This window comes from Actinoalloteichus hoggarensis (genome assembly GCF_002234535.1).
Classification (GTDB): Bacteria; Actinomycetota; Actinomycetes; order Mycobacteriales; family Pseudonocardiaceae; genus Actinoalloteichus_A; species Actinoalloteichus_A hoggarensis.
The window spans coordinates 5,119,287-5,176,957 of record NZ_CP022521.1 but is presented as its reverse complement, the minus strand read 5'-3'; the positions used below and the strand labels follow the sequence as shown (position 1 = coordinate 5,176,957).

Annotated in this window: 44 protein-coding genes (2 of these 44 cut by a window edge); 25 read left to right on the top strand and 19 right to left on the bottom strand. The window is 71.6% G+C overall.

Annotated features, from left to right (window positions below):
• Window positions 1-1,026, bottom strand: partial view of a hypothetical protein gene (locus AHOG_RS22100; RefSeq protein WP_157736989.1) — the 5' portion only. Its footprint begins 78 nt before the window's first position; the window shows 1,026 of its 1,104 coding nt (coding positions 1-1,026); it begins with the start codon at window positions 1,024-1,026; its stop codon lies off the left edge, out of view.
• Between the two features lie 609 nt (window positions 1,027-1,635).
• On the opposite strand from AHOG_RS22100, the gene AHOG_RS22095 reads away from it, so the two are divergent.
• Genes AHOG_RS22095 through AHOG_RS22085 form a run of 3 tightly spaced genes read left to right on the top strand, consistent with a single transcriptional unit; the run spans window position 1,636 to window position 4,333 of the window.
• Entirely contained in the window at window positions 1,636-3,009 is a 1,374-nt protein-coding gene (locus tag AHOG_RS22095; protein ID WP_093943052.1) for a hypothetical protein, read from the top strand.
• Window positions 3,006-3,977, top strand: coding sequence for a hypothetical protein (locus AHOG_RS22090; RefSeq protein ID WP_093943051.1), 972 nt, complete (start codon window positions 3,006-3,008; stop codon window positions 3,975-3,977). The genes AHOG_RS22095 and AHOG_RS22090 overlap by 4 nt, the downstream gene beginning before the upstream one ends.
• Window positions 3,977-4,333 (top strand): hypothetical protein, encoded by a 357-nt coding sequence (locus tag AHOG_RS22085; RefSeq protein ID WP_093943050.1) that lies wholly within the window; start codon window positions 3,977-3,979, stop codon window positions 4,331-4,333. Before AHOG_RS22090 ends, AHOG_RS22085 begins: the two co-directional genes overlap by 1 nt.
• A gap of 66 nt (window positions 4,334-4,399) precedes the next feature.
• Here the strand turns inward: AHOG_RS22085 and AHOG_RS22080 are convergent, their stop codons facing one another.
• The gene (locus tag AHOG_RS22080) at window positions 4,400-5,860 is read right to left on the bottom strand and encodes a multicopper oxidase family protein (protein WP_211290476.1); all 1,461 of its coding nucleotides are present in this window, start codon (window positions 5,858-5,860) and stop codon (window positions 4,400-4,402) included.
• 201 nt (window positions 5,861-6,061) lie between these two features.
• Entirely contained in the window at window positions 6,062-6,916 is an 855-nt protein-coding gene (locus AHOG_RS22075; RefSeq protein WP_211290475.1) for an SDR family NAD(P)-dependent oxidoreductase, read from the bottom strand.
• Between the two features lie 73 nt (window positions 6,917-6,989).
• On the opposite strand from AHOG_RS22075, the gene AHOG_RS22070 reads away from it, so the two are divergent.
• On the top strand, window positions 6,990-7,466 hold the full coding sequence (locus AHOG_RS22070) for a winged helix-turn-helix transcriptional regulator (protein WP_093943048.1): 477 nt from the start codon (window positions 6,990-6,992) through the stop codon (window positions 7,464-7,466).
• 186 nt (window positions 7,467-7,652) lie between these two features.
• On the opposite strand, the gene AHOG_RS22065 is transcribed toward AHOG_RS22070, so the two are convergent.
• A complete protein-coding gene (locus tag AHOG_RS22065; RefSeq protein WP_211290474.1) occupies window positions 7,653-12,428 on the bottom strand; it encodes an AAA domain-containing protein in 4,776 nt (1,591 codons plus the stop codon).
• Between the two features lie 566 nt (window positions 12,429-12,994).
• On the opposite strand from AHOG_RS22065, the gene AHOG_RS22060 reads away from it, so the two are divergent.
• From AHOG_RS22060 to AHOG_RS22050, 3 genes are read left to right on the top strand one after another with little or no spacing between them, the layout of a single operon-like run.
• A complete protein-coding gene (locus tag AHOG_RS22060) occupies window positions 12,995-13,438 on the top strand; it encodes a hypothetical protein (RefSeq protein WP_157736988.1) in 444 nt (147 codons plus the stop codon).
• A 27-nt stretch (window positions 13,439-13,465) separates the two neighbouring features.
• A complete protein-coding gene (locus AHOG_RS22055; RefSeq protein ID WP_093943045.1) occupies window positions 13,466-14,092 on the top strand; it encodes a DUF3558 domain-containing protein in 627 nt (208 codons plus the stop codon).
• A gap of 12 nt (window positions 14,093-14,104) precedes the next feature.
• The gene (locus AHOG_RS22050) at window positions 14,105-15,535 is read left to right on the top strand and encodes a hypothetical protein (protein ID WP_093943044.1); all 1,431 of its coding nucleotides are present in this window, start codon (window positions 14,105-14,107) and stop codon (window positions 15,533-15,535) included.
• 388 nt (window positions 15,536-15,923) lie between these two features.
• Here AHOG_RS22050 and AHOG_RS22045 read toward each other — a convergent pair whose 3' ends face one another.
• The 8 genes from AHOG_RS22045 to AHOG_RS22010 are packed head-to-tail and all read right to left on the bottom strand — an operon-like array spanning window position 15,924 to window position 23,156.
• A complete protein-coding gene (locus tag AHOG_RS22045; RefSeq protein ID WP_093943043.1) occupies window positions 15,924-17,234 on the bottom strand; it encodes a dihydroorotase in 1,311 nt (436 codons plus the stop codon).
• Window positions 17,231-18,097: an iron-sulfur cluster-binding protein gene (locus AHOG_RS22040; protein ID WP_093943042.1), complete on the bottom strand. Its 867-nt coding sequence runs from the start codon at window positions 18,095-18,097 to the stop codon at window positions 17,231-17,233. Before AHOG_RS22040 ends, AHOG_RS22045 begins: the two co-directional genes overlap by 4 nt.
• Window positions 18,094-19,434, bottom strand: coding sequence for a Zn-dependent hydrolase (locus AHOG_RS22035; RefSeq protein WP_245856382.1), 1,341 nt, complete (start codon window positions 19,432-19,434; stop codon window positions 18,094-18,096). Before AHOG_RS22035 ends, AHOG_RS22040 begins: the two co-directional genes overlap by 4 nt.
• Complete coding sequence (locus tag AHOG_RS22030) at window positions 19,431-19,877, bottom strand: hypothetical protein (protein ID WP_093943041.1); 447 nt, start codon at window positions 19,875-19,877, stop codon at window positions 19,431-19,433. Before AHOG_RS22030 ends, AHOG_RS22035 begins: the two co-directional genes overlap by 4 nt.
• 60 nt (window positions 19,878-19,937) lie before the next feature.
• The gene (locus AHOG_RS22025) at window positions 19,938-20,507 is read right to left on the bottom strand and encodes a hypothetical protein (RefSeq protein WP_157736987.1); all 570 of its coding nucleotides are present in this window, start codon (window positions 20,505-20,507) and stop codon (window positions 19,938-19,940) included.
• Window positions 20,504-21,307 carry an IclR family transcriptional regulator gene (locus tag AHOG_RS22020; protein WP_093943039.1) on the bottom strand — a complete coding sequence of 268 codons (804 nt, stop codon included), beginning with the start codon at window positions 21,305-21,307 and terminating at the stop codon, window positions 20,504-20,506. Before AHOG_RS22020 ends, AHOG_RS22025 begins: the two co-directional genes overlap by 4 nt.
• Entirely contained in the window at window positions 21,304-22,371 is a 1,068-nt protein-coding gene (locus tag AHOG_RS22015; RefSeq protein WP_245856381.1) for a nitronate monooxygenase, read from the bottom strand. Before AHOG_RS22015 ends, AHOG_RS22020 begins: the two co-directional genes overlap by 4 nt.
• Window positions 22,368-23,156, bottom strand: coding sequence for a nucleoside phosphorylase (locus AHOG_RS22010; protein WP_093944693.1), 789 nt, complete (start codon window positions 23,154-23,156; stop codon window positions 22,368-22,370). Before AHOG_RS22010 ends, AHOG_RS22015 begins: the two co-directional genes overlap by 4 nt.
• Window positions 23,157-23,460: 304 nt before the next feature.
• Here AHOG_RS22010 and AHOG_RS22005 point away from each other — a divergent pair, with 304 nt between their 5' ends.
• From AHOG_RS22005 to AHOG_RS21975, 7 genes are all read left to right on the top strand, one after another.
• Window positions 23,461-24,258: an ABC transporter ATP-binding protein gene (locus AHOG_RS22005; protein ID WP_245856380.1), complete on the top strand. Its 798-nt coding sequence runs from the start codon at window positions 23,461-23,463 to the stop codon at window positions 24,256-24,258.
• Window positions 24,255-25,097: an ABC transporter permease gene (locus tag AHOG_RS22000; RefSeq protein WP_093943038.1), complete on the top strand. Its 843-nt coding sequence runs from the start codon at window positions 24,255-24,257 to the stop codon at window positions 25,095-25,097. Before AHOG_RS22005 ends, AHOG_RS22000 begins: the two co-directional genes overlap by 4 nt.
• A gap of 41 nt (window positions 25,098-25,138) precedes the next feature.
• Window positions 25,139-26,179 (top strand): ABC transporter substrate-binding protein, encoded by a 1,041-nt coding sequence (locus AHOG_RS21995; RefSeq protein WP_093943037.1) that lies wholly within the window; start codon window positions 25,139-25,141, stop codon window positions 26,177-26,179.
• The gene (locus AHOG_RS21990) at window positions 26,163-27,005 is read left to right on the top strand and encodes an ABC transporter permease (protein WP_093943036.1); all 843 of its coding nucleotides are present in this window, start codon (window positions 26,163-26,165) and stop codon (window positions 27,003-27,005) included. The genes AHOG_RS21995 and AHOG_RS21990 overlap by 17 nt, the downstream gene beginning before the upstream one ends.
• A 190-nt stretch (window positions 27,006-27,195) precedes the next feature.
• Entirely contained in the window at window positions 27,196-28,221 is a 1,026-nt protein-coding gene (locus AHOG_RS21985) for a DUF418 domain-containing protein (protein ID WP_169725898.1), read from the top strand.
• 546 nt (window positions 28,222-28,767) lie between these two features.
• Window positions 28,768-30,033, top strand: a complete 1,266-nt coding sequence (locus AHOG_RS21980; RefSeq protein WP_157736986.1) for a sensor histidine kinase — start codon at window positions 28,768-28,770, stop codon at window positions 30,031-30,033.
• A 1-nt stretch (window position 30,034) separates the two neighbouring features.
• Window positions 30,035-30,700, top strand: a complete 666-nt coding sequence (locus AHOG_RS21975; protein WP_093943034.1) for a response regulator — start codon at window positions 30,035-30,037, stop codon at window positions 30,698-30,700.
• Between the two features lie 120 nt (window positions 30,701-30,820).
• Here AHOG_RS21975 and AHOG_RS21970 read toward each other — a convergent pair whose 3' ends face one another.
• Window positions 30,821-31,243: a MerR family transcriptional regulator gene (locus AHOG_RS21970; RefSeq protein WP_093944690.1), complete on the bottom strand. Its 423-nt coding sequence runs from the start codon at window positions 31,241-31,243 to the stop codon at window positions 30,821-30,823.
• 519 nt (window positions 31,244-31,762) lie between these two features.
• Entirely contained in the window at window positions 31,763-33,040 is a 1,278-nt protein-coding gene (locus AHOG_RS21965) for a DNA sulfur modification protein DndB (protein WP_184451125.1), read from the bottom strand.
• Window positions 33,041-33,394: 354 nt separating this feature from the next.
• Between AHOG_RS21965 and AHOG_RS21960 the strand changes: the two genes are divergently transcribed.
• Window positions 33,395-35,458: a S9 family peptidase gene (locus tag AHOG_RS21960; RefSeq protein WP_245856378.1), complete on the top strand. Its 2,064-nt coding sequence runs from the start codon at window positions 33,395-33,397 to the stop codon at window positions 35,456-35,458.
• A gap of 302 nt (window positions 35,459-35,760) precedes the next feature.
• Here AHOG_RS21960 and AHOG_RS21955 read toward each other — a convergent pair whose 3' ends face one another.
• Window positions 35,761-37,707, bottom strand: a complete 1,947-nt coding sequence (locus tag AHOG_RS21955; RefSeq protein ID WP_093943032.1) for a hypothetical protein — start codon at window positions 37,705-37,707, stop codon at window positions 35,761-35,763.
• Window positions 37,708-38,433: 726 nt separating this feature from the next.
• On the opposite strand from AHOG_RS21955, the gene AHOG_RS21945 reads away from it, so the two are divergent.
• Window positions 38,434-39,777 (top strand): exonuclease domain-containing protein, encoded by a 1,344-nt coding sequence (locus AHOG_RS21945; RefSeq protein ID WP_093943030.1) that lies wholly within the window; start codon window positions 38,434-38,436, stop codon window positions 39,775-39,777.
• 700 nt (window positions 39,778-40,477) lie between these two features.
• Here the strand turns inward: AHOG_RS21945 and AHOG_RS21940 are convergent.
• Window positions 40,478-41,194, bottom strand: a complete 717-nt coding sequence (locus AHOG_RS21940) for a pectate lyase (protein ID WP_245856377.1) — start codon at window positions 41,192-41,194, stop codon at window positions 40,478-40,480.
• A 435-nt stretch (window positions 41,195-41,629) separates the two neighbouring features.
• Entirely contained in the window at window positions 41,630-42,490 is an 861-nt protein-coding gene (locus AHOG_RS21935; protein WP_093943028.1) for a helix-turn-helix domain-containing protein, read from the bottom strand.
• Between the two features lie 143 nt (window positions 42,491-42,633).
• Between AHOG_RS21935 and AHOG_RS21930 the strand changes: the two genes are divergently transcribed.
• The 3 genes from AHOG_RS21930 (at window position 42,634) to AHOG_RS21920 (ending at window position 47,319) form a co-directional block, all read left to right on the top strand.
• Window positions 42,634-43,215 (top strand): TIGR03086 family metal-binding protein, encoded by a 582-nt coding sequence (locus AHOG_RS21930; RefSeq protein ID WP_157736985.1) that lies wholly within the window; start codon window positions 42,634-42,636, stop codon window positions 43,213-43,215.
• 246 nt (window positions 43,216-43,461) lie between these two features.
• Complete coding sequence (locus tag AHOG_RS21925; protein ID WP_245856376.1) at window positions 43,462-44,790, top strand: Gfo/Idh/MocA family protein; 1,329 nt, start codon at window positions 43,462-43,464, stop codon at window positions 44,788-44,790.
• Between the two features lie 366 nt (window positions 44,791-45,156).
• Window positions 45,157-47,319, top strand: coding sequence for a beta-galactosidase (locus tag AHOG_RS21920; RefSeq protein WP_093943026.1), 2,163 nt, complete (start codon window positions 45,157-45,159; stop codon window positions 47,317-47,319).
• Here AHOG_RS21920 and AHOG_RS21915 read toward each other — a convergent pair.
• Window positions 47,316-48,356, bottom strand: a complete 1,041-nt coding sequence (locus tag AHOG_RS21915) for a LacI family DNA-binding transcriptional regulator (RefSeq protein ID WP_093943025.1) — start codon at window positions 48,354-48,356, stop codon at window positions 47,316-47,318. The two genes, AHOG_RS21920 and AHOG_RS21915, sit on opposite strands and share 4 nt — an antisense overlap.
• Window positions 48,357-48,603: 247 nt before the next feature.
• Between AHOG_RS21915 and AHOG_RS21910 the strand changes: the two genes are divergently transcribed.
• The 5 genes from AHOG_RS21910 to AHOG_RS21890 all read left to right on the top strand — a co-directional run bounded on the left by AHOG_RS21910 (window position 48,604) and on the right by AHOG_RS21890 (window position 54,906).
• Entirely contained in the window at window positions 48,604-48,927 is a 324-nt protein-coding gene (locus AHOG_RS21910) for an L-rhamnose mutarotase (RefSeq protein ID WP_093943024.1), read from the top strand.
• Between the two features lie 59 nt (window positions 48,928-48,986).
• Entirely contained in the window at window positions 48,987-50,168 is a 1,182-nt protein-coding gene (gene rhaI / locus AHOG_RS21905) for an L-rhamnose isomerase (RefSeq protein WP_093943023.1), read from the top strand.
• Between the two features lie 109 nt (window positions 50,169-50,277).
• Entirely contained in the window at window positions 50,278-52,332 is a 2,055-nt protein-coding gene (locus tag AHOG_RS21900; RefSeq protein ID WP_093943022.1) for a bifunctional aldolase/short-chain dehydrogenase, read from the top strand.
• Window positions 52,333-52,446: 114 nt separating this feature from the next.
• Entirely contained in the window at window positions 52,447-52,722 is a 276-nt protein-coding gene (locus AHOG_RS21895) for a helix-turn-helix domain-containing protein (protein ID WP_075742260.1), read from the top strand.
• Window positions 52,723-53,403: 681 nt separating this feature from the next.
• Window positions 53,404-54,906, top strand: coding sequence for a rhamnulokinase (locus AHOG_RS21890; protein WP_245856375.1), 1,503 nt, complete (start codon window positions 53,404-53,406; stop codon window positions 54,904-54,906).
• A 633-nt stretch (window positions 54,907-55,539) separates the two neighbouring features.
• Here AHOG_RS21890 and AHOG_RS21885 read toward each other — a convergent pair.
• On the bottom strand, window positions 55,540-56,850 hold the full coding sequence (locus tag AHOG_RS21885; protein WP_157736984.1) for an ABC transporter substrate-binding protein: 1,311 nt from the start codon (window positions 56,848-56,850) through the stop codon (window positions 55,540-55,542).
• A gap of 175 nt (window positions 56,851-57,025) precedes the next feature.
• Here AHOG_RS21885 and AHOG_RS21880 point away from each other — a divergent pair, with 175 nt between their 5' ends.
• On the top strand, window positions 57,026-57,671 hold the beginning of the coding sequence (locus AHOG_RS21880; protein WP_211290473.1) for a DUF2264 domain-containing protein. It continues 1,361 nt past the right edge of the window; only the first 646 of its 2,007 coding nucleotides appear in the window; the start codon lies at window positions 57,026-57,028; its stop codon lies beyond the right edge, outside the window.

The window sequence follows — 57,671 nt, the reverse complement described above, 5'->3', positions numbered from 1 at the left end:
GATGGCGACACGCCCGTGCCGCAGGTGGCCCCGACGGCCTGAGGAGGTCGCGGTGACGCCCGGAGATACGGGTTCGCCCGCGGGCGTCGCCGCGGCCTCTGGGGTGGGCTCCGCAGGATCGACCAGGGTGACCAGCGCGTGCAGGCCCAGCGCCGAGGAGATCCGCCCGGTCTCGAGGTCCTCCACCCAGCTGATGATCGCGTACTGGCCTGGCGGCAGGTCCGCGTCGAAGGTCATCAGACGATCCGGGGACAACGGAGCCGATCCGGTGCCCTCGCCGATGAAGGGCGGCGCGGCCTGTGCGGGCCGGACGCCGTTGATGCCCTGGAAGAACTCGTCGAGGTCGGCGGGGGTGGTTCCGGGACGGACGGGCATCAGGATCGCCTCGTAGGGCTGGCCGCCTCTGTTGAGCATGACGATCGGACGGCCCGTCACCAGTCGGTCCGGCACGCGATAGCGCGGGCCGTGCTCGGTGTCGACCATGGTGAGCAGCGCGGGTGCCTGAGCCGGCTGCTGAGCCGGCTGCTGGGCGGGCTGCTGGGCGACGTCGGCGCGGACCGGCGTGACCCGCACCGGACGCACCCGCTCGGCGAGGTCGGGCTCGGTGGCGTCCTGAATGTCGACCAGGTGATGGACGCCGGGAGTCAGGACCATGGTGACCGACGCCGGGGTGTCGGAGAGGATCGCACCGCCCAGCATCCGCACGGTCTCCGCGATCTCGCGCCGGGCGATCAGGGCGGCCTCCTCGTCGTCGCCGTAGGCGGTCCGCAGGTTGTCGAGATAGCCCGCCAACGACGTGTCGGGGTCGAGCCGGACGAGGACGAGCCAGGTGCCCGCCGGATCGTCCGTGCTGATGTCGAGGGTCACGTTGCCGGTGGGCAGCGTGTCGGGCGCGCTGATGCCGCTCGCCGACACCCGGACGTCGGCCGAGTGCACCGCCTCGGTCTGCCCGTGGGCGGACGGGATCTGGATGAAGGCGGCCGTCAGCGCGACCAGCATGCCGGCGAGCAGGAACCGTCGTCTCATGCGTTCACCCTCGTGCCGGGTCGCCGCCGTCGCCCCTCGGACGGCCGGGATGCCAGGCACCGTCGGCTTGCGCGCGGCCGCCGACCCGCCCCACGCCCGGCCGCCGGGATCAGGGCGGAGTTCGTCGAGATGTTCGCTGGTGAGACGGGTGCTTCGGTGCGGTGGCACGCTCTGCCGCTCGGCGGCTGCCTGTCGCCGCCGGGCGGTTCGCGGGCTGCGCGATCGGCCCGGCGACGCGGACCGCGTGACGAGGCCTCCGACGAATCGGTGAACTTCACCCCCGACCGGATGACCACCGGTCGGGGACCGGCCCGCTCGCTCACGATCGTCGCGTCCTTCCTCGGCGCGGCCGCTGCCGCAGCGCGGCGGCCCACGCCGGTCCGGCGCGACCTTCCCGGCAGCGTCGAGGAGCCCGGCCGGCTGGTGCCGCCATGCGACCGGCCGAGCCTGATCCGGCCGATCAGTCCGAGTCCGATCCGGCCAGGTCGACTGCCTGCGGGATCCCGACTCGGACACCGCCCACCACGGCCGCCCGCCCGAAGGCCTAATCTCCTCAGACCAGTGGCAGCCGGGCCTCCAGTCCGCTGTCGGTGAAGGAGGTGTTCCGCGATGCGTCGCGCCTTACGGCGATCCGCCGGATCGCTGCTCGTGGCCGGCATGCTGCTGCTCCTGTTCCTGATGCCCGCGCACGTCGCCGGGCACGCCGCCCCGTCCATCGCCGAGCAAGTCGATCGAACGACCGCGGAACCCGGGGATGTCGACCCGCCGCCGCTCGACCTCGCCGAGGCACAGCGCGTGCTGCTGACCGAGCAGGTCTATCGGGCACCCGGCTCGATCGCCCGATTCGACGAGGACCGAGTGCTCGATCGACTCGACGCCGACACCAGGATCCTCCTCGCCCCCTTCACCGGCCTGGACCGACAGGGAGGGCACTACGACGAGGTGCGGCGGCCGCTGTCCGACTGGGCATCGGATCAGGGTCTCCGCCTCGTGCTGGTCACCGGCCTGGACGTGCGGCTGATGCCGAACGGCGGGAAGGCCGCCGCCACCGAGCTCGACGGCCTGCTCCTGCGCTATGCGCACCACGACGTCACCGGGCCGCTGCTGCTCAGCCTGCGACACCTGGAGGACGGAACCACCGAATCCGACGACGCCGAGCCAGTACGGGTGCCTGCCGATCCGGCGCAGGTGACGGAGATCGTCGACACCCTGCGGCGCGGCGAGGTCTACCACGCACCCGGCGTGGACGCGCCGATCCGGCCGAGCGAGGACTGGGCCGCCGTGGTCCCCGACCTGACGATCCGGGTCGCGCAACTGCCCGCGTCCCCTGCGGCGGACGGCCTGCCGGATCTGCTGCCCGAACTCGCCGCCGTCTTCCCTGACGATCTGGTGGTGGTCGTCCACGGTCGCTGGCTGGAGGCCGCGGGGCCCGAACAGCAGCAGATCGACTCCGCGCGCTTCTACACCTTCGGCCTGTGGGAGAGCGGGTTCGCCTTCTGGGGCGCCCCGATGGGCGCGCTGATCGACCAGTTCCTCCTGCGGCTCGGGGAGCTCCGGGTCGGGGAACCGTTCGGCAGGCCGCAGGTCGAGCCCATCCTGACCAGGGAGTTATGGGAACGGATCGCCCCGTGGGTCTTCTCGCTCACGGCGCTCGCGGTGGGCGGCGGCTCACTGCTCTGGTGGGCGAGATCGGTCGCCCGCCGCCGTAATGCCGAGGCGAGCGCGCTGCGACTCCTGCGCGCACAGGCGTTGGCGGAGATCACCCGGCTCGGCGCGCGGCTGGTCACCGTGGACGTTCCCGCGAGCGACGCCGACGGAACCGCCCGACGGATCGCCGACGCGGCCGAACGACACGCCACGGCACGCGACCTGCTCGAGGACACCACCTCGTCGGACGTGGTCCGCGAGGTGCTCGCCGTCGCGGCCGACGGCCACGGTCTCCTCGACGCCGCCGATCGACGACGAGGGAGCGATCGCGGATGAGCATCCGTCGACGGATTCCCTGGTGGCTGCGGTTCGGCCTGCTGGTCGGCCTCGCCCTCGTCGCCTGGCAGCAGTTCGACCACTGGACGACACCGGAGGCTCTCCGGCGCGCGTCGGCGCAGCTCGGCGGCACCGCCGCCGTCGTCGACCCGGCGGAACCCGGTGTCCTGGACGTCGATCGGGTCCGGCAGGTCGTCGGTGACCGCCCGATCCTGGTGGCCGTGCTCCCCGAGGACACCGCGGAGAACACCTACGCTCTCTGCGTCGAGGTGGTGGACCGGCATCCGGCGAACCTCGCGCTCGTCTATCAGGGCACGAGCGGCCCCGCCGTCTGCCGGGGCACGGCGTTCCCGGAACCCACGACCGAGGGGCTCAGCGCGCGCGACTGGCTGGAGACCCTGATCGTCTACGCCCGGCGGTCCTCGGAGTTCCGGGTGGACCTCGACGCCAGGGACCGCACCCCGCAGATCGAGGAGTTCGTCCTCGCCTTCGACGCCGCCGTCGCGAAGCACTACGCCGACGGCGTCGAACGCCGGGTCGCCACGCCCGCGCCCGCCCAGTGGTGGCTCGTGGCGCTGGGCTCGGCGGGGCTGGTTCTCGGGGTGGTGGCGGGGTTCGCGATCCTGCGACTGCTGGGCGGTCGACTGGCGTCGATCGCCTCGGCACGGCGCGAGCTGCGCGGGACCAGGATGCGGCAGCGGACTCGGCTCGCGCGGCTCGCGGACCTGGTCTCCGCCGAGCCGCCTCGGCCGAGCGCCTCGGCCGCCGAACGCCGTGCCGAGGTCGCGGCGGACTACGTGCGGACCCTCGGCAGATTCGAGTCGGCGAGCACCGCGGCCGACCATCGTGAGGTGGAGACGATGCTGGCACGGATGGAACAGGCGATGGCGTCTGAGACCCGCGTCGACTCGGCGGGACGTCGGCGATCCGGTGGGCGGCGCCGCGGACGGCGGGGCGGACGGCACTGATGGAACCACTGGTGTGGGTCTCGGGCGGCGTCCTGCTGCTGCTCGGCGCGGTCGCTCCCGTGGCGAGCCGGTGGCGGCGCGGTCGTCAGACGGCCGGTGCCGAGGCTCGGGCCCGATCACGCTACGAACGGCTCGGACACCAGATCGAGCTGCTGCCCGCGGCCGGGACGACCGAGGCCGACCCGGCCGCGCGGGCGGCGACCCTGGCCCGGCGGGCGCGGGAACGGTGGCACAGCACCGGCGCGATCCTGGCGGCGGCGTCGAGTCCCGAGGAGTTCCAGCTCGCCGAGCGCACGGCGGCGGAGGGATCGGCGTTGGCCGAGCAGGCACGCAGGGCGGGCCGCTCGCGCCGGTGACGCGCGCCGGTGTCGAGTCCGGCGCGGCGTCGAGTCCGGCGGCTGTCGCCCGCCCCCTGCCCGGCCTCAGTGATCGTGCTCGGGCGGCGTACCCGCCGAACCACCCTCCTCGACCACCACGAACTGGCCCATCATGCCCCGGTCCTCGTGTTGGAGCAGGTGGCAGTGGAACATGTACGGGAAGTCGGGGTCGGTGTAGTCCTCGAAGCGCATCAGGATCCGGACCGTGGTGTTGGGGCGGATGTAGACGGTGTCCTTCCAGCCGCGCAGCTCCGGGGGCGGCGGCGCCCCGTCGAGGTCGAGCACCCGGAACTGCACGTCGTGGACGTGGAAGTTGTGCGGCGTCCCGCCGTTGGAGTTCCTGACCTCCCAGACCTCGGTGTCGCCGACCGTGACGACCTCGTCGATCCGGCTCATGTCCATTCGTCGCCCGTTGATGTTGTTGCCGCTCATCCGGAACTCTCGGGTCGTGCTCGCGTCCTCCTCGCGGAGATCCGGCGCAGGCGCCAGCTCGGCGGCGATCTCCGCCGAGGGCGCCAGCGTGTCGGCCGCGCGCAGCTGCACGAGGTCGAGCGTGTCCTGCGCCCCGGTGAAGCGGCCGTCCCAGGGGCCCAGGCCGAGGTCGTTCGGATGGCTGCGCAGCACCTTCTCCTCACCGGGTGCCATCTCGATGACGACCTCGGCGCGTTCACCGGGGGAGAGCAGCACGCGATCGATCTCCAGCGGAGCAGGCAGCAGCCCGCCGTCGGAGGCCACCATGGTCATCGTGCCGCCGTCGGCGAGACCGAAGTCGTAGAACCGGCCGCTGGAGCCGTTGAGCAACCGCAGCCGCACCTTCTCCGTGGTCACGTCGAGATAGCCGCCGACGGTGCCGTTCACCGCGATGGTGTCGCCGAGGAGCCCGACCGGCGCGACCATCCCCTCGCCGGTGTCCAGCGTGCCGTCGGCCGCGAACTTCTTGTCCTGGATGATGAGGGGGAAGTCGTCGACGCCGTACTCGCCGGGCAGTCCGACCCGGCCCGACCGCTCGTCGTCGAGCAGGAACATCCCGGCCACACCCCGGTAGACGTGCTCCAGCGTGTTGCCGTGCAGATGCGGGTGATACCAGAGGGAGGCGGCGGGCTGCTCGATTCGCCAGGTCCGCGACCAGGTCTCGCCTGGATCGATCATCTGGTGCGGCCCGCCGTCCATCCGGGCGGGCAGATGCATCCCGTGCCAGTGCACGGTCGTGGTCTCGCCGACGTCGTTGGTGACGTTGACGAGCACTTGCTCGCCGCGGCTCGCCCGCAGGGTGGGACCCAGGTAGTCGCCGTTCACTCCCCAGGTCGGCGTCGACTGTCCCGCGATGAACTCGTGCTCGCCCTGCCTGACCTCCAGATCGAATACCCGTCTGCCTTCGCCGTCGATCGTGGACTCGGCCAGCGGCGGCACCGACAGCGGGGTGTCGAACTCGATCTCGTCCGCGGTGTCGACCACGGCCGTGGACCAGAGGTAAAGGGCGCCCGCTCCCACTACGATCCCGGTCACCAGGCTCAATGTGACGAGGATCTTGAGCATCCGAAAGGGACGTCGCCTGGCGCGTGCGTTCATCGATGTGCCTTCATCTCGTCAAGTCGCTCCGGTTCAGGGTGCGGCAGATTGTTCGATCTCGACTATTGTGCTGGCGAATCGAACCGCATGCCACGGGGAGTGTCCCTGACCGTGACCCTGAGACGGCGGAGCGACGCGTCAGGGCCTGCCCGGACGCGCGTGCTCGGCGAGCAGCTCCTCGGTGCGCGCCGCCAGCCTGCGGGCGCGCTCCGGATCGAGAGTCGGCAGGGTCAGCGGCAGCGTCTTGTCCCGGTCACGTGCGGTGAGCGGCGCGGTGGGCGGCTGGTCCAGGATGCTCAGCGCCGGGGCGATCGCCTTGTCGACGGACCGGGCGGCGACGGCGGAGAGCACCCGGACGGCCGTCCTGGTCACCGGCCCCAGCACCGAGACGTCCCCACTGCGGGTGAAGCCGGGGTGGAACAGGACGAAGCGTGCGCGGCTCTCGGCCTGCTCGGCGAAGGAGACGCCCAGCAGATCGTTGGCGCGGCCTGCCTGCAACTGAGCCTTGACCGGGCTGTACCTCGCGGTGTGCTGCAGGTCAGTCCAGTTGATCGAGCCTGCCTTCATCCCGACTCCCGCGATGCTGATGATCACCGGATCGGGGGCCTGCTCGAACTGCTCACGCAGACCATGGACGAGCAGATGGCGGCTCAGATAGTAGAGGGCGAACACGAACTCCAGCCCCTCGGCGGTCTCCTTGCGCTTCGGGCTCTGCCGGTTCGCGCACAGGACCAGCGCGTCGACTCGCCGATACCGTTCGCCGATGGTCGCCAGGACGCGTCGGTTCTCGGCGATCAGACTCAGGTCGGCCTTGATGAAGTCCAGCCGATCCGCATCGCGGCCCGCGGTCTCCGCGAGAGCAAGGCCCTTCGCCGCGTTGCTGCCCAGCACCACCACGGCGTCCCCGCGCCGGAGCCGGTTCAGGGCGATGGCCCGGCCCATCCCATCGGTGCCTCCGCTGATGACGACGGTCTTGCCGGTTGGTGCGACCACGAGATCCTCCTGAAAGATTCTGCTGTGATCGCATCATCAGCAGCCGGCGCCGATCAGGGAAGAAGGCAGTCTCATGTCCGTTACGCACACTGATGTGCCTGCTCCGGGGCATTCGGTGCCCGCAGCGCAGACGGAAGGGCCGGTCGGATCGACGGGCGGCGCGCCGCTGCCGTGGGTCGGCGGGCTGACGGTCCCGGTGACTCGGGTGGACGCCGACGTCTGTCCGGTCGGCGACGTGCTGCGGCGGATCGGCGAGAAGTGGAGCGTCCTCGTCATCGTCCTGCTCGGCGATCGACCTCGCCGGTTCAACGAGCTGCACCGTGCCATCGACGGCATCAGCCAACGGATGCTGACCCGGACGCTGCGGATGCTCGCCCAGGACGGGCTGGTACATCGTGAGGTCACCCCGACGGTGCCGCCGAGCGTCGAGTACAGCCTCACCCCGTTGGGCCGGACCCTGCTCGTCCCGCTGTCGGCGCTGGCGGACTGGGCCTTCCAGCACGGGGGCGAGATCGCCGCCGCCCGTCGTCTCGACGTCGACGGCGAGTAGCGGCGGGCGGGGGGACGGTGCCGTGTCCCGGGCAGCCCCGGTGGTCCCGGCCCGCTCCGCTGCGGGCGGGCGTGTGCGAGCCGGGCGGCCGGGTGGTTCGGCGGCCCGGCCGTTGCCTCCGCCGCGACGACGCCCGGTGCTGGCGCGGTGCTCAGGTGACAGCCGTGCACAGGCGAGGAGCGGGGCTCAGGTCTCGACGACCCCGACCACCCTGCTGTCCACGACCTGTCCCTCCACGATCCGAGGCGGCTCGTCGATCTCGGTCTCCCAGACGCCGACGTCGTCCGGCTCGTCTCGCTCGCGGACTCGTCGCCACGTGGTGCCACCAGGACCGGTTCGCGTCCTCGGCCCCATGCCAGACGTGGGCTTCTGCGCGCCGCCGGCTCCGTGTTGGGACGTCGTCTCGGCGTCCCAGCGAGCGGAGGAGTCCGGTTCGGCGTCGGGGCCGGAGCCGGAGGCGGTCGCGTCCGGCGGAACGGCGTCGGCGGGACCGGATTCGGCGCCTGCGTGCGGATTCGATGCGGCGCTCGCGCCGGTGTCCGATGCGGCGCTCGCGCCGGTGTCCGATACGGCGCTCGCCCCGACGCCGTCCCCCGACCGGAACGGGGTGATCCCCAACCGCTCCAGCAACGCCCACAACGGTTGCAGGGCGACCACCGGGTCCAGGTGATAGTGGGACTCCCGCACCCGCCAGAACCGCCAGCCGCAGCGCTTCAGCTCCTGCTCGCGGTGCAGGTCGGAACGCCGCTGCTCCGGCGTCGACGGGAAGGCGTCGCCGTCGCACTCCACGGCGAGCCGCCCCGAACGACCGGTCACGACGAGGTCGATCCGCCTGCCGTTGCTCTCCACCTGCGGGGTGACGTGGAAGCCCCTCGCCGCGATGTCCAGGTACACCCGCTGCTCGAACAGCGAGTCGAAGGCGCGGTGCCGATCGACCCGATCGACATCGTCGATCATCTCCCGCAGCGGCACCGAGCCCGTCGACTCGACGTAGGTCAGCAGGGAACGTCGCAGATCGACCCCGCGCAGGCGTTCCGCGGTGACCGAGTGGAACAGCCAGAGCTGATCCTGGGCCCGCGTCGCGGCCACGTTGAAGCGCTGCTGGAACTCCCGGCGGGTCAGCGCCTTGAAGCGCTGTTCCGGGGCGACCACCATCGACAGCCAGACGACATGCCGCTCGTCGCCCTGGAAGTCCGGCGGCGTGCCCACCCGCAGCTGCCGTTCCTCGAAGTCCTCCGCGTCGACCCGGTCCAACAGCATCGTGTTGATCAGCTCGGCCTGCGCCTGACCCTGCAACGCGATGACGCCGAAGGTTCGCCCCGCGTAGGCCGGATCGGCCAGACAGGCCACCACCGAGTTCACGACGGCCTCGGCCTCCGGCCGGTTCACCAGGCGTTGGCCGATGCCCTCCACCTGCCCGCCGTCGACATGGGTGGACCGCAGCGGCGGCAGCCGATCGGCGCCGAACTGTCGTACCGGCTCCAACGGGGCGTCCTGATAGAACTCGTTCGACGACCAGTCGACGATCTCGGGCATCGAACGGAAGTGCTCCCGCAGCCGGATGACCTGGCTGAAACGGGTCCGCAACAGGGAGAACGCACTGGAGCGCGGGGTGAACTCCGTCCGAAGGTAGTGCGGAAGATCCGGCAGTTCGGCGTCCAGCCGTTCGAAGACCGCGTCCAACGCGCCGCTGCTCACCTCCGACGGCGTGCACTGCCGGTCGTCGCCGACCACGATCACCCGGGGTGCCAGCCACAGTAGGAAGAGGCTGGTGATGCTCACCTGGCTCGCCTCGTCGATGATCACCACGTCGAAGGAGTCCGGCCGCGGGGGCACCGAGTCCAGGATCTGACGGATCGGCATCACCCAGGCGGGCACGGCGGCCTGGGAGATCCGCATGGCCTCCCGTGCCGACTGGCGATACCGCTCGGCGTACCGGCCGGTTCCCCGGCCCACGCTGCCCATCGCCGAGCGGTACGACCGCAGCGCCTGTGCCTGCTGCTCGGTCATCCGGCCCAGACACGCCTGCCAGGCCCGGGCGGCGACCAGTCGGGTGGTCACCAGGGCGAGGTCCTGGTCGGTGGCGGTGAGCCCGTTCTCCAACTCGGTCTCTCGGCCTGGGGCGGTCTGCCGGTCGATCCAGCTCCGCGCGCACGCCCGAGCCCAGGCGTGGTCCCAGCTCGACAGCCGGTCGGTCCAGGCGGGATCGCGGGGCGTGTCGCGCAGCCGGGTGAAGAGCACGGGGGCGGAGTCCCGCAGCCGATGGGACAGCTGGTCGCAGCGGAGTTGCGCGGCCTGTTGCTCCCTGGCCGCCGACAGCGCGCGCCGGGCGGCGGCGTAACCCTCGGCGTCGACGTCGGCGAGCGCCCGACCCAGCATGGTCAGCTCCGGTGGGCGCTGCTCGGCGGGGACGGCCGCCGCGAGCCGCTCCACCGCCTCGTCCAGCTCCTGTCGCGCGGCCGCCCCGCGTCGGTGCTCGGCCACCGCCAGCACCGTGTCGCAGGTCCGTCGAACCCCGGCGAGGGTGTCCAGCCGGGGGCGTCGGACGACCGGGATGCCGCTCAGCAGGTCGATGAGGTCGTTCCTCGCGCTCAGCAGCGCGCTCAGCCGCAGACAGGCGGTACGCAGGTGCAGCAGCCGCTGCACGGCGGCGCCGGGCTCGGCGGGCACGACGACCGCGAGTCCGATGGGGACGAACGCCGCGGTGATCTCCTGCACGATCGCCAACAGCCGCAGGTAGGCGGCGGCGATGCCCGCGGTACGTGCGTCGGACACCGGTACGCCCTTGACCAGGACCGACTCGGCGTACTGCTCGACGGTCCGCTGCTCGGTGCTGCGCAGCAGCCGCTTGGGACGGTTGCCCGCGCCGAGATGCTCCGCCCAGCGTTCGAAGGCCGGTCCCGCGACGAACGGGTCGACGCCGTCGGCGACGTGCACGGGCACGAAGTCGAGCCTGCGCTCGGCCTCCTCCGCCTTCTCGACCAGTGCCAGCCGCTCGGCTGCCCGCTGCCAGCCGTGCAGGGAGGTTCCGCTGAGCAGCGGGTCGACCTGCTCCAGCGCCCATTCGCGGTCGGCGGGCAGCCGGTCCAGCTCCGCCCAGGCGTCCATGACCCGCTGACAGACCGGGCCGAGTCGGTCGAGCCGATCGTCGTCGAGGGTGCCGAGTGTCTCGACCAGCGCCCCGGCCTCGCCCGCCTTGGCGGCTCGGCCGATCTCGATCAGGTCGGACAGCTCGGCCACCCGCGCGTCGGCGGGCAGCATGTCCGCGGGCGGGAACTGCTGGGTGCGGCGCGACTCCCGGCTCGCGTCGGCCCCCGCCATCAGGTCGATCAGCTCTCGGAGCTCACCGGTGCTCAACGGCGGCGGCCCCTCCGCGGGGCCCGGCACCCAGCGCACCCGCTCGGGGTCGCCGGCCAGCGCCCTGGCGATGGCCGCGGGCGTCCCCCGATAGCCCGGCGCCACCTCGGGATGGTCGAAGAGTTCGGACTCGCGCAGCGCACGGATCTGTTCGAGCAGCTCGCCGCGGTGTCGACGTAACGCCTCACGGAGGAAGGTCAGCTCCTCGATCTCGCGGGCGGACTCCTGCGGATCGTGGTCGCTCTTGCGCCCGGCGATGGTGTTGACACTGCGGTCGAAGGCGGCGTCGCCGCGCGCGGTGTCACCGGTCAGGGCGACACAGAGATCCTGGATCTCCGGCGGCAGCTTGTCCCGCAGCACCCGCAGCGCCTGGTTCTTCTCACTGGTGACCAGAACCCGCTGACCCCTGGCGAGCAGCGCGCTCACCAGGTTGGCGATGGTGTGCGTCTTCCCTGTGCCGGGCGGCCCCTCCACCACCACGCCGTCGTCCCGGGAAAGGCAGTCGATGATCTTGCGCTGCTCGGCGTTGGCGGGCAGCGGGAACAGCGGCTCCTCGACGGGATCGGACACCGGTGCGGCGGATTCGCCGAACCACGTCACCCGGTCCTCGGTCTCGATCGGCTCGATCAACTGCGCCAGACCCAGGGGGATCGGCGTCGCCGGGTCGTCTATCGCCTGGGTGATGCGGTGGTAGTACTCCTGAAGCGCGAACGCGCCACGCCTGCGTGCCAACAGCGCGGGTGCCAACGACAGCAGCGGAGCCTGGCCGGTGGGCGGCTCCCAGCTCTCGGACACGGCCACGTCGATCTGAGCGGCCTGCCGCGCCCAGGATCGAAGGAACTCGGGCAGCGCCGGATCGAGGATCGAGCCGACACCCGAGACGAGCTGATGCCGCAGCACCGGATCGGCGGTCTGGTCGAACCACCGCTCGCCGTGCAGGACCTCATCGGCCTCCAGCCGCACCGGCGCCTCGAGGTCGAGCATGCACAGCAGGTCGCCGGTCTCCTGGTCGCGTTCGATGCGAACCGGCTGACTGAGCAGGTGGATGTGCAGCGGTGGCTCGTCGTCCACGCCCGGCAGATGGAGCAGGCCGCCCGCGAGCACCAGCTCGACGGACTCCGGCTGGTCGCTGCTCAGCTGGTGCAGCGCGAACAGTCTAATGTGGAGCTGTCGGATCGTCTCCCGGCCCGCCCACGGCCGCCAGGTGCGTTCCAGCCACTTCACGAAGCTCAAGGGGACGTCCGGCGCCTGCGAGATCGGCACGGCGGCGGTCGAGCCCGGCGGGTGTCCCTGGGCGTGCAGCGTCGGCTCCGCGGGCATCAGCCCGGACTGAGCGGGTCGGTCCACCCAGCCCTGCAGGTCGTCGGGTGTCGGCGGCTCCGGCTGCTGTGGAGCGTTGGGCACCCGGAGCAGCACCCCGCCCGGTCCGGCGTCGGCGGCGACGGCGATACCGTCCACGGCGCGGATCTGCTCCAGCCACAGCAGCCTCGGATGACGATCGACGTGGCGAACGGGCTGGGATCGGGCGATGGAGAGACGACGCATGAAGGCCATCAGCCGGGAGACCTTGTCGCGCAGGGCAGGGTCGTTCCGTCGATTGAGCAATGAGGTCATCCTCGAAAGCCGTGAGCCGATCGCGATGGGCGCGGACTGCTCGGTGAGCCGGGCCGGCGGACGATCGTCGAGAGAGACAGGGCCGGGCCTGCCGGTCGGCGGTCACCCGTTCGGCGGAACAATGATCACGCAGGTGCTACGAGCTGGTCAAGGGTCGGCTGCGATGGTAGAGGGCTGCCTGGATCGCCCGGCGCTCGGCGGGCGGTGGCGGTGCCTTCGCGATCGTCGCCTGCTCCCACGACGACGGTGATCAGGTCTCATCGGGTGCCGGTCGTCTGCGGCGATCGGACCACCGTCGGCGGCCCCTGACGCGGCCGCCTGTCGCCGGCTGGTGAACCAGTGCTCGACCTGGCCGTGTCGTCGGGCTCGTCATGGTGAGGCCGTGGGAGCCCGTCGTACGGTCGGTCGCGGCGTCGCGACCGGTTGATCGCGGCTCTGGCGCGGGTGTCCGGACGAAAGGGAGAGTGATCTTCGTTGCGTTCTGGGGATCACTCGCTCGATCCACAGACGGCTGTGCACTCAGTGGCTACGCTGTGGCACAGCGTAAAGTTGGAGGGGTGGGACCCGTCGACAGCAGGGGGATGGACGTGGCGGATGCCTATGAGCTCGATCCGGAGAAGCTGCCCCAGGCGATAGCGGACCTGGAAGAGGCGTATCTGGCGGCGCAGAGTCTGCGGAACCGGGTGAGCCGGCTCATGGAGATCAGACCAGGTAATGGATCCGACGAAGTGAGCATCAATGCGGCGGTGCAACTCAACCGCATCGCGATCGACGAATCGATCGGGTCTCTGGCGAAAACTCAGCGCGAACTGGTCGATGCCATCGGAGAGACGCGAGACAAGTTCAAGCGGATGTTGGCGGACTACCTGCATCTTGAAGACGTCAACCAGCTTCCCGACTACGATCTTCCAGCTGCTGAGCTGCCCCAGGTCGTGGACTATTGGGAGCGCCAAGCCGAGCGAAACGGTCAGCGCAGTCCAGGCGGCGCAACGGCAATATGATCGACACTACCCGTGAATGGAAGATGAATGAAGACCAGCGTTGGTCGAGTCCTGGTTGGTGCAGCCTTGGTTTTCCTGGTGTCGGCCGCGTGTAGTGCTGAGATCGACGGGCGGGCATCGCCCGATGACGCACATCCGTCGACTGGAGCCGAACCCGCAGGTGATACTGGTGTGCCGAGTCCACCGGCAGGCGATGACCCGGCGGTTCCCTCGGTCGTCGATCCGAAGGATGCGACGACACTGGAGATCTGTGAGCTGGTTCCGCACGATGTCGCCGTCGCTGCCGGCTTCGATCCGGAAGGGGTGCCGGACAGCGGTGGACCCATTGAGGCCTGTGTCTGGGCTGCCGAAGAAGATCGGACCGCCGGTGTCAGTGTGGAGGTAAATGACATCAGCGGCGGCTTGTCGAACATCTATGGTCAGCGTGATGAGTATGCCGACTTTCGAGAGTTCGAGATCGCCGGCCATCCCGCATTGCAGGCGACGCGCGCCGTGTGGGGCGAAGGATACTGTGGGATATTCATCGGACTTTCTGATGATCAATACCTGGCGCTTCGTTCGTCGCGGGGGCTCGATCAGCCAGACACTACGAATCCCTGCGAACAAGCAGTTCGCTTGGCTGAGGCTGTGGTCCCGGGAATTCCGGAAGCGTGAAGGTGGCAAATTGTGAATGGAAATACGGAGTGTCTGGAGACGACGAACGCGAACTTCGAGGGCAGAACCGCGCACCAGCTGCGCGCGCAGCTTGACGCTGAGGGATATGGTGGCGATTTCAACGAGGCGTTCCGTCAGTGGAGCGATGTCGCCGCCGACTTCGATCGGATCGGGGAGTACCTCGACACGGCGATCAAGAAGGCGGCCGCCGCCCACGTCGGTGCGGCCGCCGACGCCTCGCAGGCCGCGGTCACGCCGCTCGCCGAGTACGCCCGACAGGCCAGGGAACAGGCATTGGCGATCGGCAGCACCGTCTCGGTGCAAGGCCTCTCCCATCGGACCGTCCGTTGGGACACTCCGGAGAATCCCGCTGCCGGACCGCCCGCCAAGGAGGGTTTCGAGAATCTCCTTCCCTCCGGATGGACAGGGCACTCCGATCGGGTCGACGTCTACGAGGAGGAGAACCGGGTCGCGCGCCAGGCCATGTCCGCCTATCAGGACGAGTCCAACGCGCGCCTGCGGAGCATCCCGGCCTTCGCTCCGCCGCCACCCGCCGACTACGCCTTGGGCAGTGGTGCGATCGCGACTCCACTGGCGAGCGGCGATCCGTCGCTGAAACCGGGCTCCCCCGAGGGTGGTGGGGACGACGGCGGGCCGGGTGGCGGCTGGACGCCGCCGAGCCATGCGTTCCCTGCTGGCCCCGATGGTCCCGGCGGTTCCGGGGGCGCTTCCGGTTCCGGTTCCGACGGCTCCGGCGGTTCCGGTTCCGGGCCCGGTGGTTCCGGCGGCGGCTCACGGCCCGGCGGATACGGGCCCGCGCCCGCGCCGGGGATCGGCACGGATGCGAACGCACCCGGTGGCAGCCCGAGCGTCCCCGGCGGCGGCACTCCCCAACCCGGTGGCTACGCACCCGGCGGACCCCAACCTGGTCAAGGCGGGTTCGCTCCCGGCGGCGGGTTCGGCGGTCCTGGAGTTCCCGGTGGCGGACGAGCGGGTGGACCCGGCACCGCAGGGCCCCCTGGCGGTCGGCCTGGCGGCTTCGGCCCCGGCGGCGGTTCGGGCTTCGGTTCGGGAGGCGGCCCTGGCGGCAGGATGCCCGGTGGTCTCCACGGCGGACGGATGCCGGGCGGCTTCGGCCCCAGCGGCGGCTTCGGGCCTGGTGGCGGTTTCGGCCCTGGTGGCGGCTTCGGGCCCGGCGGTCCAGCCGGGCCCGGTGCCCCCGGCGGGTCGGCCGGTCCCTCGGGAGGCCGACTGCCCGGCGGCGGGTTCGGCCCGGCAGCCGGCGGTGCGGCAGGCGGTGCGGGCGTGGCGGGTGGCGGCGCGGGCGGTCGTGGCGGTGACGGGGAGGAGGACAGGGAGCACCAGCGCGCGGACTTCCTGTTGGAGGACGCCGATGTGTTCGGCGACGACCGCAAGGTGGCCCCGCCGGTCTTCGGCGCCTGAGCCTGCGAGCCACGCCGCGACGATGGTGTCCGTGCGGCGATGACGATCGGGTGCCGTCGCCGCGAAGTGTCGGACGGGCGCCGGGTGACGACTCGTGCCCGGCGCCCCGAGACCTGAGGCGGTGACCGTGGCAGGCGGGGGCTACGAGCCGCCGCCCATAGCCGCCCGGTGGTTCGCCTTCAGCGTGCGAGAGAAGAGCCGCCCCTCGAAGGCCGTCTCCGCTCCGCGCGCCGGTCCGGCTCGGCCGGCGGCCGGTGGGACATCGAGGACGCCGCCCCTTCGAGCGCGTCGGCCGCACGGCGTCGGCGCCCCGGTGCCCGCGTCGCGGCCTCGCGAGTCGGAGGCGAACACGGCTCCGCCGACACCCCGCCGAGACTCCGAACCCGGCCTAGCGTCCGCTCCGGACGGCCGAGACCTCGCGGTGCGGGTCGTCGGCCGACCAGGTGACCCGCCCGGAACAGACCGTCAAGACCACCCGATGCGTGAAGCGGCGGCCGACGAACGGAGAGTTCCGCGAGGCGCTGCGCGTCTCGTCGGCCCGCACCTCCCACGGCGTGTCCGAGGCGACCAGACAGAAGTCCGCCGGTTCCCCGACCGCGGGCGGACGGCCCGCCCGGTCGGCGATGTCGCCGATGACGGCGGGCCGGTGGGACAGCACCCGGGCGACGCCCGTCCAGTCCACCGTCGACCCGTCGGTGAACACCTCCGCGACCACGGCCAACGCCGTCTCCAGGCCGGTCAGCCCGAATGCCGCCGCCGCCCACGGGCCCCGCTTGCGGTGCTCGGGGTGCGGCGCGTGATCGGTGGCGACGACGTCGATGACGCCGTCGCGAAGCGCCTGACGCAGCAGCGGCGGCACGGCAGGCGGGCGCAGCGGCGGATTGACCTTCATCGAGGGGTCGCCGGTGGCGCAGGCGGCGGTGTCGAGCAGCAGATGGTGGGGCGTCACCTCGGCGGTGACCCGCGCGCCGCGCCGCCGGGCCCAGTCCAAGACCGCGAGGGTTCCGGGGGACGAGACGTGGCAGACGTGCAGCGGCGCGTCGTGTTCCATCGCCAGCAGGACGTCCCTGGCCACCACGACGTCCTCGGCGACCATCGGCCACGGCGTCAGTCCGAGCGCGTCCGCGATGCTCGCGTCGATCTGACCGCCGCCCGCCAGCGCCTCGCTCTGGGCGTGCTGGGCGAGGACGCCGCCCGCCGGGCCGAGCAGGCGCAGGGCTTGGTCGACGAGCCGCGCGTCGTCGACGCAGCGACCGTCGTCGGAGAACATCCGCACGCCCGCGGCCCGCAGCGACTCCAGATCGGTGAGCCGCTCGCCCGCCAGCCCGACGGTCACGGCGGCGACCGGGTGCACCCGCGTCGAGGCGTCGTCGGCGAGGTCGGCGAGCCGTCGGACTCGATCGACCGTGTCGGTGGCCGGCGTGGTGTTGGCCATGGCGAACACGTCGGTGAATCCGCCCGCCGCCGCCGACGCCGTGCCGGAGCGGACGGTCTCGGCGTCCTCGCCGCCCGGCTCCCGCAGATGGGTGTGCAGGTCGACCAGCCCGGGCAGCAGCACCGCGTCCCGACCGTCGAGCTCGCCCGCCCGCGGCGGGCCCGTCGCGGGCTCCCCGATCGCGGTGATCCACCCCGAGGTGACCTCGACGTCCACGGCGGGGCCGCCCAACGGCCGGACTCGGCGCAGTCGCAGACTCGTCATGTCCGTCCCCCGCCGGTCAGGGCGAACACCGGGCCGTCGGCGCAGACGAGCGGGCTCTCGCCCTCGGTCGTGGCCGCGGCGCTCGCGCAGCCGTGGCAGTAGCCCAGGCCGCAGGCCATGTGTGCCTCCACGGAAACCTGCACCGTCGCGCCCCAGCGGCTCGCCAGATCGCCGCAGAGGCGGGCGAGCCGGTCGGAACCGCAGACCATGATCTGCTGCGGGGGGCGATCGTCGAGCAGCGTGCGCAGTCTCGCCGCCAGGCGGTCGACGTCGCTGGTGCCCGCCTCGTCCGTCACGGCGATCCCCTCGCCGACACCCAGCTCGGCCAGGTCCGCGCTCCCGACCAGCGCCGCCTCGGTCCTGGCGCTGAGCACGCCCGTCACCGCGATCGCCGCGCGTACCGCGTCCTCGACCACCGTCATGATCGAGCAGACGCCGATGCCGCGGCCCACCACGAGCAGTCGCTCCGTCGCGGGCGCCAGGGTGAAGCCCTGCCCCAGCGGGCCGGTGATCAGCAGCGACTCGCCGGGCCGCACGGCGGTCAACGCCTGCGTGCCCGCGCCGCCCGCGCGGTAGACGATCTCGAAGGCGCCGTCGTCGACCCGCCTGCGGTGCACTGCCATCGGCCTGGGCAGCACCGACCTGGCCGCCACCCCGGCCGGGATCGTGACCATCACGAACTGACCCGCGCTGGTGCGTTCGGCGATGGTCGGCGAGTGCAGGACGAGGCGGTGCTGGGTGTCGCCGACCGGCTCGTGGACGAGCACCGCGCACTCGTCCCAGGTCGGTGTGGGCCGCGTCGACCGCGGCAGCGGCGCGATCCGGTCGGCGATTCCCCGGCGGTCAGTCTCGGCGCCTGTCATGATCCGCCGTCCGCGGCCGATTCGGGCCCGAGACGTCCGGCCGCGTCCATGCCGACGACGGCCTCGGCGAGGACGGCGGTGCCCTCGGCGATCTGCTCCACCGACGTCCACTCGGCGGGCGTGTGGCTGAGTCCGTCCCGGCTCGGCACGAAGAGCATCCCGGCGGGCACGACGCGGTTCACCATCTGACTGTCGTGGCTGGCCCCGCTGGGCATGACCCGGTAGGCCGTCCCGCTGCGCTCGGCCGCGCCGACGAGCTGCGCGCGCAGCGCCGCGGGCAGCACGACGGGGGAGGTGTCGGCGAGCAGCCGATGCCGGAAGCCGACGCCGCGTCGGACGGCCACGCCCGCCGCATGGTCGAGGAACTCGCGGACGGTGGCCCGCTGACGGGCGCTGTCGACGTCGCGGACGTCCACGCCGAGCACGACCGTTCCGGGGATGGTCGTCAGCGCGCCCGGCAGCACCTCCAGCCGTCCGACCGTGGCCCTGGTGCCGTGATGCCGGGAGTCCCAGGCCAGCGACTCCGCCGCCAGGACGAGCTCGGCGGCCGCGGCGAGCGCGTCCGACCGCAGATGCATCGGCGTGCCGCCGGTGTGCGAGGCGACCCCGCTCAGGGTGATCTCCAGTCGGGTGCTGCCGGAGATCACGTCGACGACGCCCAGCGGAAGATCCGACGACTCCAGCACGCTGCCCTGCTCGATGTGCAGTTCGAGGAAGGCCAGCCAGTCGGCGGGGTCCCATCGCGCCTCGGCGGCGCGATCCGGGGCCAGCCCGACCGAGCGCATCGCCTCGGCCATCGTGGTCCCCTCGTGATCGGTGAGCCGATCGAGGTCGGCCGAGTCCGTCAGTCCGGCGACGATCCGGCTGCCCGTGCAGGCCTGCCCGAAGCGGGCGCCCTCCTCGGCGGCGAAGACCACCACGCGATAGGGATGGCGGAGCTCGGTGCCCGACTCGGTCAGCAGTCTGGCCACCTCCACGGCGGCGACCACTCCCGCGATCCCGTCGAAGCGCCCGCCCGAGGGGACGCTGTCCAGATGAGACCCGCTGCCGATCGCGGGCGCCCCCGGGACGGACCCGGGCAGCTCGGCGATCGTGTTGCCGACGACGTCGGTGCGCACCCGGGCGCCGAGTGCCGTGAGCTGCTCGGCGGCGTACCGGTGAGCGGCCCGCTCCAGCTCGGTGAAGGCGAGTCGGGTCACGCCGGGACCCGGCTCGGTCAGCGTCGCGAGGTGGTCCAGATCGGCGCGGAGGCGCCCGGCGCGGGGAACCAGGCCGCGGGCGGGCCCGTGCGGCCTGTCCGCCACGGCCGTCGTGGCGGGCGGGCCCGCGGGGCTCACGACTCCTCCGATGCCGCGGCCAGCTCCTCGGCGCGGACGACGACCACGGTGGCGACGACCTCGCCGCCGCTCCTCGTGGTGATCGCCGTGAGCGGGCCCGGGTCGTGTCGATCGTCCTCGGTCGTGAACACCACGCCGAGCCGGGCTCCCTGAAGGCGGTGCGCCGCGACGATCAGCTGGCCGAGATCCTCGTAGACCGTCACCCGGGCCACGCCGAGTTCCCGCGCCGCGATGTGGCTCAGCACGGCATCGCGAGCGTCGTCCCAGGCGACGACGAGATCCACGGCGTGGCCGCGGAGTTCGTCGGCCGCGATCCGGCCCAGTCGTTCGGCCGCCGCGGGCGATCGGGAGAGGTCCAGCGTGGCGCCGGCCCGCTCCTCGCCGAGGTCGATCAGTTCGCGTGCCGCGTCCACGACGTCGGCTCGGGGGGTCGGACTGCTCATGGTTCTCTCCCTCGTGCGGCGCGATCGGCGGGGCGATCGCGCTACGGGTGGTTCTCGTGGTCAGCTCAGCTCGGTCGACAGGATCGACCGGCGTGCCACGGCGAGTCGTCGATCGGCGATCCACCGCTCCAGCGCGGGCGTCTCGAACGGGACGGCCCCGACCACCGCGACGGTCTCCAGCCCGTGCACCTCTCCGAGGAGCACGACGGGCGGGTCGTCGGAGGGGGGCGTCGACGAGCCCTCGGGGGACTCGGTCGTGGAGCCGTCGCCCGCCGACGTGCCGGGCTCGGTCTGCACCTCGGCGCCCAGCACCGCGAAGGGAAGCCCGGTGTGCAGCGAGACGGCCGTGATCAGCGCGGTGTCCGCGGGCCGCGGCGCGATGAGGCGGTCGACCGAACGGGGCAGCTCGCGGGCCAGCACCTCGGCGGCGCGCCGCAGCAGCGACGGCCGGACCACCCAGCCGGGATCGTCGAGGGTGCGTGCCAGGGTCTTCTCCGGGGTGTCGCCCGGAGTGACGGAGGTGGCGAGCAGATCGGCGCGAAGTTCCATCAGGTCGAGCCCGGTCGAGTCACGCGGGCCGTCGCGCCCCATGCGGGCGCGGGCGGGCGCCTCCGTCGTCGGTGTGCTCATGGCCGTCCTCTCTCCATGACCGGTGACTCGTCGTCCGACCAGCCGAGGCCGAGCGACAGTTCCCTGGCCGTACGCAGGGTGATCTCGATGGCGCGGGTCCGGGCCAGCGGACTGGTCATCCGGGAGGACGCCGCCGCCAGGGTGACGCTGGACGTGACCGTCTGATCGGCGGCGATCACCGGGGCGGCCACCGCCCACACGTTCCGGTCCAGCTCGTCGGAGCAGACGTCGTAGCCCTGGGCGCGCACCGTCTTCAGATGCGCCATCACGTCGTCGACGGTGCGCGGGGTGTCGGTGGTGAAGCCCGTCAGCGTGGTCGACTCCAGTAAGGGCCGGACGACGTCCTCCGGCAGGAAGGCGAGGATCGACCGGCTCGCCGCCGCCGCGTGCAGCGGCATCTCCTGCCCGATGCGGACGAACAGCCGGAGCGGGTGACGGGCCTCCACCAGGGCGACGCACACCGGTTCCCGCCCGATCATCTCCGTGGCGAAGACGGTCTCGCCGCTCTCCGCGGCCGCCGCGGCCAGCGCGGGCGGCGGCGCGATCAGACTGCTGCCGCCGCTGGTGGCGAAGCCGCCCAGCTTCCGGGCGGACGGGCCGAGGAAGTACCGCTTGTTCACGGGTGATCGGCTGACGTAGTACCGGTCCAGCAGGGTCGCGAGCAGCCGGTGCAGGCTGCCCAGCGGGATGTTCAGCTCCTCGTGCAGGTCTTGGAGGGTCCTGCCCTGATCCGATTCCGCGAGTGACGTGAGCACGTCGAGTGCTCTCACGACGACCTGCATGGGTTTGTCGGCGGTCATCTGCGCCCCAGTCCTTGGACGTAGTCGGTGAGCCGTGTCTCGCCCGCCGCCCTGGTCATGGCGGCGAGCTCACGGATGATCTCCACCATGATGTAGGGCTTCGTGAAGTGCGCGGTGCCGATCTGGACGGCGGCGGCGCCCGCCGCGAGGAAGTCGAGCGCGTCATCGGCGGTCTCGATGCCGCCGCAGCCGATGACCGGGATGTCCACCGCCCGCGCCGCCGTCCAGGCGAGGCGGAGGGCGAGCGGCTTCACCGCGGGCCCGGACACGCCGCCGACGCGGTTTCCGAGCACGGGGCGCCGGGTGTCGCGGTCCAGGACCATGCCGGGGAACGAGTTCGCGACGGTCAGTCCGGCCGCACCCGCCTCCGCCGCGGCATGGGCCACCTCCTCGATCGAGGACACCATCGGGGTCAGCTTCACCAGCACGGGCACGTCGACGCGGGCCGCGACCCCGGCGACCACCTCGGCGACCGCCGCCGGATCGGTCCCGATCTCCAGGCCGCCGCCCTCCAGGTTCGGGCAGGAGACGTTGACCTCGACGGCCTCGAACCGGCGCGGCGGCTCCGTAGTCGCCGTCCCGGCGATCTCCGTCCCTCCGGGCTCCGTCTCCGCGAGCTCCGCGCCGGTCAGCTCCTCGGCCACCGTCAGGTACTCCGCGACGGTCAGACCGCCGAGGCTGACGACGACCGGAGCGCCGAGCGCGCGGTACCGGGGGAGCACGTCACGCAGGAACGTCGGGGTGCCCAGGCTGGGGATGCCGACGCTGTTGATCATCCCGGTGCTGGTCTCGGTGAGTCGATGGGCCGGGTTGCCGCCGCGCCGCCCCGAGAAGACCGTCTTGGTGACGCTCGCCCCCACCTCCCGCATCGGGACCAGCGGTGCCAGTTCCGGTCCGAAGCAGCCCGACGCGGGCATGACCGGGTTGCGTAGCCGCAGCGAGCCGAGGGTCACCGACATGTCGACGTCGTACGCGGCGGCGTCGGCGAAGAACCGATCGCGCGCGTCGCCGCGTGGCCCGGCGAGGTCGTGGGCATCGGACGGGGCGTGCGCGGCGGCGCTCACCGGGTCTCCGTGGAGGCTCGGCCGAGTTCGGCCGCCGCGGTCGCGGCGACGCGCAGCATGCGCAGCTGCGCGGGCTCGTAGTCCTCCAGCCACTGGTCGGTGGCTCGGGAGGCGTGGGCCACGAGGATGCCGCCGACGCGGAGCCCGAGGGCGGCGCCGACGACGAGCACCGTCTCGCACTCCATGTCCATGCCGTCCACCGCACGCGACTCGATCGCGGCCAGCCGGGCGGCGGCCCGAGCCTCCAGGCCGGGGACCGGCCTGCCCTCCCCGACGTAGTACGAGTCGCAGGAGAGCACGCCGATGTCGTGCGGGGCCTCCCCGTTCGAGGCGGCGGCCGTGCGGAGCGCCGTGCTCACGTCGGTCGAGGACCGCGCGGGCGTGGCGGGGTCGGCGTAACACGCGGCGGCGCCGCCTTCACGGGCCGCCGTGGTCACCACGCACAGGTCGCCGGGCGCGATGTGCGCGGCGAGAGCCCCCATGCCGCCGGTCCGGATGACGGTGCCGACGCCCAGCCTGGCGAGTTCGACGAGGGCGATCTCGGTCGAGGGCCCGCCGATGCCGGTCGAGCACACCGCGACCCCGACGCCGCCGACGTGGCCGACGCCGAGCCGGAACTCCCGGTTCTGACCGAGCAGCCGGAAGTCGTCGAGCACCCCACCGGCGCGGTCCACCCGGGCCGGGTCGCCCGGCAGCAGACAGACCGCGGGCAGTCGCTCGCCCTCGGGGATCGGGAGGTGCGGGGGCCTGCCGTTCAGCCAGGGATCGGCGGCGCTCCGAGCCATCAGGCATCCTTCCGTGAGGTGGAAGAGCATTGTTCAGATCGCACAGTCTGCGGGTCCTTCGGGCCGCTCGTCAACATCCAGTACCTCGTTCTTCTCCGTGACGGATCGCATACATTCCGCTCTGATCAGGTCTGATACCGAAACGAGACCCCGGGCATGCCGGGTGAGGCTGCGGTGGAGCTCGTGTCGTCGAATTTCGGGCAAACACTTCCGTAACGCGGAAGCAATGCCTATCGTCGACGCTCATTCAGCACCGAACGCGATTTCGTGACCAGGTTTTGCGACGATCCCCTGGAGCTGCACCGTGAAGCACGACACCTCTGCGAGTCCACCGTCCTCGTCGCCCGACACCGGGCGTGGCCTGCTGGCGGTGCGGGGCGTCAGCAAGGACTACACGAGCGTGCACGGCGAGACCGTGCACGCGCTCGACGACGTCAACCTCACCGTCGACGAGGGCGAGATCATCGCGATCATCGGCCCGTCGGGCTGCGGCAAGTCCACGCTGCTGCGCATGATCGCCGGGCTCGACGACGACTACGACGGTGAGATCGCCTGGGAACGGCCGCCCCGACCCGGCCGCGACATCGGCTTCGTGTTCCAGGAGCCCGCGCTGCTGCCGTGGCGCACCGTCGAGGGCAACGTGCGGCTCGGCATAGAGGTGCAGAAGGAACGGCTCGACCGGGCCGACGAGCGCGTCGCCACCCTGCTGGAGCTGGTCGGGCTCAGCGGCTTCGCGAAGTCCTTCCCCAAGGAGCTGTCCGGCGGCATGCGCCAGCGGGTCGCCATCGTGCGGGCCCTGGCCTACGACCCGAGGATCCTGCTGATGGACGAGCCCTTCGGGGCGCTCGACGCCATCACCCGCGACCGCCTGCACGACGACATCCTGCGGATCTGGGAGGAGACCAGGAAGACGATCGTGTTCGTCACGCACAGCGTGGAGGAGGCCGCCTACCTCGCCGACCGCGTCGTGGTGATGTCGCCTCGGCCGGGCAGGCTCCAGGCGGTGCACCAGGTCCCCCTCGACCGCGACCGCTCCCCGGCGACCCGTGAGCTGCCGGAGTTCGCCCGCTTCGTCGGGATGCTCAGAGGTGAGCTGCGATGACGGAGGTCCGACAGCACACCGCGGCGCGGAGTCGCGCCGCGGCTCCACGACGCAGGACGCGAGTCCGACGACCCGGTCCGCCGCCCAGGCGGTCCCCGGCGCGCCGAGTGGTCGTCGGCCTCGCGTATCTCGCCGCCGTGCTGCTCATCTGGCAGCTCTACGTCACCCTCGCCGACGTGCCCGCCTATCTGCTGCCCGGCCCGGGCGCCGTCCTGGCCTCGATCGGCGGCCTGATGACGAGCGGGGAGCTGTGGCCGCACCTCCTCTACACCCTGCGCAACATCGTGATCGGCCTGACGGCGGGCGTGGTCATCGGCTCACTGCTGGGCTGGCTGCTCAGCTCCTTCCGCGCCGTGCGGATGGTGCTCGCGCCCTACGTGGTGATCCTGCAGGCCGCGCCCAAGATCGCCTTGGCGCCGCTGCTGGTGCTCTGGTTCGGCCTGGGGCTGGGCTCGCAGCTCACCCTGATCGTGCTGCTGGCCTTCTTCCCGATGATGATCGCGATGATGCTGGGACTCGGTGAGGTCACCGACGAGCAGCGTGCCCTCGGTCGGGTGCTCGATCTCGGACCCCGGCGGTTCTTCACCGTCGTGCAGCTCCCCACCGCCCTGCCCGCCCTGTTCTCCGGGGCGCGGATCGCCGTCGTCGACGCCATGACCGGCGCCTTCCTCGCCGAGTACATCTCGGCGCAGCAGGGTCTGGGCTTCCTGATGGTGCAGGGCCGCAGCACCTACGACACCCCTCAGCTCCTCGCGGCGGTGGTCCTCACCGTGATCGTCGGACTCACCGGATTCGCCCTGGTGGCGGCGTGGGAGAAGCGGGCGCTGCCATGGCGATGACCGCACCGTCCTCCTCGCGATCTGCCGAAAGGACCCGTTCGATGCACCTTCCTCGACTCGGCGCCCGCGTCGCCGCCGCGCTCGGCGTCGCCGCCGTGGTGACGGTCGGCGCGTGCAGCCCCGCCGCGATGATGCGGGAGTCCGCGCAGGCGGGCGGGGGCGAGACGACCGCCGTCACGATCCAGATCGACGGCTCGGCCGTGCCCTACTACGCCCCGTTGTACGCGGCTGTCGAACAGGGCTACTTCGCCGACGAGGGGCTGGACGTCGAGTTCAGCTACGCCAACGGCGCGGACATCGTGCAGAACGTCGCGGCGGGCAACGTCGACTTCGGCTTCCCCAACGCCGACTCGGTGATCACGGCCCGTGCGAACGGCGTCCGCACCTCGGTCGTGCACACCACCTATCAGCGCGGCATCGGCGCCGTGCTGTTCGACAACGCCGGCGGGATCTCCTCGCCCGCCGACCTGGCGGGCCGCTCGGTGGCGGTCACCGACCTGGGCAGCCCCAACTACGCGCAGTTGCAGGCGATGCTCGCTCATGAGGGCCTGACCCTCGACGACGTGGAGCTGCGCACCATCGGGACCGGGGCGATCGTCCAGGCGTTGCAGAACGGCGAGGTCGACGCGATCGTCTTCTCGCGACTCCGCTACTTCGCGCTGCGGACGGCGGGCGTGGACGTCGGGCAGATCCTCAGCGACGAATACCTGCCCTCCTTCGGCAACGTCCTGATCACCGGGCCGGAGACGGCCGCGCTGCGACCGCGGGTGGCCGGCGGTTTCGCCCGGGCACTGGACGCCGGAATCCAGCACACCATCGACAACGTCGACGAGACCGTCGACATGGCGATCGAGAAGTACGCGCCGACCTTCGAGGGACAGAACGCCGAGATCGCCGACGTCCTCCGGGAGGTCTTCGTCGCCGAGCTCTGGCAGTCCGACGAGACGAGGGAGCACGGCTTCGGTCACGGCGATCTGGACCGATGGCAGGCCGCCATCGACTCGCAGGCGGAGTTCGGGCTGATCGAGGAGCCCTTCGACGCCGCCGACCTGGTGAGGAACGCAGATGACATCGACAAGTGACCGGATCGACGACCGGGTGACGAGACAGGCGGGCGGGTCGCGCCGCGGCGGCAGCCCCCGCCCCGATCGTCACGGCGGACCCGCGCCGATACTCGTCGGCGCCCTCTCCCTGGCGGGCGGCGTCGCGCTGTGGTGGCTGATCGCCGCGTTCTCCGGCGTCCCGGATCACATGCTTCCGACGCCCGGCGCGCTGCTGACGAGGACCGTCTCGCTGTGGCAGACCGGCGGCCTGGCGATCCACCTGCTGGAGACGCTGGCCGAGGTGCTGCAGGGCGTGGTCATCGGCGGCGTGATCGGCGTCCTGATCGCCGTGCTCTTCGTGCGGGTGGCGTGGGTGGAGCGGCTGCTCATGCCCGTCATCGTCGTGGTCCAGGTGACGCCGAAGATCTCCATCGCGCCGCTGATCGTGCTGTGGCTCGGACTGGGCATCGGATCGAAGATCACCCTGATCGCCCTGGTGACCTTCTATCCGATCCTGATCACGATGGTGAGCAGGCTCAGGGGCATGTCGGAGTCCCTGCACGACCTCGCCGACGTGCTCGACATCGGCGGCGCCCGACGTCTGCTGACCATCGAGCTGCCCTACAGCCTCCCCGCGATCGCCGCGGGTCTGCGGGTCGGCGTGCTTCAGGCCGTCACCGCGGCCGTCATCGGCGAGTTCATCGGCGCCACGGCGGGGCTGGGCTACCTGGAGAAGCAGGCGCAGGACAACGACGACGTCCAGGTCGTGATGATCTGTCTGATCCTGCTGTGCCTGATCGGCTGGCTGCTCTACTCACTGGTCGGGCTGTTGGAGCGCAGACTCACCCGGCGCTTCGGCGGCTGAGCGGCGCGTCCGACCGGATCGTCTCGGCTCGGGACCGCCGGGCACGAGGTCGTCGGCGAACGGTCCAGCGGCCGAGGACGATCCTCCCGCGGAGGGAGAGGACGCCCCGATCCTCTCCCCCGCAGGTCCCGGCCGGAGTCTGGACTCACGGGCGATGCGGTCCGCGTTCGGCGGCGGCACGATGTCAGCCATGCCGAACGAGCTCGCCCCCACGCGGCCCGGCCGCCGCATCGACGCGCTGGACGCGCTCCGGGGCTTCGCGCTCTGCGGGATCATCTTCATCAACATCCCGCAGACCCTGGACATGCTGCCGGACCTGTCCTACGCGCCCGAGGGACTGCGCGTCTTCGTCCTAGGCCGGTTCTACCCGATCTTCTTCCTGTTGTTCGGCATCGGCTTCGGCCTCTTCCTCCGTTCGGCGGCGCGGCGCACCGACCGACCACGCATCCTGCTGGTCCGTCGCCTCGTGGCGCTGGCCGTGCTCGGCGCGGCGCATCACCTGTTGCAGCCGGGGGAGGTGCTGCTGCCCTTCGCGATCACCGGGCTGCTGGTCCTGCTGCCGCTGAGCTTCGCGACGGCGCGGGCCTCGCTGATCACAGGGTTGATACTGACCGCCGCCGGGCTCCTGGCAGGCGTCGGCGGACTGGCCCTGCTGCCGGGACTGTTCGCGGTGGGATACGCCATGGCCGTCCTGGACGTCATCGAACGGCTGACGAGTCGTGCCGGTGTCCTCGGCGGCGCGGTCGCGGTGTTCACGCTGATCGCGGTGGCGTCCTACTGGCTGGTCGTGGACGTCGTGCCCGCCGTGGTCGCCCAGCGGCTCGGCCTCGTGTTCTCGCTGACGATGTCCCTGGGATACGCCGCGCTGTTCCTCCTGCTGCTGCGCACCCCGGCGGCGGCGCTGCTGTCCGGGCTGTTCGCGCCGCTCGGCAGGCTCGCGCTCACCAACTATCTCACCGCGACGGTGCTCTTCGTGACCTTCGGCGCGCTGCTGGGCCTGCGCGGCTCCGACGACTGGGGCACGGCGGCCCTGCTGGGCGCGGCCATCCTGGTGGTGCAGGCCGCGTGGAGTCCGCTGTGGCTGCGTCGCTTCCGCTACGGGCCGCTGGAGTGGGTCTGGCGCTGCGTCACCTACTGGCGGCGGCTGCCCCTTCGATCGGCCGTGCCGGCTCGGGACGACGAGGCGAGCACCCGGCCGGGCGCCCGCGTGGCATGAGCGGCCTGGACCAGTGGGAGCAGTCGGGCCGGGTCGGCGCCGGGGCCGTCGGCGTGGGGAGACGCGGGGGAGGTCGTCACGGGAGGGGCCCCCGCCGTGGCGGGGAGCCGTCGGGGGCCTCGGTGCCGCCGAGAGCGCCGGCGGCGGCCGGGCTCCCGGGTTCGCGGGAGGCGCCGGAAATGTCGGAGTCGGCGGGGATGTCGGAGGTGGCGGTATCGGGGCTCGGCGATCCGATGCGGGCCGGCTCGACCCGAGTCGGCGGGGCGCGGGTACGGCGCTGCCTCGGGCCGCGCCGCCGCCGGGCGGCCGACGTGCGGCCGGGCACGGCCTTCGCGCACCGCACTCGACGGCGGGTGTGGGCCTGCGGCGGCGAGCGGGACCTCGACGGCCGCCCCGCCGCCCCCACCCCCGACGATGCGCCTGCGGGCGTGCGGCATGGTGGTCACCGTGTCTCGCATCGACCCGCGGCAGTCGACGTCGTCGCCGAGCACGTCGGGGTCGCATGACCGGCCGCGGCGGGCCCCGGACCAAGTGATCGGGCCGTCGATGACCGAGTTCCTCCGCCTGCCTGCCACGCTCGACGCGCGCCCACCGTGGGTTCGCGACACGGCGGCGGCCTGCGCCGCGATCGTGCTGGTCCTGGCGGTGCGCACCGCTTTCGGCCTGTTCACGGGGGGCGGCGCGTTCCCCGGCTCGTGGTCGTTGTTCCTCCTGGCGAACCTCCCGACGGTGGCGGACCTGGCGACGATCGCGGTCCGCAGGCGCGCACCATGCCTCGCGCTGGGCCTGGCGACGGCCGTGGTCCTGGCGAGTTCGGCGCTGCCGATCTCCTTCACCGGGACCGGTGTCGGCGTACTGGTGTGCGCATACTCCGTCGGCACGATGCTGCCCCGACACGGCGTGGCCGTCAGCCTGGTCGCCTTCGGCCTCCTGCACGCCCTCGGCGGCGTGCTCGCGGCGGACCGAGGCGGCGACCTGTCGACGCTGCTGACCTTCCTCGGCCACGACGGGGCCGCCCCGATCAACCTGGTCCTCGCCTCGCTGTCCGCCTACGGGCTGCCCGGCCTGCTCGGCCTGTACGTCCAGGCTCGCCGCCGCCACACGGCCGACCTCGCGAGCAGACTGGAGCGAGCGGATGCGGAACGGGAGCGGCGAGCCTGGGAGGCGGTCGCACAGGAGCGCCGTCGGATCGCCCGTGAGCTGCACGACGTCGCCGCGCACCATCTGTCGGCCATCGTCGTCCAGGCAGGCGCGACCGATCGACTCGTCGAGCGCGATCCGGCTTCGGCGCGGGAGTCGCTCCGGGCGATTCGCGCGCAGGGCCGTGAGACGCTGACGTCGCTGCGAGGCCTGGTGGGCATCATGCGGGCCCACGGACGACACGAGACCGATGACCCAGAGGGACTCGCCCCGCAGCCGACCGTGTCGCGGCTGGCCGATCTGATCGCCTCCGCTCGGCAGGCCGGGACGACGGTGGAGTTCACCGTCGAGGGCGAGCCCGTGCCTCTCGCCACCGTGGTCGACCTGGCCGCCTACCGCCTCGTGCAGGAGGCGTTGACCAACGCGCGGCGGCACGCGCCGGGCGCGCCGGTGACGGTACTGCTCGGCTACTCCCCGGCCGAACTGCGCATCATGGTCCGCAACGGAGCGGGCGCCGAGCCCGCGGTGCTGCCCTCGGCTGGTGACGGGCACGGTCTCGCGGGCATGCGGGAGCGGGTGGCGCATGCGGGCGGCAGTCTGACGGCGGGGCCGACGGCGGCCGGAGAATGGCGGATCGACGCACGTCTTCCGCTCGGCGACTCTCAGGGGTGACATGACCGTTCGGGTGGTGCTGGCCGACGACCAGGCGGTGGTCCGCGCGGGATTCCGCACGATCCTGGAGGCCGAACCCGATCTCGTCGTGGTCGGCGAGGCGAGCGACGGCCGACAGGCGGTCGAGGCCGCGCGGGCGCTGCGACCCGACCTGGTGCTGATGGACGTGCGCATGCCCCGTGTCGACGGGATCTCCGCCACCCGCGAACTGGCTGCGGAGACCGACGTCCCCATCCTGATCGTCACGACGTTCGATCTCGACGAGTACGTGTTCGCGGCCCTGCGTGCCGGAGCGAGCGGATTCCTCCTCAAGGACGTCGAACCCGACGACCTCGTGTCGGCGGTGCGCCTCGTCGCCTCGGGAGAGGGCCTGGTGGCCTCGCGGGTGACACGCAGACTGATCACCGAGTTCGCGCGGTCCGCACCGGCACCCCGGCCCGCCGCGCCGCCGAGGGAGCTGACCACTCGCGAGTACGAGACGCTGCTGCTGGTCGCCAGGGGACTGACCAACGCGGAGATCGCCGAGACGCTCGTCGTGAGCCCGTCGACGGTGAAGACCCACGTCGGCAGTCTGCTCACCAAGCTCGGCTGCCGAGATCGCGTGCAGGCGGTGATCCACGCCTACGAACGGGGCCTCGTCACCCCCGGCGGGACGACGGGCCGGTGACGCGGGCGTCGACGGCTCACGGCGTCCGGGCGGCGCGGCCGGGTGGCCGCCGGGGGCGACCGCCGATCTCGGGACGTCGGGGCCGGCCGGGCCGCGACGCGCTGCCGCCGTCGACCTGGTTCAGGACGGCTCGGCCTCAGGAGCAGGCCGTGTGGACGGCTCCGGAGCCGTCGTGCCCGTCGCGCCGGCGCGCAGCACGGCGTCGAGGTACTCGCTGATCGCGTCCCGATTACGGGTGAGGGATCGGATGCGTTCGGTCATCCGATCGCGTTCGTCCCGCAGCGTCGCGATCATCTCGGGCTCGGGACGAGGGAAGTGGATGGTCCTCGGCTTGTCGAGGCAGGGCAGGACCTGCTTGATGATCCTGGTGGGCAGCCCGGCGTCCAGCAGCCCTCTGATCTGCATGACCCGGTCGACGGCATGCTCATCGTAGGCTCGGTAGCCGTTCCGACATCGGCTCGGCAGGAGCAGCCCCTGTTCCTCGTAGTAGCGCAGCAGCCGACGAGGGGTGCCGGTGCGCCGGGACAGCTCACCGATCCGCATGCGCCCGACTCCCGCCTCGTCGTTCGCCTCGGCCCCGTCAAGGAGGAGGCCCGCCCTCGCTCCCTGCGAGGGTTCCCCGCGGTGCCGGAGGCAGCCGGGTCCGTTCCGAGGAGAGCATACGACCGTCGCGCCGCCGACGAACATCGCTCGTACGCTCGTGGACGCCGACTCGGCGACGGCCGCACCGAAATCCCCCTGCGCGTCGCACGTGAGCATGGTCGGAGTCGATCTCTCCGCAGGTCTCACCCCGACGAACAAGCCCGTGGAGGCGGTCCCACCGGCACGGCAGGCGGAGATGGCGATCGTCGTGGTCGCTCAGAAGCAGCGGTATACCGGGCCGGCCCGTGGCGGGGCAGCGCCTCGGTGATGCCCCGTCGAGAACTCGACCGATGTTGAAGGCCTGCCCCGTGCATCCGGGATCGGTGGCGGCCCAGACGGTGTGACGCGCAAGCGTCGCATCGGCAGCAGCCGATGGGACGATCGGGCAGGCCCGGCTGTTCTCCGGCCGTCGTGGCCGACTCAGCCCTGCAGCTCCAGCGGCGGCGTGTGGTACCACTTGGTGATCACGCTCACCAGATGCTGGAGGTTCTGCGTCAGGGTGCTCGGCGACGACTGGTTCACCGCGAAGTCCTGTTTCGTCTCCGAACGGAACCAGAGACTTCCCTCCGAGATGGGGGCGTTCATGTGAGGAGCGAGGCGGGCGAAGAAGGCGGTGATCTCCTCGTCGGGGACTGCCGACTCGCGAAGCTCGCGATACACACCGGCCAGGACGCGCAGCATGCCGACCGAGCCCAGCAAGGAGTTCTTACGCAGTTCCAACGGTGTCAGTGTGCGCTCGGCGACGGCACTCAACTCGGGGAACGCGTCGCAGATGCAGTCCAGAAAGCGGTGGATCTTCTCGACGAGGACCTCGTCGGCGATCTCGGCCTCCCGTTTCCTTCCCATGCGGCCTGCGACGCCGACGGCGACGCCCCTGGTGAGGTCCGCGACATGCTTGGCACCCATGAGATTGGGATTCCTGGCCGTCATCCGATCCTGTTCCAGATCGATCCGATCTTTGAACAGGGCATGATTGATGACTCGGTCGAGAATCCGATTCGCCACCTTCGAGCTGTCGAATCGTGACCGCAGGGCGCTGGAGATCCCCTTGGCGTTGTCCGCCACGTCGACGAACATCTGGCGGGCGCGGATGTTGTCCGGCTCGACGTAGATGTCCAGCCCCATCGACTCCTGCTCAAGGCGTGCCAGCTGATCGGTCAGTGTCTTGCGTGTCGTGGTCAGCGTCGAGGCTCGGTCGGGACGTGTGGTCTTGGCGAGCTCTCGATCTACCTTGGTGATCTGATCGCCGATGTCCTTCAGCGTCAGGTGTATTCCGAGTACCCGATGTTGACCATCGATGATCAACAGCGGTGACACGGAACCGATGGACAGCGGGATCTCCAGATATCCGATTCCGCTGGACTCCGCTCCGGGCACGAGCGTGAACTCGCAGCCGCCGTTGTCCCTCGCCAGCAGGGTCGGGGCCACCCATGCCTTGTTCTGCGCGACATAGTCGCCGAAGTCCTTGGCATGCTTGGGCGTCACCTTGCGGTTGTCGGGATCGGGTTCCTCGACACTGGGCACCGGCAGAACCTGATCCAGACTCGTCAGCGGGATACGCACACTGTAAACGATCCGACCGCCTTGAACGGACCGGCTGGCGAGATGGGTGCTGGAGCGCCGGGCGCTGCTCAATCGAGATGTGTCGACGGAAAAAGACACGGGTCCACTCCCTGGAGACAGGTGAGATCCGGCCATGCCGGCCAGAATGATGTACTGAGTGAAGACTGCGTCACAGCGAAGGAAAACGCAAACCGCGGTAACCGTTTGCGGGCGCATCCAGTCCTTGATTTTCTGATTCACCGCGCCAGAGGGTGTTCCGCCGCGGAGGGCGGCAGCCGAGAATGCCTCGACGCCGCATATCGGTGCCGCCGTCGCGGCGGCGGTTTCCTCCGTGACGACGTGGCTCCGGCGTCCGCCGACGCCCGGCCTCGAAGCCGGAGACGATGCTTCCGGCGACCACCGGGCACCCGGGGGCGGGGACCGGCCCGCGGCCGAGAACGTCCTGCGTCGGCCCTTCTGCGGTGCCGATCGGCAGTGCTAAGAAGACGTGTGATCACCGACTCCGACCCCGACGAGCGCCCCGACACTCCCTTCGCAGACCTCGACGCCTACCTGGAGCTGCCCAGACTGGCCGGACTTCGGCTCGCTCCGGACGGCGGCAGGCTCGTCGTCGGCGCGGCCACGCTGAACGACGCCAGGACACGGCACGTGTCCGCCGTCTGGGAGATCGACCCGACCGGCACCAGGCAGGCTCGCAGGCTGACGCGCAGCATGCGCGGCGAGTCCCCCGTGGGCTTCACCGCCGCCGGGGAACTGCTCTTCCTGTCGACCCGCCCCGCCCCCGACGCCGACGAGCCGGCGGCGGAGGCGGCCCTGTGGCTGCAACCCCACGACGGTGACGCCCACGTGGTGGCCGCGCCGCCCGGCGGCGTGCGGGACCTCGTCGCCACCGCGTCGGGGACCGTGCTGTTCGGCTCCTCGGTGATGCCGTCGGCGGCGGATCTCATCGAGGACGAGCGGATCCGGACGGTGCGCGAGGACGCGGCGGTGTCGGCGATCCTCCACGAGGAGTTCCCCATTCGGCACTGGGATCACCACCTCGGGCCCGACCGGACTCGGCTGATCGTCGCCGATGCTCGGGAGTCTCACACCGCTGATGACGGCAGCTGGCCGCTGCGCGACCTCACCGGCCACGTGGGCCGCGCCCTGAGCGAGGACGCGCAGTGGGACGTCACCCCGGACGGACGCACCGTGGTGACGGCCTGGGCCGTGGCCGAGCCCCGTGCCTCGCAGCGCCACACCCTGGTCGCGATCGACGTCGACACGGGGGAACGCCGCACCCTCGTCGACGATGCCGACCACGAGTACGAGGCCCCGCTGATCTCCCCCGACGGCACGACCGTCGCGGTGCTGGTCCGCCGCCGCGCCACGCCGGAGCAGCCCTACGACTACGCCTACGGCGTGCTGCCCGTCGCGGGCGGCGACCTGCGGCTGCTCGGCGCGGACTGGGACCGCTGGCCACGCTCGGCACGGTGGACTCCCGATGGCGCGGCGCTCATCGTGGTCGCCGACGACGACGGCCGCGCCCCGCTCTGGCGACTGGACGTGGCCACCGGGACGCCCGCCCGGCTCACCGCCGACGGCGCGTACACCGACATCCAGGTGTCGCCCGACGGACAATGGGTCTACGCGCTCCGATCGACCGTCGACAGCCCGCCCACCGTGGTGCGGGTGCCGCTGTCGGGCGGACGGCCCGCCGAACCGCTGCCCGGACCGGCGGAGGCACTGAACAGGCCCGCCCCGCTGCCGGGCACGCTCACCGAGGTCGTCACCACGGCGGCGGACGGCACCCGGCTGCGAGCCTGGCTCAGCCTGCCCGCCGGGGCGAGTGAGGCGGCCCCGGCGCCGCTGCTGCTGTGGATTCACGGCGGCCCGGTCCTGTCCAGCAATGCCTGGTCGTGGCGTTGGAATCCCTGGATCGCCGTCGCCCGGGGCTATGCGGTCCTCCAACCGGACCCCGCGCTGTCCACCGGGTATGGACGCGACTTCATTCGACGCGGCTGGCGGGAATGGGGCGACGCTCCCTACACCGACCTGATGGCCGTCACCGATGCGGTGGTGCGGCGCTCCGACGTCGACGCCGATCGCACGGCCGCGATGGGCGGCTCCTTCGGCGGTTACCTGGCCAACTGGGTGGCGGGCCATACGAATCGCTTCGCCGCGATCGTCACCCATGCCTCGGACTGGAAGCTGGCGGACGCGAACGAGGTCGGCGACCTCGCCCACGAGTTCCTCCGCGAGATGACCCCCGAGACGGCGGAGGCCAACTCGCCGCACCGCTTCGTCGACGCCATCACCACGCCGATGCTCGTCATCCACGGAGACAAGGACTACCGGGTGGCGGTCGGCGAGTCGCTACGGCTCTTCCGGGATCTCCTGGTGCGGTCCACTTCGGGTGACACGCCGAATCCGCACAAGTTCCTCTACTTCCCGGATGAGAACCACTGGATCCTGACGCCGAACCACACGAAGGCCTGGTATGCCACGGTCTTCGCCTTCCTCGATCAGCACGTGCGCGGCAGGGAGTGGGTGCGGCCGACACTGCTGGGCTGACCAGCTCCGACGCCACGCCTACGCGCCGGATCGGGGCAGGCCGCCTGCGTGTGGTTGCCGCCAGGCACCGGTCGCCGGTTCGCCCTTCCCCGCCGGATGGCGCGGGTAGACGAGGAGCCGCCTGCCCGCGACGGCGCTTCAGCACCCGACCCTCGCCCGGTGATCGTCACGGCGTCGCGGCCGTGCGCCGCTGCTCGGCGCCGCCGAGCCGTGTTCTCCGGGCGGCTGTCCTCGGGAGCGGCGCCTTTGGGCGGCCTTGCCCGACGGCGGCCGGTCCACAACCTGTGAGGGCGGTGCTCCGGTCAGCGGCGGGGATGCGGATTGCGCGGACCGGTGTTTCTCGGTCGGACGTCGCACCCCGGGGTGCCGTGATCGGGGTGCCCGCTCGGGCGTCCGGACGACACCCGTGGTCGTTCGGACATGAGATCGGCCTCCAGGGTGTCCAGCCGTGCCGCCACCTCGATCCAGGACCCGAGCAGTCGGGCGTTCCCGGCGTGCGACCGTGCGGCGCGCACCAGCGGAGCCAACGCGGCACGCCGGTCGTCCTGCCATCGCCGATCACGATCGAGTCGTTCGGTCGCGACGCACAGCAGCTCCGGGAGCGCCGGAGACAACAGGAAGGAGCACAACTCCGTCGCACAGGACCGCAGGGACGGATCGCCGCCGAAGCGGGATTCGGCTGCGACGAAGCGGCTGACGATCCCGTTCGGGAACCGCGAGGTGCCGTCCACACCGGTGGTGAGCCGGCCGAGCGGTGTCAGGTCGAACGCCACCACGGCATCGAGTTCGGCCAGCGCCTCCCGAAGGACGGCCGCCTCGGGTGTCCGCAGGCGATCGACCGGCACGCCGCCGTTGTGGTTCGTCAACCAGGAGAGATCTCGTTCGGAACGAGCCGTCGGGCGCGTCGCGGCCCCGTCCACCGCCGCCGACGTCGGCATCCCGGCCTGGGCCTGAGTCGGGTCCCCGCCATGAGTCTGGTCTCCCGGGATCGTCGTGTTCCCGACACGAGCGTGCTCCGCCGCCGTGGCTGCCGCCCGATCGTGGGCCGGGTCCGTACCGTCGGCCGTGGCTCCGTCGCGGGCCGTGTCGTGGCCTTCCGACGTGAATCCGGCCGCGGCGCCGTACGCCTGGGGGCGGCCCGCGAACGCGGATACGAGGACCGGCGTCGGCGTTTCCTCCGCCGGCGGGGCCGGCCGGGTGGGCGACGACAGCACGGCGGGACCGACTCCCGTGACCGGACGGCATGGACGGGCGATCGCTGCCTCGCCGGAGTCCCCGCCGTCGAGAGTCCGTTCCCAGGCCCGGATCGCCGCGAGGGCCCGGGCAGCCGTAGCCCGCGCCCGCGACGTCAGATCGTCGGAGAGACGAGGGAGCGAGCGTGCCTCCTTGGCCAGCCCGGCGCGGAACCACCACCGGTCGATGTCGGTGTGGACGTCCGGCCACGGCGGCAGCGGAAGCGCGGGGACGTTCGGCCGATCATGACGGCGATCGATCTCCGCCACGGCAGCACGGGTCTCCGCCGAGACCCGATGAAACTCGTGAAACGCCTCCTGAGCCTGATCTCGCGCTGCCTCCACGGCCGCACGCACCGCGTCGACAGACGCCCCGAGGGAGGAGCCGCCCGGGGTGTGTGTCTCCGCTGCCTCGTTGATGAGTCGCCCCCGAAGCGTCGTCGCCGGATGGAGGAACACCGGCCTGCCGAACATCGGTGCTCGAGGAACCGACTCCACATCCACACCGCGCCGCAGGCAGGCCGGCGGAGCATTCGGCCCCTCTGCCGACGACTCGGCGCCTGTCCGCGGACCGGTCGTCTGCGTGGCGCTCGGGAGGGCACCGAGTTCGGCGTCCGCGGTGCTGCCGTGCCCTGCCGCCGCGGCGGCACCGTCCACGAGAACGGAAGGCCGAGCGGTCCCGTGACGAATGTCGTCGGGCATGCCGGGATCACGCACGGCCCCGGTCGGTGCGGCACAGCGGGACGACGACTCCCCGTCGCCGCCGGGGACGAGGAGCGATCTCGTCGTCGAGTCGGCGGCCAGTCGATCCACGAGCTCCGCCAGCCGACGCCAGCCGTCCTGCTTCTCGTCGGCTCCGCAACGGCCTAACCGCTGCCGGATCGCAGCCGCCAGCTCACTGAACGAGACCTGAAGGCTGCATCGGCTCCGATCCGCCGACGACGGTCCCGCACCGGAGAACGACTCGGTGGACGGGGCACCCGACCGGTCGGGAGTAGCCGTCGTCGCCGCTGTCATCGCATGATCCCGGCGTCGACCACAACGCTGCCGTCGAATTCGCTCCGCTCCATCTCTCGTACTTCGTCTGCTGACACAGTCAAGTCAAGTCGCTCGATGGTGTGATCGTTTATAGGTGTCTGTGCAGAATGGACGTGATGCGGATCCTCGGTGTGCAGCGATCCACCGGTGCGACGTCGCCCGGACGTCACCGCATCTCGACCACACCACGCCGTGGATCGTCGCCGTCGGCCCGTGCGTCGAAGACGATCGCGAATCCCCAGCCGGATCTCTCCGACGCGAGATGCTGCACCGCCGTCGCCGCGATGTCGCGCGTGGCGACCGTGATCGTGCGGCTCCGCGCCGGGGTGGTGTCTTCGCCGTTCTTCTTCGACGCGAGATAGGGCAGCGATGTGGTGCTGCCTCATGACGGGTGGACGGTGAGCACGTGATGTAGACGGTTTCCGCGTCGCCCGGCCGGTCCCGCTCGAGTGCGTCGTCCGGCCCTCGTCACCGACGATGCCAGGCGGAGCACTCGACACACTCCCGGTGCACGGCTGGTAAGTCGGCTCTGCGATCCGTCCGGGGTCCTCTTCCAGAAGTATGTCCGTGGCCGCACATGTCGGGCCGATCGGCCGCCCGCCGTGTCGTCGGCGTCTTCTTCGTCGTACCTCGGAGGGATGATCTCGGCCATGGGCGAATTCCCGTCGGATGGGCGTCGCGGCTGATCGACACGGGGGAGCGGAGATGGCAGCGGGATATGCGGTGCTGGACACGGAGACGACCGGCTTCACGCCGGGTTGGCATCGGGTCGTCGAGATCGGCGTCGTGCAACTCGACGCGGACGGAACGGTGGTGGACGAGTGGTGCACGCTGATCAATCCGGAACGAGATCTCGGCCCGCAGCACGTGCACGGGATCACCTCGGCGGAAGTGCGGCAGGCTCCCGTGTTCGCCGATATCGCGGGCGATCTGGCGGAGCGGTTGGCGGGACGGGTTCTCGTCGCGCACAACCTGTCGTTCGATGTGGACTTCCTCGCCGCCGAGTACGCCAGGCTCGGTTTGGACGTTCCCCTGCCGATCATGCCCGGCCTGTGCACCATGCGTCTCGCCGACCGCTATCTTCGGCCCGCCGCCCGATCGTTGGCGGCCTGCTGCGCCGCCGCCGGCGTGCCACTGACCGAGGCACACTCGGCCCTGCACGACGCCTATGCGGCCGCGGGTCTGCTGGTGGGCTACCTCCAGGCCGCGGGCACGCCGGAACCCTGGCGAGGTCTGCTTGCCGAGGCCGCCGCGTGGCGATGGCCCAGGCTTCCCGACGCCACCGGCCGTATCGCCCGCCGAGGAGCCGCCTGCGGACCGCGCGAGCACTTTCTCAGCAGGCTGCCGGAATACGGCGGCAGCCCGACACACCTCGCCGCCGTCGAGGACTATCTGACGATGCTGGACGCGGCGCTGCTGGATCGACATCTCTCCCTCAGCGAGGAGGACTGTCTGGTGGAGTTCGCCCTGTCCGTCGGCTTGAGCCGGGTGGAGGCGCTCGGAGCCCATCGCCGCTACCTCGAGGTGGTCGCGCGTGCCGCCGCGCTCGACGGGGCCGTCGGGGCGGGCGGCCGGACGGATCTGAGCAGGGTGGCGTCGCTCATCGGGCTCGGCGAGACCGACGTGGACGGTGCGTTGCGCGGGGTGAGCAGCAGCCTGACCGTGTCGCCCCCTACGGCGTCGTCCCTCGCCGCGGAGGCGGTCGTCGAGAGCACCGCGTCGGCGGACCCGGACCGTGACGACGTGACAGGGCCCGCGCCGAACTGGGGTCACTTTCGGCTGCGCGCGGGCGATCGGATCGTCTTCACCGGGCAGACGCGGGCTCCCCGTGACGGCTGGACGCTGCGGACGGTCGCCGCAGGCCTCGTGGAGGCGGGATATGTGACGAGGAAGACGCGGCTCGTCGTGGCGGCCGACCCGGACTCGCTGTCCGGCAAGGCCCGCAGGGCACGGAGCTATGGCATCCCGATCATCACCGAGGACGCCTATGCCGTGCTGCTGAGCCGGCTGACATCGGCAGTCGCTTCGGACCCCGAGGACGGCGGCTGAGGCAAGGTCGCCGAGCGGGGCCGCATGTCTGCTCGCGGTGTGGAGCGACGGCCGGATCGTGGCGAGCGTGCTCCGAGCCGACACCGGCGGTAGACCCGATGGCCGCAGGTGAGGCGATGGCCGCGGCGGAGCCGGCGATCCGGGAGACCGTACCGGTTCGGAGAGCCGGGGCGGTCGGGGACGGTCCGGCGACGACCCGAGCCGTACGACTCGCTGACGTACCGCGCGTGCGAGCCATGCGCGGCGTACTCGCGACGCCCCACCGGGACCGAATCCGTCGAGGAGCGCTCGTGTCCGGTGGCGGCAGGGCGGCGGGCCGCACGGTGGCGTCGAGTCGACGGCGATTCCCGGCGCGGCAGTCGTCACCTCGCCGGCCGTCTCCCGGACCGCGGGCGCCGCGGACCGCCGTGCGGAGGACCGAGGGAGCGTGCCGCGGCGGTCGGGCGCATCGTCGCGGCTGCCCGGCTCCGGCCCCGCTCGGGGGAGCCGGTACGCGCGGGGACCGACCGCATCGAGCGGCGGGGCGGCGCCGCGCGGGTTCGCACCGCGGGGATCGGAGCGGTTCGAGGGTGCGGTGGACGATCATGATTCGATGATCGAACGGACGTTCGAGTCGGGCGGGATGTCGATCGGGTGGAGTGCGGTGAGCGTCGGGACGGGATCGGCGTCGTCGACCGGCTTCGCTCCGCCCGGCCGCGGCTCACTGGTAGGTGATGTCCGACTCCTCGTAGAGGCAGTGCGTGCCGTCCGGGCCCGGGGCGAAGCACCAGGTCCTCGTAGTCGCCGTGGTTCTGCCTGCGGAAGAAGGGAATCGGCCGCCGGTCTCCTCGGGCTCGTCGCCGTCGTCATCACCCTCGTAGCGCTGGCGGACGGTGATGTCCCGATCGTCGTCCCCGATGATCGTGATGTTCGACGACGTCGCGGTGTCGCCGTAGTTCTCGTTGATGCCGACGAGACGGCCGCCGGGGGCGTGCACGGTGATGTCGTCCATGACCACGTGCCGCTCGTCCATGCTGCCGCAGTTGCCGCACGACCGGTACAGCGCGCCGAAGTCCTCCACCGTGAACCCGGTGATGGTCAGGGTGCCGGGGCCGTTGTGCTGGAACACCTTGTCCTCGGCGGCCGCGGCGCTGCCGCCCTCGACGCGGAACCGTGCGGAGGCGGAGTCCGCGCGGAAGGTGGCGGCGTCCTCGCCCACGTCCTCCCAGCCGACGTTGCGCAGGGTGCAGCTGCCCTCGCAGTGCACGCCGTCGGCGGCCGGGCTGCCGAGCACGACGTTGCTCATGGTGACTCCGTCGGCGAGTTCGAAGAGCGGGTCGCCGCCCTCCTCCTGCCCGCCCTCGCCGAGGTCGCCGTCGCCGTGGTACCGGGTGCCGCCACCGTCGAAGTCCTCGGTGAGCACGATCGTCTCGGACACGGGCTCGTCGAGCGCCGTCGGTCTCGGCTCCGCCGCGCCGCCGCCGGGCTGAGGACCAGCGCGGCGGCGGCGAACGGGGCCGTGATCAGGGCGGCGAGCGTCGGTCGGGATCGATACGAAGCGTGAGGAGAAGACCGCATCGTCGGGCTCCTTGCTGTGCTCTCGAATCGGGAGGGGCCAAGTGAAAACGCTTCCCGTGGTGGACGACGTGAGAATCCGTTATCGTCTTGTCAACAGTCTCCGCGCATTGTCGATGAGTAACCGTCCTGTATCGATTATTCGAGGAGACTTCGACGAGGAATCGTCGAACCGGTCTGGCGTCGGCAGGATTCCGAAGCCACGACCAGCGGCGACGGGACGGGAGAGCGCCGACGACGGACGCTTTCGGGAACGTCGGGAAACGGGTCTTCGGAAACAGGTGAGGCGAGGCGGGATTCAGGTGTCGCGCAGACAGTCCCGGGCATAGCGCGTGGGCGACTGTCCGACCGCCCGAGTGAAGTCGCGGATCAGGTGCGCCTGATCGCTGTAGCCCAGCTCGCTCGCCAGCCCGGCCCAGTTCACGGTGCTCCCGTCGCCCGCGCGCTCGACGGCCTCGTGAACGCGGGAGCGCAGGAGCACCCATTTCGGCGGGACGCCGACGTACTCGGCGAACAGGCGTTGCAGGGTGCGGACGCCGACGCCGAACCGGCCCGCGACCACGTCGACCCGGATCATGCCGGGATCCTCGACGATCGTCCGGACCATCTCGGCGACCACGGGAGTCATCGGGTCCGCCTCCGGAAGCCTGCGGCGGAGGAACTCGTCCGCCGCCGAGACCAGCGCCCGCGGCGCGGCGACGTCGAGCAGTGCCCGTGCCTGATCGGCGGCCTCGGGGCCGAACACCTCGGCGATCGGCAGCACGCGGTCCGTCAACGTCGAGACCGGCGCGGGCAGGAACGGCCGGACGCCCGCCGGGCGGAACCGCACACCCAGGACGTGTCCGGTTCCCGACAGCAGTCGGGAGTAGCGACCTCGCATCACGCCGTACAGCGCCGAGCCCGCCGGATCGAAGACGAGGTGCACGGCGGGGTGGGGGATCACCCACTGTCGGTGTGATCGACCTGCGGGCAGGTCCCAGTGAACGGTCCAGTAGTAGTCGACGAACGGGGCGATCTCGGGTGCGGGCAGGTGCCTGCCGAGGCGGAAGTTCTTCTGCGCGGCGGCCCGATACAGCACACCCGCGCTGCGCGGCGGCGCGGCGGGGCTCGTCCCCGTCTGCTCCGATTCGGAGCCCTGCCTGCCTGCGGCGACGGTCATGCGCGGCAGGGTATGCCTCCGGTCGGACGGTCGCCGCGGTCGCGCTCGACCGTGCCGATGCCTGACGTCTTTCTTCAAGAGGCGTACCCGCCTCGACTCCTACCGTGGCCTGCGCATCCGTGCCTGAACGACGAGGAGAGACAGTGCAACCGCATCTCATGCAGAGAGTCGTCGCCGACGAGCTTCGCGCCATCGTCGAGCGGGTCCGGCCCGAGGACTTCGCCGCGCCGACCCCGTGTGCGGAGTTCGACGTCCGGGCGCTGCTCGACCATCTCACCTGGGCGACGCGAATCCTGATCCTCGCGGGGCGCAAGGAGTCGTTCCCCGCCGACGTCGACTGGTCCGAGGACATGATGACCGGCGATTGGCGGAAGCGGCTCCTGGACGGCATCGACGAGACGGCGACGGTCTGGAGCGAGCCGGCGTCCTGGGTCGGGACGACCGTGATCGCGGGCGGCTCCGAGTTCCCGGCGACGTTCGCGGGCGAGTTGGCGTTCGTGGAGCTGATCCTGCACGGCTGGGACCTGGCCAGGGCGGTGGGACTGCCCTACGACTGCGGCCCGACCGCGGCCGACGCCGCGCTGGCGATGATGGGCAGGCTGGCCGAGCAGGGCAGGAGGTCCGGCTCGTTCGGGCCCGAGGTGGCCGTGCCCGAGTCGGCCTCGGCGTTGGACCGGGTGCTGGGGCTCGGCGGGCGGGACCCGGGGTGGACGGCGCCCGCCTGAGTCGGTCGCCGCGGACGGTCCCGAGCCACGGCGTCCGCGGCACCGTCGTCGACCGGGCATGCGGCCGAGCCTGGACAGAGCGACGGGCCCGCGTTGCCGGCCGTAATAGGTCGCATCTCGCCGAGCGCTCCGCACTCGCTTGCGTGCCGCGGTCGGGGGCCGGTTGAATCCGGCGGGGCCGACCGGGCCTGTCGGATCAGGTGCGAGAACCGGGACACGGCCGCCGTCAACAGGGGAGTGGTGCAGGTGAGCGAGGGTGTGACGCCGGTTCGCTACGCGATCGTCGGCCTCGGGTCACGAGCGGACATGTACGTCGACGCATTGGCCACCCGCTTTCCCGCGAACGCGCGGCTCGTCGCCCTGTGCGACACCAACGAGACCCGGATGGGCGTGCACAATCGTCGGCTCGTCGAGCAGCACGGGCTGGCCGCCCTGCCGACGTACGCGCCCGCCGACTTCACCGAGATGCTGTCTCGGGAGCGGGTCGACGCGGTGATGATCTGCACGACCGACAGCGCCCACGACGACTATCTCGTCGCGACCGTCGAGGCGGGACTGCGTGCGGTCACCGAGAAGCCGATGACCACCGACGTCGAGAAGGCCCGACGCATCCTGGAGGCGCAACAGCGGACCGGCGGCCGCATCGAGGTGACCTTCAACTACCGCTACAACCCCGTGCATCAGCGGGTGCGCGAACTGCTGGCGGAGAAGGTCATCGGCGACGTCGGCTCGGTGCACTTCGAGTGGCTGCTCGACGTGCAGCACGGCGCGGACTACTTCCGCCGCTGGCACCGCAATCGGGAGAACTCCGGCGGACTGCTCGTACACAAGTCCAGTCATCACTTCGACCTGGTCAACTGGTGGCTCGGCGACGCGCCGGACTCGGTGGTCGGCCTCGGGAACCTCTTCTTCTACGGTGCCGAGGGCGGGGCGCGCACCGGCTACGCCAAGGACTACGCGCGGGCCGCGGGCTCGCAGGCCGCCGCGACCGATCCCTTCGCGCTGGACATGGCCGCGTCGCCTCGGCTCACCGAGCTGTATCTCGATGCCGAGCACGAGGACGGCTACCACCGCGACCGCAACGTCTTCGCGGGCGACATCGACATCGAGGACGACATGTCGGTGCTGGCCAGGTACCGGGGCGGCGCCTCGCTGACCTACCAGCTCACCGCCTACGCGCCCTACGAGGGCTACCGGGTGTCGTTCAACGGCACCAAGGGCAGGCTCGAACTCGACGTCCTGGAGAACGACTACGCGCGGTCGCCGCTGGAGCACGGCTCCCGGATGGGCGCGACGCCCGGTTCGGTGGAGGAGGTCGTGCCCACCCGCACCGCGATCACCCTGCGTCCGTTGTTCCAGCCGGCCGAGGTCCTGCTCGACGAGCCGATGCGCCCCGGCCACGGCGGCGGCGACGATCTGATGCTCGACGCGCTCTTCGGCCCGCCCGCCGCCGACCCCCTCGGCCTGCGCGCGGACCACGTGGCGGGCGCGCGGGCGCTGGCGATCGGCCTCGCCGCGACGAAGTCGTTCGGCACCGGCGGCCTCGTGCGCATCGCCGACCTGCTGCCGATCTGACCCTGCCCCGGTTCGCGCGGCGGGCGAGGCGAACCGCCTTCCCGGAGGGTCGACTCGTGACGCCGCGTGTGCCGGGCCCGTGCACCGTCGCGTGGGCGTCCCGCGGCCCGAACGCCGTTCCGACGGCAGGCGCGGTCGTCGCCCGGCACGGGGCCGACCTCGTTCGCCCACGCCGAGCCGTCCACCCGCCGAACCGTCCACACCCCCCGGGTCCGCCGACCGTCCGCGCCCGACCGTCCACCCGCCGATCAGCCGCGCACGACCGACACACACCATCACTCGCACATCGATCACCGCACACGCCGCCCTCGGCACGCGGCCGAGACCCCCGAGGCCGGACCCGACGACGACAGGAGACCTCAGTCAATGAGCACGGATCTGGCCGCGCTGCGTCGACGGCTCGGCGGCCTGGCCTACGGCTGTGACTACAACCCCGAGCAGTGGCCGGAGGAGGTCTGGGCCGAGGACATGCGGCTGATGCGGCAGGCCGGGGTGAACCTGGTCAGCATCGGCATCTTCTCCTGGGCGAAGATCGAGCCCAGGCCGGGCGAGTACGACTTCGGCTGGTTCGACCGGCTGATGGACCTGCTGGCGGCCAACGGCATCGGCGCGTGCCTGGCGACCATGACGGCCTCGCCGCCGCCGTGGATGGCCCGGCTGCATCCCGAGACACTGCCGGTCACGGCCACCGGAGTCCGGCTGGCCCCGGGTTCCCGCCAGCAGTTCTGTCCGTCGAGCCGGGTCTACCGCGACTACGCCACCCGGCTCGTGGAGCAGATCGCCACCCGCTATCGGGATCACCCGGCCTTGGCGCTGTGGCACGTCAACAACGAGTACGGCTGCCACATGAACGCCTGTTACTCGGACGTCTCGGCCGCCGCGTTCCGGGACTGGCTCCGCGACCGCTACGGGGATCTCGATCGACTCAACGAGGCGTGGTACACCGACTTCTGGTCGCAGGGTTACACCGACTGGGCCGACATCGGGGTGCCGAGCCTGGCGCCGTACCACCCGAACCCGGGGCAGAGCATCGACTTCGCCCGCTTCACCTCGGACGCCTTCCTCGGCTGCTTCCTCGCCGAGAAGGAGGTGCTCTCCCGAGTGACCCCGGACATCCCGGTGACGACCAACTTCATCACCGACGGCCCGTCGATCGACCTGTTCGACTGGGCGGGGCACCAGGACCTCATCGCCTTCGACTCCTACCCGGACCCGTTCGAGGCCGACGCCCACGTCGCCGCGGCGTTCCACTACGACCTGATGCGCTCGCTGCGTCACGGACAGCCGTGGTTCCTCATGGAGCAGGCGACGGCGGCCGTGAACTGGCGGGAGCGCAACGCCATGAAGCCGCCGGGCGCGATGCGGTTGGGCAGCTGGCAGGCCGTCGCGCAGGGCGCCGACGCGGTGATGTTCTTCCAGTGGCGCGCCTCGCGAGGCGGCACCGAGAAGTTCCACGCCGCGATGGTCCCCCACACCGGCACCGAGACGAGGATCTTCCGGGAGGTCTGCGAGCTGGGGCGCGAACTGGCCTCGGTGCCGGAGCTCGTCGACAGCAGGGTCCGGGCCGACACCGCGTTGCTGCTGGACTGGTCGAATTGGTGGGCGCTGGAGCGCGACTCCCATCCCAGCGTCGACGTCACGCGGCGCGAGGCCGAGACGGCGCACTACACCCCGCTGTTCGAGGCGGGGGTGACCTGCGACGTCGTGCATCCGGACCGCGACCTGTCCGGCTATCGGCTGGTGGTCGTGCCGAACCTGTATCTCCTGAGCGACGCGGCCGCCGAACGGCTCCGGGACTACGTCCGGGGCGGCGGGCATCTCGTCGTCTCGTTCTTCTCCGGCGTCGTCGACGAGAACGACCACGTGCATCAGGGCGGGATGTCGCGGGCGCTGCGGGAGACCCTGGGCCTGTGGGTGGAGGAGTACTGGCCGCTGCCCGCGGCCGGGACCGTCGCCGTCACCGGGCTCGGCCCGGACCGGCTCGCGGCGCCCGCCGGGGTCGATGCGGCGACGACGGCGGCACTCGCCTCCGTCTCGACGATCGGCGCGGCGGCGGGGGCGGCGGTCGTGGTGTCGCCGAACGACGCCGCGGTGGCGAGTCCACCGGTGCGGGGCCGGATCTGGTCGGAGCTGATCAGGCTGGAGGGCGCCGAGTCGCTGGCGGAGTTCGCCGAGGGAGAGCTGCGCGGCTCGCCCGCGGTCACGCGACACGCCTTCGGCGCGGGCACCGCCTGGTATCTCGGCACCCGGTTGGACGGCGACGCGATGCGGGAGCTGCTGGCCGCCGTCTGCGCCGCGGCGGACGTCGGACCCGATCTCGCGCTGCCGCCCGGCGTGCAGGCCGTCACCCGCCATACTCCGGACGGGGATCGGCTCCTGCTGCTGCTCAATCACGGCGGCGAGTCGGCGCGGGTCGCCCTGCCCGACCCGATGGTCGACGTCCTGACCTCCGGCGCCGAGGCGGAGCCCTCGTCCGACGTCCTGCTGCCCAGGCACGGAGTCGCGGTGCTGCGGCGCGCCCCGGCCTAGCGGGGCGTGACGGCGGCGCCGTTTCGGCGTGGGTGGCTGGAGTCGCGGACGACCAGTTCGGGGGTGAACACCGTGTGCTGGTGGGTGTGCTGCTTCGGGGCCAGCGTCTCGGCGATGACGAGGTCGGCGGCCGTGCGGCCGATCAGATAGCGCGGCTGCCGGACCGAGGTCAGCGGGACGGCGGCCGCGGCGGCGAAGTCGATGTCGTCGTAGCCGACGAGCGCGACGTCCTCGGGAACCCGCACTCCGGCGCGCATGAGCACCTGGAGCAGCCCCAGCGCGAGGAGGTCGTTGGCGCAGAAGACGCCGTCGGGCAGGGTCGGGCCCGCGAGGAGCTGCTCGGCGGCGCGCTGCCCTGAGGCGACGTTCAACGCCGGGACCTCGATCGTCCGCAGCTTCTCCGCGGGTCTGCCCGCGCGTTCGAGCGCTCGGCGGGCGCCTGCGAGGCGGTCGGCGCACTGGCGGATCGACTCGGGGCCGGTCACCATGACCAGTTCCTCGTGGCCGCCCGCGAGCAGATGGGTGGTGGCGAGGTCGCCGCCGATGACGTCGTCGACCGACACCGAGCAGACGTCCTTCGACGCGGTCGGATGGTCGAGCAGCACCACGGAGACGCCTCGGCGTTGGAGCCTGCGCACCGGGTCCAGCGAGTCGCCGACCGGGGTGATCAGCACGGCGTGCGCCCGCTGCTCGGTCAGCAGGTCCAGGTAGCGACTCTCCCTGGCACTGGACTCGTCGCTGTTGCAGAGGATGACGACGTGGCCTGCCTCGGTGGCGGAGTCCTCCACTCCTCGCGCGACATCGGTGAAGAACGGGTTGCCGACGTCGAGCACCACCAGGCCGATCGTCCGCGCGGTGCCGGAGCGGAGCTGACGGGCCGACTCGTTGCGGACGAATCCGAGTTCCTCGATGGCCGCGAGCACCCGGTCGCGGGTGGCGGGCGACACCACCGCGGGTCGGTTGAGCACGTTGGAGACCGTGCCGACGGAGACCCGCGCCGCGGCGGCGACCTCCCGGATGCTTGCTGTCGGATTCACCGCGTCTCCCTCGATCTGAATCGTCGTGTCCTGCCGGGAGCGCGGGGCGCATCGATGTTGAAACGTGTCAACGGGTGCTCACTGCTCCGCGAGGAGTATGCCTTAGATCATCGTGACCAACCTGAAATCTGTCCGGTTCTTGTCGGAAAAGGTTGACTGACCTTGCTTCCGTGCCGCAAGCTTGGCCCAAGATGACGGCTTGAAACGATTCATTAACGCGGCCGAAACCACCGAGGAGGAGTCGAGAGTGACCGAACGGGTGTGCTTCGTGCTCCAGGTGCGAGCCGATCGCCTGGAGGAGTACCGCGAACGGCACCGCGATGTCTGGCCGGCAATGCGGAAAGCGCTATCCGAGTCCGGGTGGCGCAACTACTCGCTCTTCCTCCGTCCGGACGGGATGCTCGTCGGCTACCTGGAGTGCGAGGACTTCGCCGCCGCCAAGGCCGCCATGGACGCCACCGAGGTCAACGCACGCTGGCAGGCCGAGATGGCCGAGTTCTTCGTCGGCCTCGACGGCGGCAACGCCGACGCCGGGATGCAGGCGATCCCCGAGGTCTTCCACCTGCCGTGACCAGCCAGCCTTCTCGGGGATCGACGACGATCCCCGGCAGTCCTTCGAGGAGAAGCACGATGACCGACATCGACCCGGCCCGGCGTGCGGCACTGTTCGACGTCCTGCGCGCCCAGCGGATCGAGACGCCCTCCTGGGCGTACGGCAACTCCGGGACCCGCTTCAAGGTCTTCGCGCAGGACGGCGTGCCGAGGAACCCGATCGAGAAGATCGAGGACGCGGCCAAGGTTCACGAGCTGACCGGCATCGCCCCGAGCGTCGCGCTGCACATCCCGTGGGACCGGGTCGACGACTACGCGGCGCTGCGAACCCACGCCGAAGGCCTCGGGATCACGCTCGGCGCGATCAACCCCAACGTCTTCCAGGAGGACGCCTACCGGCTGGGCAGCGTGTGCAGCCCCGACGCGGGCGTGCGCCGCAAGGCCGTCGACCACCTGCTCGACTGTGTGGCGATCGCGGAGCAGACCGGCTCGACGGTGCTCTCGGTGTGGCTCGCCGACGGCCTCAACTACCCGGGACAGGACGACCTGCGCGCCCGGCAGGACCGGCTCGCCGAGGGTCTGCGCGAGGTCTACGACCAGATGCCCGACGGGCTGCGGATGCTCCTGGAGTACAAGTTCTTCGAGCCCGCCTTCTACGCCACCGACGTCCCCGACTGGGGGACCTCGCTGGCGCACTGCCTGGAACTCGGCCCGGCCGCCCAGGTGCTGGTCGACACCGGACATCACGCGCCCGGCACCAACATCGAGTTCATCGTGGCGTTCCTGCTGCGGGCGAAGCGCCTCGGCGGCTTCCACTTCAACTCCCGCTTCTACGCCGACGACGACCTCATCGCGGGCGCGGCCGACCCGTTCCAGCTCTTCCGGATCATGCACGAGGTGGCCCAGGGCGGCGGTCTCGACCGGGCCACCGGCGTCGAGTTCATGCTCGACCAGTGCCACAACATCGAGCCCAAGATCCCCGCGATGATCCGCTCGGTCTGCAACGTCCAGGAGGCCACCGCCAAGGCCCTGCTGGTCGACTCCGCCGCACTGCGCACGGCACAGGCCGAGGGGGACGTCCTCGGCGCCAACGCCGTGCTCATGGACGCCTACAACACCGACGTCCGTCCGTTGCTCGCCGAGCTGCGCGAGGACATGGGCGTCGACCCCGACCCGATGGCCGCCTATCACCGTTCCGGCTATCAGCAGCGCATCGTGGCCGAGCGCGTCGGCGGCGACGCCGCGGGCTGGGGCGCCTGACCAGCCGCTCGTCGCAGGCCGGTGTCGCCGGCCTCGCCGCCAGAACCACCGCGCCGCCCACCCCGAGCCACGCCGCCGCCCGCCATCCCGTGGACACGAGAGACGAGAGATGACCACACACCCAGAAGTCGAGAAGCTGCTGCAGCGCTGCCACGAGCTCGGCTCCGACCCGCGTAACACCAACTACGCGGGCGGCAACGCATCGGTCAAGGCCGACGACGTCGACCCGGTCACCGGGCAGCCGGTCGAACTCATGTGGGTCAAGGGATCCGGCGGTGACCTCGGCACCCTCACGGAGAAGGGGCTGGCGGTGCTGCGCACCGACCGGCTGCGCGCGCTCGTCGACGTCTACCCCGGGGTGGACCGCGAAGACGAGATGGTGGCCGCCTTCGACTACTGCCTGCACGGCAAGGGCGGTGCGGCACCCTCGATCGACACGGCCATGCACGGACTCGTCGACGCGGCGCACGTCGACCACCTGCATCCGGACGCGGGCATCGCGCTGGCCGCCGCCGCCGACTCCCAGCGGCTCACCGCCGAGTGCTTCGGCGACCGGGTGGCCTGGGTGCCGTGGCGGCGTCCCGGTTTCCAGCTCGGCCTCGACATCGCCGAGATCAAGCGCGCCAATCCCGCGGCGATCGGCGTGATCCTCGGCGGGCACGGCATCACCGCCTGGGGCGACACCGCCGAGGAGTGCCAGGCCCACTCGCTGGAGATCATCGACACCGCGGAGCGGTTCATCGAGACGCGGGGGCGGGCCGAACCCTTCGGTCCCGTCGTCGAAGGCCGGACACCGCTTCCCGAGGCACAGCGGCGGGAGCGGGCCGCCGCGCTGTTCCCCGTCCTGCGTGGGCTCGCCTCCACCGATCGGCGGCAGATCGGCCACTACACCGACTCCGAGGTCATTCTCGATTTCGTCTCGCGGGAGCGGATGCCGGAGCTGGCGGCGCTGGGCACCTCGTGCCCCGACCACTTCCTGCGGACCAAGGTGCGGCCGATGGTGCTGGACCTCGGGCCGGACGCCCCGCTCGACGCCGTGATCGCTCGACTCGGTGAACTGCACGAGCAGTACCGTGCCGAGTACCGCGCCTACTACGAGCGGTTCGCCACTCCGGACTCCCCGCCCATGCGCGGCGCCGACCCGGCGATCGTGCTGGTGCCCGGCGTCGGCATGTTCTCCTTCGGCGCGGACAAGCAGACGGCCAGGGTCGCGGGCGAGTTCTACGTCAACGCCGTCAACGTCATGCGCGGGGCCGAGGCCGTCTCCCGTTATCAGCCCATCGACGAGGGCGAGAAGTTCCGCATCGAGTACTGGGAGCTGGAGGAGGCCAAGCTGCGGCGGCGGCCGAAGCCCAAGCCGCTGGCCACCCGCGTCGCCCTGGTGACCGGCGGGGCGTCGGGCATCGGCCTGGCCACCGCGCGCAGGCTCGTCGCCGAGGGCGCCTGCGTCGTCGTCGCCGATCGCGACGCCGACCGGGCCCGTGCGGTGGCCGAGGAACTCGGCGCCGGGGCCTATCGCGCCGCCGACGTCGCGGTCGCCGCGGCCGTCGACGTCACCGACTCGGCCGCCGTGGACGCCGCGCTCGCCGAGGCCTGCCTGGCCTTCGGCGGGGTGGACCTGGTGGTCAACAACGCCGGACTGTCCATCTCCAAGCCGCTGCTGGAGACCACCGACGCGGACTGGGACATCCAGCACGACGTCATGGCCCGCGGCTCCTTCCTCGTGTCGCGCGCGGCGGCCCGCGTGCTCGTCGCACAGGCGATGGGCGGCGACATCATCTACATCGCCAGCAAGAACGGCGTGTTCGCGGGCCCCAACAACGTCGCCTACGGGGCGGCGAAGGCGGACCAGGCTCATCAGGTTCGGCTGCTGGCCGCCGAACTCGGCGGACACCGGATTCGGGTCAACGGCATCAACCCCGACGGGGTGGTGCGCGGCTCGGGCATCTTCTCCGGTGGATGGGGCGCGCAGCGCGCGGCCGTCTACGGGGTGGAGGAGTCCGAGCTCGGCAGTTTCTACGCGCAGCGCACCCTGCTCAAGCAGGAGGTGCTGCCGGAGCACGTCGCGGCGGCGGTGTTCGCGCTGACCGGCGGCGACCTCACGCACACCACCGGACTCCACATCCCGGTGGACGCGGGAGTCGCCGCGGCGTTCCTGCGCTGACGCAGGGATCCCCGTGACCGGGGACGGCACCGCATCACGCCGATCCCGAGGACGACATGACGACCGCAGCACGACGAACGGCGGCGAGGGAAGGCCCAGGACAAGGAGGTCCCCATGGTTGCGTTGGCGGTACGGCCGATCACGGCCGACTCGGATCGGAGCCAGAGCAGGCTCACCCGACCGGAACGGGTCATCGAGGTTCGGCTGACCAGGGAGGAGCGCATGATCCTCGCGCTGCTCGCGGACGGCTATCTCCTCGACGGCATCGCCAGGAGGATGTGCACGTCGAACCGGACCCTGCGCAGGCGGATCCGCGGCGTGTGCGACCGGCTGGGGGTGCAGACGCCCATTCAGGCGGTGGCGTGGGCGGCCCGGCGCGGCCTGATCTGACGGCGGCCGTCGATTCCGTCCCCGGCGCCGTGGCAGGCGCCGGGTGGATGCTCGACGGCCCGGTCGGCGGATGAGGCATGCCCGACGAGGCCGCGTGCCGGTCTCGCGGGTGTCGTCGACGCACGATGCGCCGGTCGGCGGGCGGCCCGGTTCGGCGCGTGCGGGGTCGGTGCTGATCCGAGGCCGGACCAGCGTGCCGAGCCTGTGGCGGTTCATGGCGGCTCGTGGCGGTTCGTGGTGACTGCGGCGGCCGGTGTTCCCCGAGGACACCGGTGACCGAGCACGCCGAGAACCCGGCGTCGTCGCGCCCACGTGCGGGACGAGAACCACGCGTCGCGAGCCCGACCCACGAGGCCGGCGACGGAGACGGAACCACGATCGGCCGCCGCCCGCACCCGGCGGTGGTGCCGGGCCTGCCCGTGCGCCTCGGTGTGCCGTGCCCCGGCCCCGCAGGCGTACTGCCGGCCGCGAGACGGCGGCGCCGATCCGGCGGCGCGACGGACGGGCAGGCACGACGGGCCGGTGGCGACGGCAGAACGGCCGGAACGACGGGCCGGCGGGAACGACAGACCGGCCGCGACGACGGACACCGCGGCCCCGACTCCGACACCGGAGCCGCCGGTGGTCGCCGTGCGCGGCCTGCGGCCGACCGGCAGCAGCGCAGGACAGAGAGGATCACAGGTGAGCACATCGGGTCTGGTCGGCGGCGCGTCGGCGGTGACCTGCGCGGCGGTCGACCTCGGCGCGTCCAGCGGCCGCGTCATTCTCGGGCGCCTCGGCGCGGGCGAGCTGACCACCACCGAGGTGGCCCGCTTCGACAACACCCCGATCCGGATCGGGCGCGGCACCGACTCCGACCGGCTGCACTGGAACGTCCTCGGGCTCTACCGTGACATCCTCGCGGGCCTGCGCACGGCGGTGGCCTCGGCGCGGCCGCGCAGCGTCGGCATCGACTCCTGGGCCGTCGACTACGGGCTGCTCGACGCCGACGGCGACCTGATCGGCAACCCGATCCACTATCGGGACTCCCGGACGGACGGCGTTCTGGAGACGGTCCGAGAGACCCTGGGAGCCGAGCGGATCTACTCGACGACCGGCATCCAGTTCATGCCCATCAACACCTTGATCCAGCTCGTCGCCGCCAGGGACACGCCCGCGCTGGCCGCGGCATCGAGTCTGCTGCTGATTCCCGATCTGCTCTGTTACTGGCTCACCGGGGAACGGGGCGCGGAGGTCACGAACGCCTCGACGACGCAGCTGCTCGACGTGCACCGCCGGGAATGGGCCGTGGACCTCGTTCGGGCGGCAGGCATCGACGAGACACTGCTGCCGCCGCTGCGGGAGCCGGGGCAGCACCTCGGCGTCGTCGGCGGGTCGGCCCGTGCCGAGATCGGCGACCCTGAGCTGTCGGTGGTCGCCGTCGGCTCCCACGACACGGCGTCGGCGGTCGTCGCGGTGCCCTCGGCCACCCGCCGATTCGGCTACGTCTCCTGCGGAACGTGGTCCCTGGTCGGTCTGGAACTCGACGCGCCCGTGGTCTCGGAGGCCAGTCGCGCCGCGAACTTCACCAACGAGCTGGGCGTCGACGGCACCACGCGCTACCTGCGCAACGTGATGGGCCTGTGGCTGTTGCAGGAGTCCGTGCGAGCCTGGGCGGCGGCGGGACTGCCCGCCGACCTGCCGCGGCTGCTCGCCGACGCGGCCCGAGCCGAGCCCTTCCGCTCCGTCGTCGACCCGGACGACCCGAGGTTCCTCGCCCCCGGTGACATGCCCGCCCGCATCGCCGAGGTCTGTCGGGAGACCGGGCAGCCCGTCCCCGAGACGCAGGCCCAGCTTGTCCGCTGTGTGCTGGAGAGCCTGGCTCTGGCCTATCGCCGCACTCTGCGGCAGGCCTGCGAGCTGTCCGGACGAGAGGTCGACGTCCTGCACATCGTCGGCGGCGGCTCCCGCAACGAGCTGCTGTGCCGGTTGACGGCCGACGCCTGCGGGATTCCCGTGGTGGCCGGGCCGGTCGAGGCCACGGCACTGGGCAACCTGCTGGTGCAGGCCAGGGCGGCGGGCGGGTCCGGGGTAGGGGACCTCACAGCCATGCGTGCGCTGGTCGCGGCGACCCAGCGACTGCGGGAGTACGCCCCCGGCTCCGCTGCCGCGGGCTTCGACGCCGCCGCGCGCAGACTGGGCTGAGCGAGGAGCCGCCGTCGGCGCTCATAGGCCCGCACCGTGTTCTCCGTGGGATCGAGCAGAGCCTTCGGCTCCGCCGCCGGGGCGGATCGGTCCTCGACGAAGCGGATCGTGACTCCCGGCGGATCGTCGACGGACACGGACCCGGACCGTGCAGGCGTCTCCCCGACGCGGTGTGACCGGATGGCGTGCGCCCCCTCCCGAGACGAACGGCGGGTGTGTCGAACTCACCGGATCGTGGTGTCGTCCCTGTGCCGGAACGGCGCGGGAGGGCGGACGTCGGTCGCACGGCCAGGCGAGCGACGCAGCGTCCCCCGATCGAGGAACGCATCGAGGAACGCCCGGTCGGGGGACGGCCTTCGACCGGGCGACCACGTTGGACGATGCGGTCCTTCCGGCCATGCCGAGGTTCTCCGCCGCACAGGTCGCGGTCGCGGACCGAGTCGTCGACCGCCCGCCGAGGCCCCGTCCTCGCTCGGGCCGGACGCGCTCTCTCCCGCCCTGCCGATTCGTACCGCTCACGGAGTGCCCGCACCGGTGCGCGGCCGGGGCAGGAAGTCGACAGGGCCGAACGCGGCGGAACCGATACGGACGGGGCCGGGCTCCTGCGCGTCCATCGCTCGTGTCGCGCGCGGATCAGCCGACCAGCTGCTCGGCCTCGTTCATCAGCAGCGCGGCGCCCTCCTCGACGGTGAGCTCCCCGAAGTTGACCGAGTCGTAGACCCGGGTGAAGGTCCGTTTCACCGATCCCCAGCCCTGCGGCGGGGCGGACGGCGCGTCGCTCAGCTCGTCGGCCACGCTCTCCTCGAAGTCGAAGAGGATCTTGTCGACCCCGTCGAGGTCCGCGGCCACCGCCTCGCGGACCTCGCTGTTGGGCGGTGTGCCCCGGACGGTGCGCAGGATGCGGCCCGCGTCCACGTCGTTCATCAGGAAGTCGATCAGTCGCGCGGCCTCCTCGGGGTGGTCGGTCCTGCTGCCGATGGCGATCTGGATCGAGGTCGAGGCGTAGATGCCCGTCTCGCCGTCGGCGTTGCTGGGCCACGGCGCCAGCGCCACGTCCTCGCCCATCGTCGGGAAGAGCGAGGCGGAGCTGCCCAGGTAGCTCAGCTCCGCCGCCGACCGGCCGAGCACGAGCGGCGAGGTGTCCACCGAGCCGTTGACCTGGCTGGTCACCTCGGCGGGGGTCACGATGCCCTCGTCGCGGAGTTCCTGGGTGAAGGTCCAGTAGTCTGCGACGTCCTGTTCGGTGAAGCCGATGCCCTCCTCGGTGTACAGCTCCCGGCCCTGCTGGCGGATGAAGAACTGGAACCAGTCGACCGCCCAGCCCGGATCGGTCAGGCCCACGACCTCGCCGTCGGTGCTCTCGCTGATGGTCTTCGACGCCTCGATGAGGTCGTCCCAGGTGAAGTCACCGATCTCCGGGGCGTCCAGGCCCGCCTCGGCCCAGATGGTCGGGTTGTACGCCATCGTCTGGGTGCTGCGGCCGAGCGGCACCGCGAACCGGCCGTCGGGCAGCTCACCGGAGCGGAGCCCGGCCGGGTCGACGGACTCGATGTCGATCTCGGTGCCCACGTGGTCGTCGAGGTTCAGCAGCATCCCGCGTTCGGCGTACTCCCGGAGGTAGCCCGCGTCCATCTGCACCACGTCCGGGACGTTGCCGCCTGCCACCTGCGTGGAGAGCTTCTCGAAGTAGGCGTCGAACCCGGAGAACGACGTGTTCACCGTGATACCGGGATTGCGCTCCTCGAACAGGTCGACGGCCTCCTGGGTGGCCTCCGCACGACTGTCGTTGCCGTACCAGGTGAAGTCCAACGACACCGTGCCGTCGCCCGAGCCCGTTGCACCGCAGCCCGCGAGGACGCCGCAGGCGGCCAGCAGCGACACCGCCCCCGCCGCCGTCGAACGGCCGCGCGGCCGTCTGCTCGGGTTGCGCGTACTGGTCGGCATCCTCGCCCTCCACGTCGTCGAGCGGCCCCGCCACCGGAGCCGCTGCCTAGATGGGAGGACACCGAGCCCTCGACTGTCGAGCGGATGACCGGATGCGGTCGTGCCGGCTTCGTCTCGGGGTCGTCGAGCGGGCGGGCAGGGCACCATCGCGGGAGGCCACGAGGAGGTTGTTCCGTTGTCCCTGCCCGACGAGGACCGTGCACTGTCGCCGTTCACCGGTTGGACCCGCGCCCATTGGGCTGCGGTGGCCGACCGGATGCTGCTCGGCGTCCGTCCCCATGCCTCGCCGACGCAGGCACTGCTGCGGCTGCCGGGGTCGCCCTCGCGGTCGGGTGCGTGGAGTGACGGCCTGGAGGGCTTCGCCAGGACCTTCCTCGCGGCGGCGTTCCGGGTGGCGGGCAGCGGCGGCGACGATCCGCACGGATTCCTGGATCGGTACGCGGCGGGCCTGGCCGCGGGGACGGACCCGACGAACCCCGAGCGCTGGCCCACCTTCGCCGAGGCCGGACAGGCCAAGGTGGAGGCCGCCTCCATCGTGATCGGGCTGCACGAGACACGGCCCTGGCTGTGGGATCGACTCGACGACGGCGTGCGAGAGCGGGTGGTGACCTGGCTGGCCGGTCAGGTCGGCGAGCCCTCGATCGACAACAACTGGATCTGGTTCCAGAACGTCACCGAGGCCTTCCTCCGGTCGGTCGGCGGACCGTGGTCGCAGGCTGATCTCGAACGCAACTGCGAGCTGACCGAGTCATGGCATCGCGGGGGCGGCTGGTACACCGACGGCGGGCTCCGCAAGCACGACTTCTACACCGCGTGGGCGT

What these genes read in the sequence shown, in the direction of transcription:
- AHOG_RS22095 (WP_093943052.1), top strand. Translation starts at nt 1,636, where the DNA reads ATGCGTCGCGCCTTACGGCGATCCGCCGGATCGCTGCTCGTGGCCGGC.
- AHOG_RS22090 (WP_093943051.1), top strand. Translation starts at nt 3,006, where the DNA reads ATGAGCATCCGTCGACGGATTCCCTGGTGGCTGCGGTTCGGCCTGCTG.
- AHOG_RS22085 (WP_093943050.1), top strand. Translation starts at nt 3,977, where the DNA reads ATGGAACCACTGGTGTGGGTCTCGGGCGGCGTCCTGCTGCTGCTCGGC.
- AHOG_RS22070 (WP_093943048.1), top strand. Translation starts at nt 6,990, where the DNA reads ATGTCCGTTACGCACACTGATGTGCCTGCTCCGGGGCATTCGGTGCCC.
- AHOG_RS22055 (WP_093943045.1), top strand. Translation starts at nt 13,466, where the DNA reads ATGAAGACCAGCGTTGGTCGAGTCCTGGTTGGTGCAGCCTTGGTTTTC.
- AHOG_RS22045 (WP_093943043.1), bottom strand. Translation starts at nt 17,234, where the DNA reads ATGACGAGTCTGCGACTGCGCCGAGTCCGGCCGTTGGGCGGCCCCGCC.
- AHOG_RS22040 (WP_093943042.1), bottom strand. Translation starts at nt 18,097, where the DNA reads ATGACAGGCGCCGAGACTGACCGCCGGGGAATCGCCGACCGGATCGCG.
- AHOG_RS22030 (WP_093943041.1), bottom strand. Translation starts at nt 19,877, where the DNA reads ATGAGCAGTCCGACCCCCCGAGCCGACGTCGTGGACGCGGCACGCGAA.
- AHOG_RS22025 (WP_157736987.1), bottom strand. Translation starts at nt 20,507, where the DNA reads ATGAGCACACCGACGACGGAGGCGCCCGCCCGCGCCCGCATGGGGCGC.
- AHOG_RS22020 (WP_093943039.1), bottom strand. Translation starts at nt 21,307, where the DNA reads ATGACCGCCGACAAACCCATGCAGGTCGTCGTGAGAGCACTCGACGTG.
- AHOG_RS22010 (WP_093944693.1), bottom strand. Translation starts at nt 23,156, where the DNA reads ATGGCTCGGAGCGCCGCCGATCCCTGGCTGAACGGCAGGCCCCCGCAC.
- AHOG_RS22000 (WP_093943038.1), top strand. Translation starts at nt 24,255, where the DNA reads ATGACGGAGGTCCGACAGCACACCGCGGCGCGGAGTCGCGCCGCGGCT.
- AHOG_RS21995 (WP_093943037.1), top strand. Translation starts at nt 25,139, where the DNA reads ATGCACCTTCCTCGACTCGGCGCCCGCGTCGCCGCCGCGCTCGGCGTC.
- AHOG_RS21990 (WP_093943036.1), top strand. Translation starts at nt 26,163, where the DNA reads ATGACATCGACAAGTGACCGGATCGACGACCGGGTGACGAGACAGGCG.
- AHOG_RS21985 (WP_169725898.1), top strand. Translation starts at nt 27,196, where the DNA reads ATGCCGAACGAGCTCGCCCCCACGCGGCCCGGCCGCCGCATCGACGCG.
- AHOG_RS21980 (WP_157736986.1), top strand. Translation starts at nt 28,768, where the DNA reads ATGACCGAGTTCCTCCGCCTGCCTGCCACGCTCGACGCGCGCCCACCG.
- AHOG_RS21975 (WP_093943034.1), top strand. Translation starts at nt 30,035, where the DNA reads ATGACCGTTCGGGTGGTGCTGGCCGACGACCAGGCGGTGGTCCGCGCG.
- AHOG_RS21970 (WP_093944690.1), bottom strand. Translation starts at nt 31,243, where the DNA reads ATGCGGATCGGTGAGCTGTCCCGGCGCACCGGCACCCCTCGTCGGCTG.
- AHOG_RS21965 (WP_184451125.1), bottom strand. Translation starts at nt 33,040, where the DNA reads ATGGCCGGATCTCACCTGTCTCCAGGGAGTGGACCCGTGTCTTTTTCC.
- AHOG_RS21955 (WP_093943032.1), bottom strand. Translation starts at nt 37,707, where the DNA reads ATGACAGCGGCGACGACGGCTACTCCCGACCGGTCGGGTGCCCCGTCC.
- AHOG_RS21945 (WP_093943030.1), top strand. Translation starts at nt 38,434, where the DNA reads ATGGCAGCGGGATATGCGGTGCTGGACACGGAGACGACCGGCTTCACG.
- AHOG_RS21935 (WP_093943028.1), bottom strand. Translation starts at nt 42,490, where the DNA reads ATGACCGTCGCCGCAGGCAGGCAGGGCTCCGAATCGGAGCAGACGGGG.
- AHOG_RS21920 (WP_093943026.1), top strand. Translation starts at nt 45,157, where the DNA reads ATGAGCACGGATCTGGCCGCGCTGCGTCGACGGCTCGGCGGCCTGGCC.
- rhaI (WP_093943023.1), top strand. Translation starts at nt 48,987, where the DNA reads ATGACCGACATCGACCCGGCCCGGCGTGCGGCACTGTTCGACGTCCTG.
- AHOG_RS21900 (WP_093943022.1), top strand. Translation starts at nt 50,278, where the DNA reads ATGACCACACACCCAGAAGTCGAGAAGCTGCTGCAGCGCTGCCACGAG.
- AHOG_RS21895 (WP_075742260.1), top strand. Translation starts at nt 52,447, where the DNA reads ATGGTTGCGTTGGCGGTACGGCCGATCACGGCCGACTCGGATCGGAGC.
- AHOG_RS21885 (WP_157736984.1), bottom strand. Translation starts at nt 56,850, where the DNA reads ATGCCGACCAGTACGCGCAACCCGAGCAGACGGCCGCGCGGCCGTTCG.